The organism is Brevundimonas sp. MYb52, assembly GCF_002979535.1.
Lineage (GTDB): Bacteria > Pseudomonadota > Alphaproteobacteria > Caulobacterales > Caulobacteraceae > Brevundimonas.
On sequence record NZ_PCPB01000001.1, the window covers coordinates 446,688 to 502,244 of the forward strand.

Genomic DNA, 55,557 nt, shown 5'->3' on the forward strand with positions numbered 1-55,557 from the left:
TCGCCGACGTGGCCGACATGGCCAGGATCGTCACCGGTCCGGTGACGCCCGTCATCGAAGACCCCGCCTTTGCGGCGGCGGCGCTGGAAGTCTTGCCGGACGTCATCGACACGGGCGCATGGTCGGCCTGGACGACGGTGGTGAAGGAAAAGACCGGCGCCAAGGGCAAGGGCCTGTTCATGCCGCTGCGTCTGGCTCTGACGGGACAGGCGCACGGCCCGGACATGGCGGCGATGGCGCCCCTGATCGGCCGCGACGCTATCGTGCGTCGCCTGAAGGGCGAGGCGAGCTGAGCCTGTAGGCGCAGCCAGTTACAAGAAAGGCCGCCTTCTCGCGAAGGCGGCCTTTTTCGTTTCCGCGATGCGGCTGGATCAGCCGGCGTTGCAGGTCGCCAGGGCCTGCTCGTCCAGGGTTTCGCCCTTGTAGCTGAAGGCGGTGACTGGGCCGAGCTTGGCGACGACGCGGCGGCAGGCGCGCGCGGCGGGCTGGTTGGTTCCGCCCGAGGCGGTGCAGGACGCGCCTTCGCAGCGCCAGGCGGCGCCGTCGACGATGACGCGACCGGCCGGGGCCTTGGCGGCGTCGGCCAGGGTCAGGCTGGTGGCGGGGGCGTCGGCGAAGGCAGGAGTGGCCGCGAACAGAAGAGCGGCGGCGAGAAGAGCACGCATGGACAGGTCTCCGGTATGGGTAGGGCGCTCGCCCTTATGACGCCATAGTCCGTTTTCTTTTGAAACTGTCAATGCGGTTTCAAGACAACGGATCGACGTTTAGTGACCCACGTTTACTTACCGACGATCATGTTTCAAGTGCGGCGTATTCTCCGCCAATTTCATGGCGGCGACGGCGTCCTCGACCGTGTCGACGCTGATGTAGGCCTCCAGGAAGCTGGCCGGGGTCATGCCTTCGCGCACGCTGTGGCGGATCAGGGCGAAGTAGTTTTCCCAGAAACCGTTCAGGTTCAGGAAGATAACCGGCTTGGCGTGCAGGTCCAGGCGCTTCCAAGACAGCAGCTCGATAGCTTCTTCCAGGGTGCCGATGCCGCCCGGCGCCACGACGAAGACGTCGGATTGATCGTACATGAGCTGTTTGCGCTCGTGCATCGAGGTGACGACCACGGTCTCGACGTCGTCGAACAGACGTTCGCGGCTGCGCAGGAAGGCCGGCATGATGCCGACGACGCGGCCGCCCGCCTCGTGGGCCGCGCGCGCCGAGGCGCCCATCAGGCCCACGCCGCCGCCGCCATAGACCAGTCGCCAGCCGGCCTCGGCCGTCGCCTTGCCGAAGGCGCTGGCGGCCTGGACGTACTGCGGATCAGCCCCGTCGGACGAACCGCAGAACAGGCAGACCGAGCGGCCGTCAAAGGGAGCGATGGTGGCGGGCGGCAAAGACATGAGGCCTCGATACAGGAAGGAAGACAGGGCGACGTCGGCCGCGCTATCTGAGGGGTATAGGCTTATCGCTACGCGGGTCAGGATGAAACGTCGGATTGTCGTCGCAGGGGTCGGCGCTGCATTGCTTCTGGCAGGGTGCGGGGAGCCGGCAGGGGGCGCCAAGGGCGAGGAAGCCCGCCAGGACGGCGGCTGGACGGCCTCGCCGCGCATCCGCGTCGTGGAGCGCCAGGGCGAGGGGGTGGTGGTGCGCGGCGAAGCGTCGCCGGGCGCCCGAGTCGTCCTGCGCGGCGGTCAGGACCTGGCCTTCGCGGTGGGCGCCGACGAAGCCGGTCGATTCGAGCTGCATGTGGGCCAACTGGCTGGCGCCGTCATCATGACGCCTGAGGTTCAGATCGGTCAGTTCCCGGCGTTCGGCCCCGAGCGACTTCTGCTGGCAGGGGAAGGCGCGCCCCTGGCGGCCCTGTTGGTCGAGGGCGGCGCCAGCCGGCGCCTGTCTAGAGGGCCGGCGCTGGATTCGGTGGATGGAGATGGTCGAGGGCTTGTGGCTTCCGGTCGCGCCAAACCGGGGGGGCAGGTCAGGGTTGTCGTGGACGGCGGGGGCGAGGTCACGGCCGGCGCTGATTCCAATGGCCGCTGGGTAGCCGTATTGCCGGGCCTTTCGGATCGGTCCGCGACCGTCATCGTCGGCGGGGCGCGCTTCGACTATCCGGGGGCGGGCGCCGCAGAGAGCGACGTGTCCGGTCGTATTGAGCGGGCGGGCGAGGGCTGGCGGGTGACGCGCAGCCTGTCAGGGGGCGCGCGGCAGACGAGCTGGTTTCCGGACGCATAACGTATCGAAATGACACAATTAACCTTTGATTAACCAAACAGGTCGATCAACAGGTCTGTCTTCTTTCTTCGAGGACACCCACCATCACCGAACGACTTTGGCCCGACGCGAAATGCGTCGGGCTTTTTTCTGTCTGCCGGGGCCGAGGTCAGTCGTTGCGGGCCAGGAAGCGGGGCAGGAGGCCGGCCACCACCTTGCGCCCGGCATCATCGGGTTGGTCCAGCATGTTGCGCAGGGGCGGGCCGATCAGGGCTTCCCCAAAGGCGCTGAGGGCGATGAACAGGACAGCCGAGCCGATCCGTTCACGCGCCTCGCCGTCGTCGCCCATCTTTTCAGCGATGGCTTCGACCAGATCGCCCACGGCGGCGCGAACGGGTTCCAGATGGGACAGGTCGCCGGACAGGGCGATCCAGGCCGCCAATCGGCCGGCCCCACCCTCGGCGAAGGCGTCAAACACGGCGTTGACCAGTTCCAGCGGGGCGCCCTCGTCGGTGCGCAGGCGCGCGACGGCGGTGTCTAGGGCCTTGCTCAGGTCTGCCACCATCGACCCCATCAGCGCCGACTGAAGGCCGGCGGCCGAGCCGAAGTGGTGGATCAGGTTGGCGTGGGTGACACCGATGTCCGCCGCGACCGCCGACAGGGTCACCGCATTGGGGCCGCCCGACAGCAGCAGGGCGCGAGCGGCGTCCACGGCCTCTCGGCGCGCCTCTTCAGGCGAGCGGCGACGGCGACGCGGTTTTTCGATCGAGGCAATTGACATATCTGTAAATGACATTCATGTAGATAGTTGGTCGTCTTAGGCTTCCCCGAAGGAACCCGCAAGTGCAAGTCGTCTCAACTCTTCCCGCTTTCGAGCTTTCCGTCGCACGGCGTCAACCGTCGCAGGCAAACACCCATCGGGTGCAACCGATCCGTGCGCTGCGCGCCATGCGTCGCCTGGTGGCGGACAAGGACGACACTGAACAAGTGTTCGAGATCATGAACGCCCTGTCCGGGCGCTCGCCCGAATGGGGCTATGGGCGGCTGCTGAAAACGCCGGAGGGCGGGCTTCAGGCCTATCATCGTCTGGAACTGGCTGATCGACTTCAGGACCGAGCCTGGCTGGACCAGTTCGCGCCGGGATCGGTGGGGGCGGCCTATCGCGACTTCATCGACGCCCAGAACTTCTCCGCCTACGGTCTGGCCGACGAGAGCCGCAAGGTGGCCGACAGTGAGATCGAAGCCGCCCACCCGCGCGCCTGGTTTGCGCGGCGCATGCGTGACGTGCATGACATCTGGCACGTGCTGACCGGCTATCAGGCGGATGCTCTGGGCGAGGCCTGTCTGGTGGCCTTTTCTCTGCCGCAGACGCGCAGCGCGGGCTTTGGCATGATCGCCTCCAGCATCGCCGTCCAGTTTATGCGGGCGCGCACCGGCTATCCATGCGCGCGGGCGGTGTTCCGGGCCTGGCGCGACGGCCGCCGCGCCGCGTGGCTGCCGGGCGAGGACTATGAACGCCTGTTAGCCGAGCCGCTGGACGTTGCGCGCCGACGTCTGAAGATCCCGACGCCGTCCCTCTATCAGAGCGTGCCGGTCGCGGTTCGAAACGCCTATCAGGGCGGCAAGGGATGAGCCGAGGCGCTTGGGTTCTGGCGGCCGTTGCAGCCGCCTCGGTCGCTTCGCCGGTGATGGCCCAAGACGAGGCCCTCCTGGGGCGCTGGCGCACGCCGGCCCAGAACGGGGTCGTCGCCATTGAGCACTGCGGCGCCGCCCTGTGCGCCAAGGTGGTGGACGCTGCCGCCCTGCGGGCCAACCCGGATCAGCGCGACGTGCGTAATCGCGATCCGGCCCTGAGAACCCGTCCGGTCAAGGGGCTGACGGTGCTGCGGGCCGCCTCGGGCGGACCTCGGGTCTGGAACGCGGGGTCGCTTTATGACCCCGACAGCGGCCAGGGGGCGGCGACGGGGACGTTGACCCTGATCGAGCCCGATCGGCTGGCGGTGCGGGGCTGTATCGCCCGGATGTTGTGCCGGACCCAGACCTGGACGCGGGTGCGCTGAGCGCAACCCGGCCCGACGGACGACGCTTGTAATCGAGAGAGGCCGTCGGGGGGACCGCGTCGGCCATGAGGAAATGGACCATGCTGATCTGGATTGGTGCACTGGCCTTGGGGGCCTTCATCCTGACCTTCGTGCAGGCGAGGATGGTGATCTGGAGCGTCGCCGCCGTCGCCTGGGTCGCGGCGGGTTGGGGCGCGGAAGTCGTTTCGCCGGCGACGGCGGCGATCATGGTCGCGGTGGCCGCGCCAGTGTTTCTGCTGCTGACGCTCAAGCCGCTGCGACGGGCCATCCTGTCGCGCTTCGCCATGGCGGGATTCCGCCGGATCATGCCGAGGATGAGCCCGACCGAGCAGGCGGCGGTCGAAGCCGGCAACGTCTGGTGGGACGCTGAACTGTTCGCGGGCAGGCCCGACTGGAAGCGGCTGCTGGCCACGCCCGCGCCGGGGCTGACCGCCGAGGAGCAGAGCTTCCTCGACAACGAAGCCGAGCATCTGTGCGACCTGGCCAATGACTGGGAGACTACCTCGGTCTGGCAGGACCTGTCTCCCGAGGCCTGGGCCTACGCCAAGGACAAGGGCTTCCTGGGAATGATCATTCCCAAGGCCTACGGCGGTCTGGGCTTCTCGGCCTATGCCCACAGCCAGGTGGTGCAGAAGCTGTCGACGCGCTGCTCGGCGGCGGCGGTCTCGGTCATGGTGCCCAACTCGCTTGGGCCGGCTGAGCTACTTCTGCACTACGGCACCGAAGACCAGAAGAACCACTATCTGCCGCGTCTGGCGCGGGGCGAGGAAATCCCCTGCTTCGCCCTGACCAACCCCTATGCCGGGTCCGACGCCGCCTCGATCACGGATACGGGCGTGGTGTGCAAACAGGTGTGGAACGGGCAGGAGAAGCTCGGCTTTCGCATCAGCTGGCGCAAGCGCTACATCACCCTGGCCCCGGTCGCGACGGTGCTGGGCTTGGCCTTCCGGGCCACCGATCCCGACGGCCTGCTGGGGGGCGAGGCTGAGCCGGGGATCACCTGCGTCCTGATCCCGCGCGACCATCCGGGGGTGAACATCGGACGCCGCCACTGGCCGCTGAACGCGGTCTTCCAGAACGGCCCGACCACGGGCGACGACGTCTTCGTGCCGATGGAGATGGTCATCGGCGGGCGTGAGCAGGTCGGTAACGGCTGGCGCATGCTGATGGAATGTCTGGCCGCGGGCCGGGCCATCTCCCTGCCGTCGTCCAATGTCGGCATGTCCAAGCTGGCCGTGGGCATGGTCGGGGCCTATGTCGCCATCCGTCGTCAGTTCAACCAGCCCATCGGCGCCTTCGAGGGCGTGCAGGAGGCGCTCGCCCGGATGGCCGGTCATCTCTACGCCTCGGACTCGGTCCGGCGTCTGGCGGCGGCGGCCCTGGATCAGGGCGAGAAGCCCTCGGTCGTCTCGGCCATCGCCAAATACCATGTCACCGAGCGCGCCCGTCTCATCATCAATGACGGCATGGACGTGGTGGGCGGCAAGGGCGTCTGCATGGGACCGGGCAACTTCCTGGCCCGCGCCTATCAGCAGATCCCGGTCGCCATCACGGTCGAGGGCGCCAACATCATGACGCGGACCCTGATCATCTATGGTCAGGGCGCCATCCGCTGCCATCCCTATGTCCTGACCCTGATGAGGACGGCGGGCGCGGGCGAGGTCAAGCCGTTCGACGCCGCCCTGTTCGGCTATGTCGGCTTCCTGTTCCGCAACATGGTCCGGGCCTTCGCCTTCAGCCTGACGGGCGGGCAGTTGATCGCCGCGCCGTGGAACGCGGCGCCGCAGCTGAGGCGCTACTACCGGTCGGCCACGCGGTTCTCGACCCTGCTGGCCCTGGCGTCTGACCTGTCGATGGCCACCGTCGGCGGCGCCTTGAAGCGCAAGGGCGCGATGACCGGGCGGATGGGCGACATCCTGTCCCAGCTCTTCATCCTGTCCAGCGTGCTGAAGCGGTTCGAGGACGAGGGCCGCCCGGCCGAGGACCTGCCCTTCGTCCACTGGGCGGCGCAGGACGCCCTGGCGCGGGCCGGGAAGGCGTGGCGCGACCTGCTGGCCAACCACCCCAGCCGGGTCGCGGCCCTGTTCCTGAAGCTGGTAGGGGCGCCGTTCGGGCTGCGGACGCCTGCGCCAGATGACCGTTGCGCTGCTGCGGTCGCGGGTCTGATCCAGAAGCACGGCCCGGCGCGCGATCGCCTGACCGCCGGGTCTTGGTCGGCGCGGATCGAAGTCGATCCAATCGCCGCCACCATCGTGGCCTTTGATCTCTATCCGCAGATCGAGGCCATCGAGCGCCGCTTGAAGGACGAGATCCGTTCGGGCCGCATCGCCCGCGCGCCGCAGAACCTGACCCTGCTGAACGCCTGGGCCGCTGAGGCCGAGGGGCTGAACCTGATCACCGCCGAGGAAAGCGCGGCTATCGCTCGCTTCGCCGCATATGCCGATCAGGCGATTCAGGTGGACGACTTCCCCGCCGATTTCGACATCGCCGCAGGGCTGGAACGGCGTCAGGCGGCGGAGGCCGCGGCCCGCAAGACGACGAAGAAGGCGGCCTGATGAGCGACCGGTATCTGGACTTCGCCAACTCGGGCGTCGGCGGCTGGCTGACGGGGGCGCTGGGCCTGCCGCGTCCGGCGCCGCTGCAACGCCGCGCCGAGGCAGGGGCGGGCGTGGTCGGGCCTCTGTTGCTTGGTCCCGACGGCGGCGGGCGCATGGCGGCGACGTTGGAGAAGCTGGGCAAGGCGGCGGGGCAGACGCTGCACACCGAATGGTCGCCCGACGTGCGCTATGGCGGGCTGGTGTTCGACGCCTCAGGCTGCGCCGACACGGCGTCGGTCCAGAGCCTCTATCGCTTCTTCCATCTGGCGATCCGCTCGGTGGCCGAGCATGGCCGCATCGTGGTGATCGGCACGCCGCCTGAACTTATGGCCGACGCCGAGGGCGAGGCGATCCAGCGCGGGCTTGAGGGCTTTGTCCGCTCGCTGGCCAAGGAGGCGCGGCGCAGCATCGGCGTCCACATGCTCTATGTCGCGCCGGGGGCGGAGGATGCCGCCGACAGCACGCTGGAATTCCTGCTGTCGCCGCGTTCGGCCTATGTCTCGGCCCAGCCGATCCGGGTGGCCGTGCCGGTCGCGACCAGCGAGCCGGGGGCGGGCCACAAGGGACGGCGCGTGCTGGTGACCGGCGCCTCGCGCGGCATAGGCGAGGCCATCACCCGTCTGTTCGTCGCCGAGGGCGCGCAGGTCGTCGCTCTGGACGTGGCGGCGGCGGCAGAGGGGCTGTCGACCCTGAAGGCCGAGCTGGGCGTCGAGACCCTGGCGTTGGACATCACGGCGCCGGACGCCGCCGAGACCCTGTTGACCGATGCTCGGGCGCGCGGCGGCTACGACGTCGTGATCCACAATGCCGGCATTACCCGCGACCGCACCCTCGCCCGCATGGAAGCGCGCGAGTGGGACAGCGTCATGGCGGTCAATCTGACGGCGCCCCTGGCTATCACGCGGACCTTGGTCGAGGGCCGGGGGATGCGCCCCAATGGGCGGATCGTCGCCGTCTCCTCGCTCAGCGGCATCGCCGGCAATATGGGCCAGAGCAACTACGCTCTGTCCAAGGCTGCCTGGATCGGGGCGGTGCGGCGGCTGGCCCCGCAACTGGCCTGGCGCGGGGTCACCATCAACGCCGTGGCCCCCGGTTTCATCGAGACCCAGATGACCGCCGCCATCCCCTTCGCCATCCGCGAGGCCGGGCGACGCATGAACAGCATGGGGCAGGGTGGCCATCCGGTGGATGTAGCCGAGACCATCGCCTGGCTGGCCGATCCGGCATCAAGCGGGGTAAACGGACAGGTGGTGCGCGTCTGCGGCCAGAGTTTGCTCGGCGCATGACGGCAGCGGGGGGGATTGAGCGGTTCGACGCACCGCTGTCGGGCGCCGCCGTGGTCGCCGGGGCTTTGCGCGGGATGCTGCGCGCCAAGGGCGGCGAGGCGGTGCTGCCGCAGCGGGCCTTGGCGCGCGAGGTGGTGTTGGAGGCCGAGGCGGTCGGCGCCTATGCCCGCCTGTGCGGCTTTTCACCCGAGCAGGGCGTGCCGATTACATGGCCGCATATTCTGGCGTTTCCGTTGCAGATGCGGCTGATGCTGGGGGTGGACTTTCCCTATCCGGCCATGGGGCTGGTGCATCTGCACAACCGTATCCGCCAGCACGCGCGGCTGAACCTAGGCGACCGGCTGACGCTGACGGCGCGGGCGGGGCGGTTCCTGGCCCACGACAAGGGGCAGGCCTTTACGCTGGAGACCACGGCGACGCGCGACGGCGCGACGGTGTGGCAAGGAACGAGTGTCTATCTGCGGCTGGGGCGTCCCGGTCAGGGCGAGCAGGCGCCGGTGCTGAAGGGCGAGGCGGCCGACCGGCTGGTCGAGGCCTGGACGGTCCCGGCTGATCTGGGCCGTCGCTATGCGCGAGTCTCGGGCGACGCCAATCCGATCCACACCTCGGCCCTGGGGGCGCGGCTGTTCGGTTTCCGCCGGGCCATTGCGCATGGGATGTGGACCAAGGCGCGGGCCGTCGCGGCCCTGTCGCCACGCGCGCCGCTGGACGCCGCCGAGGTCGAGGTCGCCTTCCGCGCGCCGCTCTTCCTGCCGGGACAGGTCGGGCTCTACGCCGGACCTGCGGACGACATCCGTGATTTTGAGGTGCGCGACGCTGCCGGGGCGCGCGCCCATCTGCGGGGTCGGTTGACCCTTTCGCCTGAGGATAGTGTTTCATGCTGACCGCTGCTGCGCCGCGCCGGGTCGCCATTCTGGGCGGCAACCGCATTCCCTTCGCGCGATCGAACACCGCCTATGCCGAGGCCTCCAATCAGGAGATGCTGACGGCGGCGCTGCAAGGTCTGGCCGACCGCTACAACCTGCACGGCCTGCGGCTGGGCGAGGTGGCGGCGGGCGCGGTGCTGAAGCTGTCGCGCGACATCGCCCTGACGCGCGAGAGCCTGCTGGACACCACCATCGGCCACGACACCCCGACCTATGACGTGAGCCAGGCCTGCGGCACCGGGCTGGAGGCGGCCATTCTGGTGGCCAACAAGATCGCCCTGGGCCAGATCGAGGTCGGCGTCGCCGGCGGGGTGGACACCACCTCGGACGCGCCGATCGGGCTGAACGAGAGGTTCAGGAAGGCCCTGCTGGCGGCCAACCGCGAGAAGACGACGGGCGGGCGCATCAAGGCACTGCTGGGCGCCGGGCTGAGCGCGCCCTTCAAGCCCGAGCCGCCGCGCAACGCCGAACCGCGCACCGGCCTGTCGATGGGCGAGAGCTGTGAGGTGATGGCCAAGCGTTGGGCCATTCCGCGCGAGGATCAGGACGCCCTGGCCGTGGCCAGCCACCGCAACGCCGCCGCCGCCTGGGAGGCCGGGCTGTTCGACGATCTGGTGACGCCCTTCCGGGGGCTGAAGCGCGACAACAATCTGAGGCCCGACATCGACCCGGCCAGGCTGGCGACGATGAAGCCGGTGTTCGACCGGGTGGGCGGCACGCTGACGGCGGCCAATTCCACCCCCCTGACCGACGGGGCCTCGACCGTGCTGCTGGCCAGCGAGGAGTGGGCGAAGGCGCGGGGCCTGCCGGTTCTGGCCTATCTGCGCACCGGCGAGACGGCGGCGGTGGACTTCGTCAACGGCGACGAGGGGCTGCTGATGGCGCCCGCCTACGCCGTGCCGCGGATGCTGGGTAAACTCGGTCTGACGCTGCAGGAATTCGACATCTATGAGATCCACGAAGCCTTCGCCGCCCAGGTGCTGTGCACGCTGAAGGCCTGGGAGGACGAGGACTACGCAAAGACCCGTCTGGGGCTGGACCGGGCGCCGGGGGCGATTGATCGGGCCAGGCTGAACGTCAATGGCGGCTCGCTGGCGGCGGGGCATCCGTTCGCGGCGACCGGCGGGCGCATCCTGGCCAATATGGCGACCATGATCGACCGGCGCGGCGGCGGGCGCGGCTTGATCTCCATCTGCGCGGCGGGCGGTCAGGGCGTGGTGGCGGTGGTGGAGAAATGACCGATCTGGCCGTCGATAACGCCGCTTCGGCCGAGATGGACCGGCTGTGGGAGGAGCGGTTCTGGACCGCCCATTACCGCGCCGGCGTCCCGGCCTGCATCGAGGACGAGCTGGCGCGCTGGACCTCGGTGCAGCAGATGTTCGAGGCGGACTCTCGCCGCTTCGCCGAGCGGCCCGGCTATGTCAGCCTGGGCACTGCCCTGACCTATGGTCAGGTGCTGGCGGCAGCCAAGGCCTTTGGGGCCTGGCTGCAGTCGGTCGGCATCCAGCCCGGCGACCGGCTGGCGCTGATGATGCCCAACTGCTTGCAGTATCCAACGGCCCTGTTCGGGGTGCTGTTCGCCGGCGCCGTGGTGGTCAACGTCAACCCGCTCTACACGCCGCGCGAGCTGCAGCATCAGCTGAAGGACAGCGGGGCGGTCGCCATCGTGGTGATGGACATGTGCGCCAAGACGCTGGAGCAGGCGCGCGAAGGCACCAAGGTCCGCCACGTCGTCGTGACGTCGATGGGCGACATGATGCCGGGCCTGAAGGGCCTCGCCGTCAGCGCCATGATGCGCCATGTGCAGAAGCTGGTTCCGGCCTGGCGGATGCCGGGCGCGCATCGCTGGAAGTCGGTGATGCGGCGCGCGCGTCGCCTGCGCCTGAAGCCGGTCGAAACCAGGCCGGACGACATCGCCTTCCTGCAATATACGGGGGGCACGTCGGGTGTGGCCAAGGGGGCCATGCTGACCCACCGCAACATCCTGGCCAATACGCTGCAGGGCCGCGCCTGGGTGCTGGATCAGATCGATCAGGGCGAGGTGATCGGCAACGTCACCATGCTGCCGCTCTATCATATCTTCTCCCTGACGGCGAACCTGATGATGTTCACCGGGGCTGGCGGCAGGAACATCCTGATCGCCAATCCGCGCGACGCCAAGCGGGTGGAATGGATTCTGCGCAAGGAGCGTTTCGTCGGCATGACGGGGCTGAACACCCTCTTCTCCAGTCTTCTGAAGACCGAGGCGTTCCGCAATCGCGACTTCTCGGACCTGAAGCTGACCATTGCCGGGGGCATGGCGACGCAGAAGGTGGTGGCCGAGGAGTGGGAGGCGGTGACGGGCGCGCCCCTGGTCGACGGCTACGGCCTGACCGAGACCTCGCCGGTGGTCTGCATCGGTCGGGTCGATCTGGAGCATCCCGAGACCATGGGCTTTGACGGCACGGTCGGCCTGCCGGTGCCCTCGACCGAGGTGCGGATGCGCCGCGACGACGGCAGCTGGGCCGGAGTCGATGAGCCGGGCGAGCTGTGCGTGCGCGGGCCGCAGGTCATGCTGGGTTATTGGCAAAGGCCGGATGAGACGGCCAAGGTCCTCTCGGCGGACGGCTGGCTGGCGACCGGCGACGTGGGCGTGATGCAGGCGGACGGCCGGGTGCGGCTGGTGGACCGGATCAAGGACATGATCCTGGTCTCGGGCTTCAACGTCTATCCGGGCGAGATCGAGGACGTGGTGGCGTCGCACCCCCTGGTCGAGGAGGTGGCGGCTGTCGGCGTGCCTGATCCGGTCCAGGGCGAGCGGATCAAGATCGTCGTCGTGCCGCGCTCGCCCGAGCTGACGACGGAGATGCTGGTCGCCCACTGCCGGGCGCAGCTGACCGCCTACAAGACGCCCCGTCTGGTGGAGTTCCGCAGCGAGCCCCTGCCCAAGACGCCGGTGGGCAAGGTGCTGCGGCGCGAGCTGCGCTGAGGTCTAGGCGGTTTCCGACGCCGCCTGGGGCGCGCGCTTGCGCGTGATCAGCAGGCCGAAGAGCGCCGCCAGTGGGAACATCAGCACGCCATAGACGGCGGCGGGCAGGGACATGTCGGGGACCATCAGCACCGACTGGGCGATGACGATGGCCAGGGTGGCGTTGTGCAGACCGACCTCGAAGGCGCTGGCGATCGATTGTTCACGGTTGATGCGGAACAGGCGCGGGACGATGAAGCCTATGCCTAGGCTGAGGACGCAGAAGCTGACGACGATGCCGGCCAGGGCGATGAAGTCGTCCTTCAGCACGGCGAAGTTGGACACGACAGCACCGGCGATCACCAGGGTCAGGATGACGACCGAGGCCAGGCGCACCGGCTTGTCCATGGCGCGGGCGAAGCCGGGTTTGAAGCCGCGCACCAGCATTCCCAGGCAGACGGGGGCCAGTACGATCATAAAGACCTCGATGGTTTTCTTCAGTTGCAGCCCCACGGTCATGTCGCCCGGCTGGAACCAGGCGATCGACAGGTTGACGATGACCGGCAGGGTCAGGACGGCGATGACCGAGTTGATCGCCGTTAGGCTGATGTTCAGCGCCACGTCGCCCCGGAACAGGTGGCTGTAGAGATTGGCCGTGGTGCCGCCGGGCGAGGCCGCCAGCAGCATCATGCCGACCGCCAGAACCGGCGGCAGGCGAAACAGCAGCACCAGCCCGAAACAGACGACTGGTAGAAGCAGCAATTGACAGGCCAGTGCGATGGCGACCGCCTTGGGCCGCTTGCCTATGCGGGCGAAATCGCCGGGCGTCAGGTCCAGCCCCAGCCCGAACATGATGATGCCCAGCGCGACCGGCAGACCGATCATGGCCAGAGGTGAATCCATGGTCTTTTCCTCCCCCGAGAAACCTCAGACCCGACCGGCGAGAGCGCGCCCCGCCGCCCGGCCCGAGAAGATGCACCCGCCCAGGAAGGTGCCTTCCAGCGCATTGTAACCATGTAATCCGCCGCCGCCGAAGCCCGCAGCCTCGCCTGCGGCGTATAGTCCTTCGAACGGCGTTCCGTCGGCCTTCAGCACCTGGCTGGACAGGTCCGTTTGCAGCCCGCCCAGGGACTTGCGCGTCAGAACGTGCAGCCGGACCCCGATCAGCGGCCCGGCCTCGGGGTCCAGCAGGCGGTGCGGCGTCGCCGTGCGCGCCAGTCGGTCGCCCAGATAGCGACGGCTGTTGTGGATGCTCATGACCTGGAAATCCTTTGAATAGGGATTGTCCATCTGGGCGTCGCGGTCCTCGACCTGCTGGCGGATCAGGACCGGGTCCAGCAAGGGGCGCCCGGTCAGGCTGTTCATCCGGGCGACCAGGGTCTCCAGATCGTCGGCGAAGACGAAGTCCGCGCCCTTGTGCTTGAAGGCGTCCACGGCGGGCGGCGCGCCCTTGCCGAGACGGGAGGCCAGCACCTTCAGCCACTTGCGGTCGGTGATGTCGAGGTTCTGCTCAGACCCCGACAGCGCGAACTCCTTCTCCAGGATCTTCTGGGTGACGATGAACCAGGAGTGGTCATGCTCGGCCAGATCCGGCGCGGTCCGCAGGTGCTTCAAAGTGGCCATGGTGTCGTGGCCGGGCAGGGCGGGCGAGGGCAGTCGCCGCCCGAGCGCATCCAGCCACAACGGTGACGGGCCGGGCAGGATGCGGATGGCGTGTTTGGGCCAGATCGGGTCCCAGTTCTGCACCCCCTCGACGTAGTGCCACATGCGATCGCGGTTCACGAGCCGCGCCCCGGCGCCGTCGGCGATATCCAGCAACCGCCCGTCGACATAGGCGGGCACGCCGGTGATCATGGCCTTGGGCGGTGCGCCCAGTCGCTCGGGCCAGAAGCGCCGCACCTTGTCGTGGTCGCCGCCGATGCCGCCCGAGGCGAGGATGACGGCTTGCGCCTTCAGGGTGAAGTCGCCGACCACATGGCGGTTTGAGACCGCGCCGCGCGGCGCATCGTCCGGCGCCAGGATCGCGCCCGCCACCCCGGTGACGCGCCCGCTCTCGACCAGGAGCTGATCGACCCGGCGACGGTGGTGGAAGGTCAGTCGGCCATCCTTGGCGGCCTGTCGCGCCCGGTCGGCGAAGGGCTCGGACACGCCGGTCCCGGTGCCCGAGGCCACATGGAAGCGCGGCACGGAATTGCCGTGGCCGAAGGCCTGCCCCTCGCCGCGCTCGGCCCAGCCAACCATGGGGGTCAGGCTGATCCCGTGCTGTTTCAGCCATGAGCGCTTCTCGCCCGCAGCGAATTCGACATAGGCGCGCGCCCATGGGATCGCCCATTCGTCCTCGGCCAGGGGCCCGTCCAGACGGTCCCAGCCGGCGCTGCCCCGCCAGTCGCGCCAGGCCAGATCGAAGCTGTCGCGCACGCCCAGCCTTCGCTGTTCAGGGGAGCCGACCAGAAACAAGCCGCCGAATGACCAGAAGGCCTGCCCGCCGAGGTTGGCCGGGTTCTCCTGATCCACCAGGGCCACGCGCTTGCCGACCTGCACCAGCTCGTTCGCGGCGACCAGCCCGGCCAGTCCGCCGCCCACTACGATGATGTCCGCGTCCATATCCATCCCCGTCCAAGAATGAAGTTTGACTAACATGATTGTCAATAAGAAACGAGAGTTTCTTTGACGAACATACTTGTCAATATGTATTGACAGATAGGTGAGTAGCGTGATCGTCTGGACCTAACCGCTGCCGGCGCCGCCCCGGCCAGTGGAACGAAACTGGCGGCGTGGAAACGTTTGCGGCCCGTTGGGGAACGGGGCGCTCCCTGGGGAGGGGTTTAGATGACGGCATTGGTCGTTCATGCGCGCTTGGCCGCGACTGTATCCATTCTTGCATTGACCATGGCGACGCCGGCCCTGGCCCAGACCGCGCCTGACGGCGCGGCCACGACGGTTGGAGACATCATCGTCACGGCCCAGAAGCGCGAAGAATCGATCCAGGACGTGCCGATCGCGGTCTCGGCCTTTTCGGCCGAGACCCTGGACGCGTTGAAGATCGAGGGCGGCTCGGAACTGATGCGCGCCATCCCCAACGTCAGCTTCTCCAAGTCCAATTTCAGCATGTATAACTTCTCGATCCGCGGGGTCGGGACCAAGGCGATTTCGGCCAGCAGCGATCCGGCTGTGGCTGTCAGCTTCAACAACACCCCTTTGATCCGAAATCGCCTGTTTGAGCAGGAATACCTGGATGTGAACCGCGTCGAGGTTCTGCGGGGGCCGCAGGGCACGCTGTATGGACGCAACGCCACCGGCGGCGTGGTCAATATGATCCCCAATCTGCCGGGGCCCGACTTCGATTCCATGCTCAAGGCAGAGGCCGGCAACCATGGTTCCGTGCGGGGCCAGATGATGGTCAATATTCCGCTGGGCGACACCTTCGCGGTGCGGGCTGCGGCCTCGATGACCAAGCGTGACGGTTTTGATTACAACAGCTTCAACGATACGGATGTGAACGATCGCGATCTGTATTCCACGCGGCTGTCTGCCGCATGGGAGCCGAACGACGTGTTCCGCGCCAATCTGATCTGGGAGCACTTCGAAGAAGACGACCAGCGCGCCCGGACCGGTAAGCAGCTCTGCACCAAGGACCAGGGTCCGACCCAGGTCGGATCGACCACCATTACCGACAGCTTCATCCGAAACCGGCTGAGTCAGGGGTGTATGGCGTCCAGTATTTTTGAAGAGGCCGCCTACGGCACGCCCAACGGCGGGGCTTTCTCCCACCTGTTCATGGGCGCGCTGATGAATTACGGCGTCTTGGACCCGACCGTGTACGACCTCGTACCCGCGTTCAAATACACGGTGGACCCCTATGCGGGCATGGTTCAGTCTCGCGATCTGCGCGAGATCGCGACGTCATATGATCCGAAGTTTCGAGCGAAAAATGATTTCGTTCAGTTGAATCTTGAATTCGATATATCAGATGGTTTGAAGTTTTATTCTCAGACCGCTTATGCCAAGGACTCGTATTACTCGACGCAGGACTATAGTCGTTATGTAAGTAATGATGTTTTCAACGACTCTTCGGCAGTTTATTACGAATTCTTCGGCGGCCCAATTGCTCCGAGCCCCGCGGCTCCCGGCGGCGTGTACACGGACCCGCAACTTGGCGCCCATTCCTCGCTTCTGTCTGTTGATGTTAGTTCTTCGGAAAATAGCCAGTTTACCCAGGAGTTCAGGCTTCAATCGTCTTGGGATGGTCCGGTTAATTTTAGCATCGGCGCCAATTATCTGGATTTCAAATCTGAAGATAACTACTACGTATTCAATAATCTGTTTTCCTTTATCGCGGAATATTTTTACAATCAGAAACTGAGTGCGGCTCCCACGCTCGACACGATACCTTGTGGCGATCCGGCGGCTCCGACCTGGCGCGAGTGCGTCTATGTAGACTATTCGCCTCTGTCCGATCTGGCTGGCGATGGTCACAACTATTTCCGTAGCCGGAACGTGGTCAGGACCCAGTCGCTGGGCGTATTCGGTGAGTTGTATTGGGATGTGAGCGACGATGTGCGCGTCACGGCGGGGCTTCGCTACACTGATGACCGCAAGACCACGACTCCCTATCCCAGCCAATTGCTTCTGGGCGCCTCTCCGACGGGCGAGCCAGGGATTTCATCGGGCGGCTATGTCAATCGCGGCTATCCGGCTCTCCCTGATGTGAAGCAGGGCTGGGACGCCTTGACGGGTCGACTGGTGGTGGATTGGAAGCCTGACCTGTCCTTCTCGGACGACACCCTGATCTACGCCTCCTATTCCAGGGGCTACAAGGGAGGCGGCACCAATCCGCCGCGGGTCGATATCAATCCGGTCGTGATTCAGTATCAGCCCCTGGCGTCGGAGTTTTCTCCTGAATACGTCAATGCTTTCGAGATCGGCGCCAAGAACACCTTCATGGACGGGGCTCTGCGCCTGAATGCGACGGCCTTCTATTACGACTACAAGGACTATCAAGTCTCCCAGATCGTCGATCGCATCTCGCTGAACGAGAATTTCGACGCCAGGATCTGGGGGGTTGAACTGGAGGGCGCTTTCTACCCCACGCCCGCCTGGCGGATTGACGCCAATGTCGGCTATCTGAACACGCGCGTTGCGGATGGAGAAAAATCCATCGACGTGATGAACCGGACGCAGGGCAATGAGGATTGGACCCTGCTGCGGCCCTGGGTTCAGGTGCCCTCTAATTGTATTGCGCCGACCAAGCACGTTGAGACGATCATTGGCGCTGGATATGACTCGGCGACGACGGGCCTGGCGCTTCAGGCCTTGTGTTCCGGGTCAGCCCGGTATGGCACGTTCAACCCGGACTATCCCTCCCTGTTGCCGATGTGGGCCTTCTTCGGCTTCACCTATGACGCCCTGACCGAGGCTCCGAACTTCGGTCGCGGTTTCGACGCCGACCTCAGCGGTAACGAGATGCCGAACTCGCCCAACTGGACGGCCAATATCGGAACGCAATACACCATTCCTGTGGGCGGATGGGACGTCACCTTGCGGGCGGACTATTACTGGCAGGGGGAGAGTTATTTCAGAATTTACAATACGGAATACGACAAGCTGAAGTCGTGGGATAACACCAATATTTCTGTTACTGTCGAAAATGCCTCGAGTGGGCTAACGATGCAGCTCTACGTGAAGAACGTGTTCGATAACACGCCAATCACCGATGCTTTCACTAATAGCGACGATACGGGTCTGACAACCAACGTGTTCACTCTGGACCCTCGTCTGATCGCATTCTCCGTCAGCAAGAAATTCTGATGAATTTCAATTCAAAGTTGTTGACTCACAACCTTGAGGTGTTGATTGTAGGTGTAGATCTCTGATGTGGGGGTCTTGAATTGGGAGGAAATACGATGAAAAAGTTCGCTTCCGTATGTTTTGCTGCTGCCGCTGTTCTTGCCGCGACTGGCGTCAATGCCCAAACCATCAGCCCGACCGGCTCGTTTACTATTTCCGGTAGCGCTGTCATGCAGCAGTCAACGACTGCCAACTGCACCATTTCAGCTGCTGGAACCAATACTTCGACCGCCGGCACGATCACTTCGCGCAGCTTCCCGAGCGGCACCTTCGGTCTCTGTGGGCCTCTGGGCCTGGTTCAGCCCTATGGCGCCTGGAGCTTCCGCGTGGCGCCGGGCCAGACCAATAAGATCTATCTGAAGGTCGGCGCCAATACCGTCCTGAACAAGCCCTGCTACGGCGAAGTCCTGGTCGACTGGGATAATGCCACCAGTAAGGCGACGTTCAACAACAACGTGCTTCCGGCGGTCAACGCTGGCGATCCCAGCTGCACGCTTGTTTCTGGTGGCGTGATCATCAGCGCAGCCCGGACCATCAGCTAATCCTGTTTGGCCGTCAGAAACCTCCGGGTTTCTGACGGCCATTTGCCTCCCCCTGGCGGCGGGGTGTCTTTGATTACTCTCGACGGCGTTAGTAAAACCTATTCGGAACACGCCTCGATAACGGTTCTCGAGGGCGTGAGTTTTCGCGTGTCTGCAGGGTGTTTCGCCGCTCTGGTCGGCCCGTCCGGGTCCGGAAAGAGCACGTTGATGAACCTGATCGGACTTCTGGATCGGCCCGACAGCGGGCAGATATTTCTGGACGGTCTGTTGATCGGCGATTTGGGGCCGAGCGAGGCGGCGCGTCTCCGGAATAGGTTGATCGGCTTCGTTTTTCAGTCGTTTCATCTGTTGCCGAGGTTGTCGGCCTGGGAGAACGTTAGCCTACCCTTGCTTCATCGTGGCGTTGGCCGTGTTGAACGCCGGGCCCGGTCTCTAGCCATGCTGGAGCGGGTCGGTCTGGCTGACCGCGCCTACCACAGGCCTGAGCAAATGTCGGGCGGTCAGAGGCAGCGTGTAGCGATCGCCCGCGCCCTGGTCGGCGAGCCAAAGTTGGTCCTAGCTGACGAGCCGACGGGCAATCTGGACAGCACGACCAGCGCCCAGGTGTTGGCCCTGTTAAGGGGGCTCAGCCGTGATTTGGGCGTGACCATCCTCATGGTGACGCATGATCGAGAAGCAGCCAGTCTCTGCGACATGCTTATAGAAATTCGGGACGGTCGTGTGCTTCCCGAGCGGGGCGTGTGATGGGCCACGAAGGCGTACGCTTGCCGGAACTGGCGTTGGAGGCCTTCGCCAATCTGCGGGGTCAGGGCCGGCGTTCGGTATTGGCTCTTCTTGGGGTCGTGATCGGTTCTGCGGCCATTGTTGCGCTATTGAACGTCGCCCACATCGCCCAGGCTGCGGCCCTGGAAAACTTTCGACAGACCGGCGTGGATATGCTGCTGGTTCGGGTTCAGGGCGGTGATGATGACGCCTTAGCCGTCGGTGATCTGACGGCCTTGGTCGATGAAGATCCTGATGCTGTTCTGGTTGCGCCCTTCGCTTCCCTGGCGGCCAGCATCAGCATGGGTCCCCAGGTTCAGATCGCTCAGGCCGGAGCGGTGACACCGGTGATGAACTCTGTTCTGGGCTTGTCGGCCGCTGAAGGCAGGTTGTTGCGCGAGATCGATGATTGCGTTGGGGTGACGGTTCTTGGCCAGAAATTGGCCCAGGGGCTATCGGCTCCCGGCGCGGCGGCAGGGCCGGGGGGGCTGGTCTATATAGGCGGATACGGGTTCACAGTTGTCGGCGTGCTGGAGCCCGTCCCTCTGCAGGCGCTCAGTCCGCTCGACTATGACAATACCGCTTTGATCCCTCTGGGTTGCGCGCGGCGGATCATGCCCAATGACGGTGCGAGCGGAGCCCTGATCAGGTTGAAGCCCGACGTGGACACGAGCGCTGCTGTGGCTCGCTATACCGCGGCGCTTTCGACGCCCGATGCATCGGTGCAGGTTCAGGACGCCAAGGCCATGATCGAGGCGATGAAAAAGCAAATGGCCATGCTGAGCGGCGTGCTGGTTGCTATCGGCTCGATTTCTCTGCTGGTTGGCGGCGTCGGGGTTATGAACGTCATGCTGATGGCGGTGATGGAACGGCGGCGTGAAATCGGGCTTAGGGCGGCGATCGGCGCCACGCCAGGCGAGATCCGCATGATGTTCCTCATCGAAGCCGGCATTCTAGCGTTGGGCGGCGGGCTGCTGGGGGACGTGTTGGGATTGGCGTTGACCTGGCTGGTCACCTTGTTCACCCCGTTTGACTTCGCCGTCAGCTGGGCCGTTCTATTCCTGGGGGCGGGCGTAGCGGTCGTGGTGGGGCTGGTCTTTGGCCTCTACCCCGCCATTGCGGCGTCGCGCATTCAACCGATCGAGGCTCTACGTGGGGATTAGAGTTCTGTTGTGTCTGGGCGCGTCGAGTATTCTGGCGTTTGCGGCAACGGACGCTCGGTCGCAGGCGACGCCCAGTCCGATTTCACCTGTGAGGGTGCCCCCTGTCACGCCCGTTCCGGCCGGCGTGCCGCTGGAGCTGACGCTGGACGAGGCCGTCGCCCTAGCCTTGCGCTATAACCGAGGCATTCGATCTGCCTATCTGCAGCGGGTAGTTGAGCGTTTCGACTTGCGTGTGGCCGAACGTGCTTTCGTGCCGCGAGGCGAGATCGGCGTCGAAGTGGTGCAGCGCCGCCGGGACGACGAGACCCGCGGCGAGACGGTCATCAGCCCTTCGGCGACCTGGCGCACGCCTTTGGGGGGAGTGATCGAGTTCGTCTGGGCGCGCGCAGACCCTTTGAAGGGCGGCGGTTCGGAATATGAAACGGCGGGGATCAGTCTGAACCAACCTCTGCTCCGGGGGGCTGGGGTGGCCGTCAACATGGCCCCCGTTCGCATCGCCCGCCTACAGGAAGAGATCAATCGTTTGCAGTTGGAGGCGACGGTCGCCGGGACCGTCAGTTCCGTCATCATCTCCTATCGGGGCCTGATCCAGGCGCAGGAGCAGGTCAGGCTTGCGGAAGAGTCGCTGGCGCGCACGCGAGCCCTGCTGGAGACCAACCGGGCCTTGATCGAGGCGGGCCGCATGGCCGAGTCGGATATCGTCCAGACCGAGTCCGGCGTGGCCAATCAGGAGGTCGCCGTGCTGCAAGCGCGACAGCAGGTGGTTTCGGCCCAACTCGGGCTATTGCAGCTTCTGGCCCTAGCCTCCCGCACCAATGTCGTGGCTGTCGAGCCGGCGACGGCGGGGCGGGTCGAGGTTGACCTGGAGAGCGCCATGGATACGGCGTTTGCCTCGCGCATCGACCTCCTGGCGCAGCGTAAGTCGCTGGAGCAGATGCGTCAGTCCATGATTGTGGCGCGCAATCAACGGCTTTGGGATGTGTCCCTGGTAGCTTCGGCGACGCGCGATGATGGTCCACGCTTTTACGATGGCTTTCGGGAAACCGACACGACAGTTGGGCTGCGGCTGAACATTCCAATAGGCGATCTGTCCAGACGACAGAGTTGGCTCGCGGCCGAGACCGGGATGCAGACCGCTGAGCTGGCCTTTGAAGAACTGAAGCAGTCGGTGGAAAGTCAGGTTCTGGAGGCGGTCCAGTCGGTCGAGGCCAGTTGGCGTCAAGTGGAGGCGGCACGGCGCGCGCGGGCCCTGTCCGAACGGGCGCTTGAAATCGGTCAGGAGCGACTGCGCTTCGGCCGGGCCTCGAATTTTGAGGTTCTGTCCTTGCAGGCTGATCTGCGAGCGGCTGACGCTCAGCAGCTATCGGCCAATATCGCCTATCTCAATGCGCTGACGGCGCTGGACCAACAAATTGGGAGCACGCTTGAGACATGGCGCATTTCCTTGAACGACTAGGTCGCGTGCCGTCACGACGGTGGCTTTATGCCGGACTTGTTGTTGTCCTCGGCGGAGGCTTGCTGCTGGGCATGACGCGGGCGGGCGGCAAGGCGAGCGAGGACGAGCCGACCGAACAGAGCGTGGTGGTGCAGCGGGCGCCCTTTGTCGTGTCAGCGAACTTTACGGGGCGGATCGCCCCCGGGGATCGGATTGACCTGATTGCGCCCTTCGACGCCGTGGCTCTGAGGGTGCCCTTTGCCTACGGCGATCAGGTCGAGGCGGGGCAGGTGTTGATCGAACTGGACCCTGCTGACGTCGATCGCAGCCGCGCCGAAGCTGAGAGCGCCTGGCTGAAGGCCGAGGAAGAGGCGATCAGGATGGAGAACTGGGGGCAGGGACCGGAAATGCGCCGCGCCTCTCGCGCCGTGATCGTGGCTGAAGACGAACTGAATGATCTGGAAGTGAAACTTGTGGAGACCAAGGCCTTGCTGGATCGCGGCCTTGTGCCGCGCAGCGAGTACGATGGCCTGCTGCAGCAGCTTCGGCAGCGCCAGACCAGCCTGACCGTGGCGCGTGAAGAGCAAGGTGAAACCGCGCGACGTGGTCAGGGCAGCGACCGCCGTATTGCTCTCTTGCAGCGGGAGGTGGCGCGTTCGCGCTATGCGTCGGCCGGCGCCGCCGCGGGGGCTTTCGTTCGCGCGGCTGAGGCCGGGATTCTTGTGCGGCCTGACAAGGGGGGAGAGAAGAGTGATCAGGGCGTCCATGCGGGAGGACGTGTTTCGAAGGGGCAGTTGCTGGGCGTTATCGCCAGCACAGGCGGCCTGGATGTGGTCTTTACCCTGGATGAGGCAGATCTGAACGCGGTTACGCCTGGCCAGAAGGCCGTGGTGACGGGGCCTGGCTTCAGCGGAGCGTCGTTGAACGGCGTCGTGACGGGGGTGGCTGGAGAGGCCGATGCTGCGGCCGGAACAGGCAAGGCCAGTTTTTCGGCGCGCATCCGTCTGGACCCGCTATCCGATGCTGATGCTCGCAATGTGCGCATCGGAATGACCGCCAATATCGCAGTCGTCGCCTATGAAAATCTATCGGCGCTGACGGTGCCACCCCTGGCGGTCCAGGGGGCTGCGCCGCAAGCCTGGGTGATGGCGCAATCGCCGGGCGAAACTCAACCCCGGCGTCGTGCGATCGGGCTGGGACGGGTCGGGCCAGATGGCGCGGAGGTCCTGTCGGGCCTCAAACCCGGTGATCGGGTGTTCTGGACCCTGCCGCCGCAAGCATAAAGTCGGGGCCTAGCCTGTCAGGATGTCGGCGGCTTCCGGGTGGCGTTGGGCCAGGCGAGAGGCCCAGTCGGCCGCTTTGGCCCTGAGTCTGCGGGCGTCCTTGGGGCGCGCTAGCACCAGTTTGGCCGCTTCGCGGTGCGCGGGCCAGTCCATGAGCAGACGCATGGCCGCCTCGAAATCGGGATGGACTGCGGCGTGGGCGAAGGCTCGGTCGAGGGCCTCGACGTCGTCGAAGTCGGGCAGGCGGGCCAGATAGTCACGCAGGGGCTGGGCCGCCAGGTCGCGCTCGAACAGGCCCCAGCGCAGGGCCTGAGCTTCCTCGCGCCGACCCTCGGCATCCAACACGTCGATGGAAGCAGCTTCCCATGCTGATGTCAGTCGAGGAGCGCGGTCCGCGAGCGGCGCCAAGGTTCCGCGTTGGGCGGTGGGGGCGGGCGAGAGCGCTGCCTCGAGAGCGGCGCGGGCCTCGGAGGTTCGGCCGGCGACCAGAAGGCGCCGCGCGATGTCGGCGGCTGTGTCGGACGTCCTGGCTTGCTCGGGGGAAAAGAAGGACAGCCAGAGATCGAGGTCCTGCGCGCGGTCGGCCAGGTTGCACACCAGATGGCGTCCGGTGGGGGTGTTGATGCTCGCGGCGTCGAGGCTGTCGAGAAGTTGACGGGCGAGGCCAGGCCGGACTGCATCGCCGGCGGCGGCGATCCAGCGGCCGTAATCGACTGGGCGACGACGCAGGGCGTCGGCAAGTTCGCGCACGGCGTTCGAGGGCGCTGTTTCGGCGAGGGCGAACAGGTCGGGCGCGGCGCCTTCGAAGGTCGCCGCCAACTCGCCCTTGGCGTCTTTCACGCGGGCGGCGAGGCCGGGATAGAGGTCGAACCAGCGGACAAGGGCGGCCAGGGCTTCGGCCGGGGCGTCCGGCGCCAAGCGGTCGCTGATCATGCGCCGGTGGGCCTGTAGATCATCGATCAACTCGCCCCGCTTGCGCCATGAGACGCGTGTTCGAGCGGCGGCGAGCGCCGTCAGCCGCTTGTCGATTTCCAAGGCCAGGAGCGCAGGCCCGGCTTCTGCCGCGAGCTGAAGCCGAAGTCGGCGTTTGAAGTTGGCGTTGGCGTTTCCGGCTTCGATCAGGAGTTCCGCCAGGCGCGGTGCGCCGAGGTGGACCAGGTTGGCGGCGGAAAGCCGGGTCGAAATCCGTGATGGTCGCGCCATGTCTTCCTTCGATCAGGCCAGGGCGGCGCAGCGCCCGTGCTCCAGCGTAACATGGACGATCGCCTGCAGCCGAAGGCTACGACGACCCGCGTCGCAAACCGAGCAAATGAAATGAGGGGAAGGCCACCGGGGCAAAACTTAAGCTTGTTTGGGCTTAATGCCCCCGAGTGGCTCCGCGGGTAGGATTCGAACCTACGACCAGCCGATTAACAGTCGGCTGCTCTACCACTGAGCTACCGCGGAACGTCCCCTCGGGGGAGGCCGCTGTATAGCAACGCCTTTTTGATTCATGCAACGGGCAAATTGCAGAAAACGCCGAAATCTTTTCAGCGGCGTGCGCTAGAAGGTCGGACATGAATTTGATCCCCGTTTCCGATGCCGCCGATCTTCGAATTTCCGCCTTTAGAGATGTGAAGGAACGTGACCTGACCGGTCGCCAGGGTCTGTTCGTGGCGGAAGGGGAGGTGGTGCTGCGCGTGCTGGCTTCAGGAGCGTCGCGTTGCTCGCCGGCAGCGGTCCTGATCGCCGAGAAACGGTTGGAGGCGCTGCGCGACATGCTGGAACGCCTGCCGGAGGATGTGCCGGTCCATACCGCGCCGCAGGACGTGCTGGACGGGATCGCGGGGTTTCATCTGCACCGAGGCATCCTGGCGCTGGGTCGCAAGCCGGAGCCGCTAGGTCTTGCGGCCTTTCTGGACGGGTTGCCGGAACGCGCCGTGGTGGTCGGGGCCTGCGGCATCGGCAACCACGACAATATGGGCGGCCTGTTTCGCAATGCGGCGGCGTTCGGGGCGGCTGGGCTGCTGTTGGATGCGACCTGCTGCGATCCCTTCTATCGCAAGGCCATCCGGGTGTCGGTCGGGGCGGCGTTGCGGACGCCCTTTGTCGAGGGCGTGACGGCGGACGTCATGGTCGAGGCGCTGGAGGCGCGCGGATTCCAAGTTCTGGCCCTGACACCGTCGGCGGTCGAGACCCTGTCCGAACTGAACCCCGCGCCGCGCACAGCGATTCTGTTGGGATCGGAGGGGCCGGGCCTGTCGGCTGAAGTGATCGCGCGCTGCCGACCGCTGGCGATCCGCATGTCGGGGGGCTTTGATTCCCTGAATGTCGCGACGACCAGCGCCGTGGCGCTGCATCACCTGACGACTAGGGCGCTTTAGCGCCCCAGGGCGGGGAGGGAGTGGATTGTAAGATTAGCTCGCGATGGAGGCCTGACCGGGAATCGAACCCGGGTGCAAGGATTTGCAGTCCTCTGCGTCACCACTCCGCCATCAGGCCATCGCGTCACCCAAATGAGTGACCCGAACCATCGCGAGGGGCGTCAGCTATCAGATCGGATTGTCGGCTGCAACGCACGGACCTATAAGCGCCGCAGATTTTTCGCTTACGCCGACCCTAAGGACCCTGGAACCATGGATTTCGCCGCTGCACGCAAGGTCATGCTGGACTCGCAAGTCCGGGTGAACGACGTCACGGACCGCGACCTGCAGGCTGCTTTCGGCGCTGTCGAGCGCGAGCGATTCTGCGCCGCCGACCGCGCCTTCTCGGCCTATGCCGATATTGAGCCTGAAATCGCCGCGGATCGTCGCCTGATGTTGCCGCGCGACCTGGGCAAGCTGATGCAGGCGCTGGACGCCCGTGCGGGCGAAACGGCCCTGGCCCTGGCCGGCCCCTACGCCGCCGCCGTTCTGGCGCGCATGGGCCTGACGGTCACGGCCCAGGAATCGGACGCCGCCGTGTTCGAGGTGACGGGCGCCGCCCTGGCCGACGAAGGTGTTTCGACCGTGGTCGCGCCGCTGAACCAGCCGCACGGCGAGGGCTATGACCTGATCGTCAGCGAGGCCGCTGTGCCGGTGCGTCCCGAATCGTGGATCGCGGCCCTGCGTCCCGGCGGCCGTCTGGCCGTGGTCGAGCGCGCCGGTCCGATCGGCAAGGCCGTCCTCTATGTGCGCGGTCGCGAAGGCGTGTCGCGTCGTGAACTGTTCGACTGCGCCCCGCCGGTTCTGACGGAACTGATTCCCGCTCCGGCCTTCGCGCTTTAAGCGTGAGGGCGGCGCGACGGAGACGCGCGCTGGCTGCGTGAAAAAAACTTAACTGGCGCAGGGCGGGCAGAGCCTCCAACTACGCCATTCAGGCATTACGGGGCGCGCCGTCGGGGGCGTCAGGCAGGAATAGGTTCATGTTGAAACGCTCGCGCGCGCTGGCTTCGGTCGCTTTGATCACCCTCGCCATGGGAGCCGGCGCGGCTCCGACCGGGGCCGAAACCCTGCAAGAAGCGATCGGCCTGGCCTATCGCACCAATCCCACGCTGCTGGCTCAGCGCGCCAACCAGCGCGCCCTGGATGAGACCATCGTCCAGGCCCGCTCAGGCCTGCGCCCGACGATCAGCGCTTCGGCTGGCGTTGATTACAGCCGCGTGGACACGGACGCCCTGGGCGTGGTGGAAAGCGATGGCGCTACCGCTAGCATCAGCCTGTCGCAAAACATCTGGACGGCGGGCCGCACCGCGCGCGGCATCGACGCCGCCGAAGCCAATGTCCGCGCCGGCCGCGAAAACCTGCGCGAGGTCGAGCAGCAGGTGATGACCTCGGTCATCCAAGCCTATGCCGACGTGGTGCGCGACATGGAAATCCTGCGCATCCGCCAGGAGAACATCACCGTCCTGCGTCGCCAGTTGGATGAATCCAACGCTCGCTTCGAAGTGGGCGAGATCACTCGCACCGACGTCGCCCAGTCGGAAGCCCGTCTGGCCCAGTCGGACGCCGATCTGGCCAACGCCCAGGCGCAACTGTCGGTGTCGCGCGCGGCCTACGCCGCCGTGGTCGGCCAGGCGCCCGCCAATATGGCCGCGCTGCCGGTCCTGCCGGGCCTGCCGAATGATTTCGACGCCGCCCTGGACGTGGCCCTGGTCGAGAATCCGGGCGTGTTGGCAGCGAGCTATGCCCTGCAAGCCGCCGAGGCCAATGTGGCGGCGGCGCGGTCTGAATATCTGCCGTCGGCGCGCCTGTCGGCCTCTTACGGCGGCACGGCCAACGACCTGTCCGGCTTTGATCTGACGGATCGCACGGCCTTTACCGCCGGGGCCTCTGTTTCCGTGCCGCTGTTCACTGGCGGTCTGACGCGTTCGCGGGTGGCCCAGGCGCTGGAGCGCGCCAACGCCGCCCAGATCACCGTCGAGGGCGAGCGTCGCGGCGTGTTGCAGAGCGTCAGCTCGGCCTATGCCCAGACCGTCGCCGCCAAGTCGACCCTGTTGGCCGGCGAGCAAGCCGTTCGCGCCGCCTCGGTGGCCGCCGAGGGCGTGCGTCAGGAAGCCCAGGTCGGCCTGCGCACCACGCTCGACGTGCTGAACCAGGAGCTGGAACTGCGCTCGGCCCAGGTGACCCTGGCCAGCGCCCATCGCAATCAGTACGTGGCCCAGGCCCAACTGCTGGCCGCCATGGGCCGTCTGGGCGGACCGAATCTGGATGCGTCTATCGACGCCTATGACGCCGAGGACAACTACAACGCGGTGCGCAACCGTGGTGCTCTGCCGTGGGATGGCGTGGTCGAGACGCTGGATCGCGTCGCTTCGCCGACGATCACGCCGGCCGCCGACGTCGAGGACGCGCCGATCGACACCCAGCTGAAGAGCGAAATCGTCCGCACCGCCCCCAGCAATTGAGCCGGGGATTAGCCTGACAGGTAAAAACGCTCGTTGATTCCGACGGGCGTTGGTGCGACGACAGAGGTAAGGGGAGGGCGAGTCTGTTTGTCCGGCCCTGATCGTCGCGCGCCGCCCGGCGCCTGTCGGCGGTCCCACCAGGTTCAGCCCCGCTCGCCCAAGGTTCTGCCATGACCGACCAGACCGCCCAAGAACCGACGATGGAAGAGATTCTGGCGTCGATTCGCCGGATCATCTCTGAAGACGACGCCCCGGCTGAAACCGCCGCTGCGCCGGAGCCGGTCGCCGAGCTGGCGCCGGAGCCCGTGGCCGAGGCTGCGCCTTTGGTTGAAGAACCGGCGCCCGTCGAGGACGAGGTGCTGGAACTGACCGAGCGTTACGAAGCGCCAGCAACTGAGTCGATCGGTGATCTGGACGTGGCCGACGTGGCGCCGTTCCCCGCTGTCCAGCCTGAGCCGACGCCTGCGCCTGCCGCTGCGCCAGACTATGATTCCCTGGTCGGTGAAAGCGCCGCCGCCAGCGCCGCCTCGGCCTTCGCCGGCCTGGCCGCCACCTTCCAGAAGCCGGAAGCGCCCGTCGCCGCAGCGCAGGACATGCCTTTCGTCAGCGGCAATACGGTCGAGGCCATGGTTCAATCCATGCTGCGTCCGATGCTGAAGGATTGGCTGGACGCCAACCTGCCGGCTATCGTCGAGACCCAGGTACGCAAGGAAGTAGAACGCATCGCCCGCAACGCCGGCTAGCCCTTCGCTTCACCAGACACTAAGTCATTGAGGGCGGCTCCGGCGGGGCCGCCCTTTCGCATTTCAAGAAACCCACCCCTCATGCAGCGACGCACCGCGTGCGGAGCGGTAGGGACCTAAAGAGAAAACAATGCTCGAGAAGACTTTCGAACCCCAGGCCGCCGAACCGCGCCTCTACGCCCAGTGGGAAGAGAGCGGCCTGTTCGCCCCGCGCGCCGCCAAGGCCACGGACGGCGCCGCAGACGCCTATTCGATCGTCATTCCCCCGCCGAACGTGACGGGCTCGCTGCACATCGGCCACGCGCTGAACAATACACTTCAGGACATCCTGGCCCGCTATCACCGGATGAAGGGCAAGGCCGTGCTGTGGCTGCCAGGCACCGACCACGCGGGCATCGCCACCCAGATGGTGGTTGAGCGCCAACTGGCCGCCGCCGGCAATATCGGCCGCCGCGACATGGGCCGCGACGCCTTTGTCGACAAGGTGTGGGAATGGAAGGCGGAGTCGGGCGGCACCATCGTGCGCCAGCTGCGCCGCCTGGGTTCGTCCTGCGACTGGTCACGCGAACGCTTTACGCTGGACGAAGGGCTGAACGCCGCCGTCCGCAAGGTCTTCGTCAAGCTGCATCAGGACGGCCTGATCTATCGCGACAAGCGACTGGTGAACTGGGATCCGCACTTCCAGACCGCAATTTCCGACCTGGAGGTCGAACAGCGCGAGCAGGACGGCCACTACTGGCACTTCGCCTATCCGCTGGCCGACGGCTTCACCTATGAGCATCCGGTCGCCTTCGACGAAGACGGCAAGGCGACCGAGTTCGAGACGCGCGATTTTATCGTTGTCGCCACGACGCGCCCTGAAACCATGCTGGGCGACACCGGGATCGCGGTTCACCCTGAGGATGAGCGCTATAAGGTGCTGGTCGGCAAGGAAGTGATCCTGCCGATCACGGGCCGTCGTATCCCCATCGTCGCCGACGACTACGCCGATCCGACCAAGGGTTCGGGCGCGGTGAAGATCACCCCGGCGCATGATTTCAACGACTTCGGCGTCGGCAAACGCGCCGGTCTGGCCGCGCTGAACGTGATGGACGCCTTTGCGCGCATCACCAACGAGGACGTGCCGGAGATCCCCGCCGATCTGGTCGGTCTGGACCGCTTCGCCGCGCGCAAGGCCATCGTCGCTCGCGCCGAGGAAGAGAACTGGCTGCGCGAGATCGAGAAGACCAAGCACGTCGTCCCGCACGGCGACCGCTCGGGCGTGGTCATCGAGCCGTGGCTGACGGATCAATGGTACGTTGACGCCCACACCCTGGCCCAGCCAGCGCTGAAGGCGGTGGAGGACGGCGCGACCGTCTTCGAGCCCAAGAGCTATGAGAAAATCTACTTCGAATGGCTGCGCAACATCGAGCCCTGGTGCATCTCGCGTCAGCTGTGGTGGGGCCACCGCATTCCGGCCTGGTACGGCCCGAATGGCGAGATCTATGTCGCCGAGACGGAAGAGGACGCCCGCGAACAGGCGCTGGCCGACTATGATTCCGAAGTCGTCCTGACCCAGGACGAGGACGTTCTGGACACCTGGTTCAGCTCGGCCCTGTGGCCCTTCTCGACCATGGGCTGGCCGGAGAAGACCGAGGATCTGGAACGCTTCTATCCGACCAGCGATCTGGTGACGGCGGCGGACATCATCTTCTTCTGGGTCGCTCGGATGATGATGATGGGCCTGCACTTCATGGACGGCGAAGTGCCGTTCAAGCGCGTCATCATCAATGGTCTGGTCCGCGACGAGAAGGGCCAGAAGATGTCGAAGTCCAAGGGCAACGTCATCGATCCCTTGGGCATCATCGACGAACTGGGCGCCGACCCGCTGCGCTTCACCATGGCCATCCTGTCGGGCACGCGCGACATCAAGCTGTCGAAGCAGCGCATTGAAGGTTATCGCAATTTTGGCACCAAGCTATGGAACGCCGCGCGCTTCAGCCAGATGAACGAGGCCAAGCGCGTGGAGGGCTTTGATCCCGCCACCGTCGAGCAGACCATCAACCGCTGGATCCGCGGCGAACTGACCAAGGCCGAGCGCGCCGTGTCGGAAGCCATCGAGGGCGGGCGTTTCGACGACGCCGCCAGTGGTCTGTACCGCTTCGTCTGGAACGTCTTCTGCGACTGGTATCTGGAGCTGGCCAAGCCGGTGTTCAACGGCGCCGATGAAGCCGCCAAGGCCGAGACGCGGGCCATGACGGCCTGGACCATCGACCAGACGCTGAAGCTGCTGCATCCGGTCATGCCCTACATCACCGAAGAGCTGTGGGCCGAGCTGGGCAGGGAAGGTCCGGCGCGTGAAGGCTTGCTGATGGGCGCTGAATGGCCGGTGTTGCCGGACGCCTTCATCGACGCCTCGGCTGAGGCCGAGATCGGTTGGTTGGTCGATTTCGTTGGTGAAATCCGCGCCTTGCGGGCCGAGATGAACGTGCCGCCGTCGGCCAAGCCGCCGCTGGCCTTCGTCGCGCCTGACGCCGTGACGGCCGAGCGCATCGCGCGTCATCGCGACCTGCTGCTGACCCTGGGCCGCGTGTCGGAGATCAACTCCGTTGAGAGCGCGCCAGCAGGAGCCGTGACCTTCGTCTCGGGCGGCACGACGGCGGCGCTGTCGCTGGCTGGGATCATCGACCTGACTGCCGAACGCGCGCGTCTGGAGAAGGAGATCGCGGTCTTCGAGAGCGACATCGGCCACGTGAACAAGAAGCTGGGCAACCCCAACTTCGTGTCGCGCGCTGCGCCGGAAGTCGTGGACGAACAGCGCGCCAAGCTGGCCGAGGCCGAAGAGGGCAAGGTCAAGCTGCAGGCCGCCCTGGCGCGTCTGGATGCGATGGCCGGAGCGTGAGGACGGTCCGTCTGGATCAGCTTCTGGTCACGCGCGGCCTGGCCGAAAGCCGGGCCAAGGCCAAGGCCGCCGTCGAGGCGGGCGGCGTCACCGTGAACGGCGCACCCGCCAAGGCGGCCTCACAGGCGGTCAATGAAGACGCCGAGATCGGCTATGCCGCCGCCCACCGCTGGGTCGGGCGCGGGGCGCTGAAGCTGGAACGAGCGCTGGACCTGTGGCCGGTCGTGGTCGAGGGGCGGACGGTTCTGGACGTCGGCGCCTCGACCGGCGGCTTTACCGAAGTTTGCCTGGATCGCGGCGCGGCCAAGGTCTTCGCCGTGGACGTCGGCTTCGGTCAGATGCACCCGAAGGTCGCCGCCGATCCGCGCGTGGTCAATCTGGAACGGACGGACGCGCGCGAGCTGACGCCGGAGATCATCCCCGAGGCGCCGTCGCTGATCGTCTGCGACGCCAGCTTCATCGGCCTGTCGAAGGTGCTGCCCGCCGCCTTGGGTCTGGCCGCGCCGGACGCGGACCTGATCACCCTGGTCAAACCGCAGTTCGAGGGGGCGGGACCCAAGGATGCCGGCAAGAAGGGCGTGGTCAAGGACCCCGAGGCCCATACAGCGGCGGTCGAGGGCGTGCGGACCTGGCTGGAAAGCGTTGGCTGGTCCGTGCAGGAAACGGCGGAAAGCCCGATCACGGGCGGCGACGGCAACGTCGAGTTCCTGATGTGGGCCAAACGAACCTGACCCTGAAATTATAGAGGGCCGCCGGATAACCGGCGGCCCTCTTCACGTCGTGGATCGACAGGGGGGCTGAAACTTAATCCACGACGCGATAGCGGCCGTTCTGGTCGGGGCAGGTGCGCACGTAGCGCGTCTCGCTGCGACCATCGGGAAGACGGATGACGCTCTCGGCGAGGCGGCATTCGTCGTTGTTGTTCTGATAGCGATAGTCCGGCGCAGGCTGGGTGTAGCCGCGGTCGTAGTCGTCGTTGTACTCGCGGTAATCGCGGCCGTAGCCGTCGTCGTAGCGACGATCATATCCCGAGTTATCGTAGCCGTAGGCCGGCGGGACATAGGACCCGCCGTAGGACTGGTTGTAACCGTAGTTGGAGTTCGAGCGATAACGGCTGTCGCAGTTGGCGGAGCTGTTGCCTACGCCGGCGCCGATAGCGGCGCCGAGCACGCCGCCCAGGACGCTGCCTTCGGTGCGACGGCCGCGCGCCGCCAACTGCGAGCCGGCCACGGCGCCAATGGTGGCGCCGAGCACGCCGCCGGTCGTCGTGCGGTTCCGCTGGTCGCCGACGCAGGGGTCATTGTAGCGACCCTGCGAACCATAGGTGTTGTAGGCGGGCGGGTAGCCGTAGCCATAGGTCTGGGCGCTGACGACGCCTGGAACCATGAGCGAACCGGCCACAGCGAGGGCGGCGACAGCGGCGGCGGATGCCTTCTTGGACAGATGAGCGATCATCGTTCGTATTCCTGTGACAGATCCCGAAGCTGAACGGCTTCGCTGCGCTGTCTGTTGCATCCAGAAATAGGGGGGTGAAGCTGAACGGCTTTTGATCGGTCCGTTCATCTTCGTTCAGGTTTCAGATTCGGCGCGGAACCGGGTAGAAGCCGCGCCATGACGCAAACGCTGACCATCGCCCGCATGGGCCACCAGGGCGATGGGATCGCCGAAACGCCCAAGGGCTTCGTCTTCGTGCCGGGCGCCTTGCCGGGCGAAGTGATTTCGGCCGAGGTGAAGGACGGACGGGTCGAGGCGTTCGAGCTGATCCAAGCCAGCCCTGACCGCCGTCCGATCCATTCTGAGACCTATGCTGAATGCGGCGTCGCCCCCCTGCAGCACTGGGCGGACGAGCCCTATCTGGCGTGGAAGCGCGAGGTGGTGATCCAGACCCTGGCGCGTGAAGGCATCGCGACCGAGGTCGAGGCGACCGTCGCCGTGCCGCAGGCCAGCCGTCGTCGGCTGGCGCTGCACGCGCGCAGCGGGCCGGGCGGGCGCGTCCTCCTGGGGTTCAAGGCACGGCGGTCGTGGCGGCTGGTCGAACTAACCGACTGCCCGGTGTCGGACCCGGCGCTGACGGCGGCCCTGCCGGCCCTGGCCAAGGTGGCGGCGCCCTTCCTGGGGCATCCGAAGTCGGCCCCGACCCTTCATGTCACCCTGACGGACACCGGCCTGGACGTCGATGTGACGGGCGTGGAGAAGAAGTCGGGCGGGCTGACGGCGGATGTGACCGCGCGGGCCATCGCGGCGGCGGCGGAGGCCGGTCTGGCGCGGCTCAGCCTGGACGGCGACACCCTGGTGATGGCGCGCCAGCCGCGCATCACATTCGGTCGGGCGACCGTGCCCCTGCCGCCCGCCGCCTTCCTGCAGGCGGCGCCCGCGGCCGAGGCGGCCATGGTCAGCCGGGCGGTGGAAGCGGTGAGGGGGGCCAAGAAGGTCGCCGACCTGTTCTGCGGCGCCGGCACCTTCACCTTCCCTCTGGGCGAGGTGGCCAGCGTCATCGCCGCAGATTCATCGGCGGCGTCGATTGCGGCGCTGAAGGCGGGCGTGTCCACAGCCCAGGGCCTGAAGACCATCGAGGCCCAGGCCCGCGACCTGTTCCGCCGCCCTCTGTCGCCCTATGATCTGAAGGGCTGCGAGGCCATTGTCATTGACCCGCCGCGTGCGGGGGCGCTGGAACAGACCCAGCAACTGCCGGGGACCAAGGCCAGCCTGGTGGTCGGGGTGTCGTGCAACCCGCAGACCTTTGCTCGCGACGCGCGCATCCTGATCGACGGCGGCTTCCGGCTGGAGAAGGTCACGCCGATCGACCAGTTCCTGTGGTCGACTCACGTCGAACTGGTGGGCGTCTTCCGCCGCTAGGGCTTCAGGAGGCGAGGTCGAACAGGTCCATCTGGGGCCGCATGTCGGGCGGGACACGGAACTGCGTCACGTCCAGCGGCGTGCGGGGCGCGTCCAGTCCGTAGCGCTTGATCGCCGCCTTGAAGCGGGTTGCGATCAGTTCGGCGACGGGGCCGGTTCCCTTCATGCGCTGGGCCCAGTCGGGGTCGTAGTCCTTGCCCCCGCGCGTCTGGCGGATGAGGGACATGACGCGGGCCGCACGCTCGGGCCGGGCGTCGGCCAGCCATTCGCGGAACAGGTCCTTGATTTCCAGAGGCAGGCGCAGGGTCACATACATGGCCGAGGTGGCGCCGGCCTTCTGCGCCGCCTCGAGTATGGCTTCCATCTCGTGGTCGTTCAGGCCGGGGATGACCGGTGCGAAGCCGACGCCGACCGGACAGCCTGCGTCGGCCAGACGACTGATGGCTTCCAGCCGTTTGGCGGGCGTGGAGGCGCGCGGCTCCATCGCTCGGGCCAGCCCACGATCCAGGGTGGTGATCGAGATGAAGGCCGAGGCCAGGCTGTCGCGTCCCATCGACCCGAGGATGTCGGCGTCGCGGGCGATCAGCACCGACTTGGTGATGATGCTGTAGGGCTGACGAAAGCGCTGCATGACCTGCAGGATCGAGCGGGTGGACTGCGTCTCGCGCTCGACCGGCTGATAGGGGTCGGTGTTGCCGCCTATGTGGATGCGTTTGCAGACGTATCGGGGCTTGGCGAGCTCTTGTTCCAGCAGACGCGCGGCTTCGGGTTTGAAGAAGATCCGGCTCTCGAAATCCAGACCCGGGGATAGGCCCATCCAGGCATGGGACGGACGGGCGTAGCAGTAGATGCAACCATGTTCACAGCCCTTGTAAGGGTTGATGGAGCGATCGAAGCCGACGTCGGGACTGGTGTTTTTGGCGATGATGGTGCGCGCGTGTTCCGGCGAGAGGGTGGTGCGCAGCGGCGCGGCCGCTTCGTCCTGATCCGTCCAGCCGTCGTCGAATTCCTCGCGCCGGTCGGCTTCATACCGGCCCGAGTCGTTGGAGCGTGCGCCGCGTCCTTTCATCGCCGTCTTCATGCGAGGAGGATGGCAGAGATTTGGAACAAATCAAGAACGAATATGCGGGCGTCTAGTGATCAGGACGGCCGAGGATTTCCAGCACCGGACGCTCCTGGTCATTGGCGTCGCCCAGTTCAAAGGCTGGCTGCGGGATTCCGAAAGCGCGCAGAGCCAGACTGACGGACTCGGCGCGTTGGCCTTGCAGGTTAGTTGAGGACGGCGCAGGCAGACCGATCACCTTGAAGGTGGCGCCGGGGCATTCTTCGTTCGCCCGAGCAGGCCACTCCATCGAAACTGAAGGCCGAAAGGACGCGGCCTCTTCCTTGAAGTACAGAACGAGAATGCCGTTTGCGCAGGGGTTCCTTTGCTCCCTTGCGGTAGTCACGACGGGCGGCTTCGTCGCGCCCCCGGCGAGAGTCAGGGTCAAGAGGAGGATGGCGAGGCAGCGCATCTCGTGATCCTTGCGGCGGCGGGATGGCGGCGAGCTTGGCATGGTTCAGGATGTGTCGGGAACGGCGTTCTGTGATTTCATCGGATCTGAGCGCTAGGTATTTTAATACCGTTTACAATAAATCGTTTTAAATCAATATTTTGGTCCACAATCGGGTCGCGAACTGGTGTTGACCTGCTGTGGATGACGCTCTATCAGCACGCCTTCCGCTCATTCCAGCTTTTGGGGTGAGCCGCACCGTTCGTCTTTAGGACCCTCAATATGCTGAAGAGCACTACGGCTTCGATGAAGCCGGCAGAGGTCGAAAAGAAGTGGATCCACATCGACGCCGAAGGCGTCGTGGTGGGCCGTCTTGCGACCTTCATCGCCAACCGTCTGCGCGGCAAGCACCTGCCGACCTACACCCCGCACGTTGACATGGGCGACTACGTCGTCGTCACCAACGTCGACAAGGTGGTGTTCACCGGCAAGAAGAACACCGACAAGGTCTATTACCGCCACACCGGTCACCCGGGCGGCATCAAGCAGACGACCCCGGAGAAGGTTCTGGGCGGTCGCTTCCCCGAGCGCGTGCTCGAGAAGGCCGTCGAGCGCATGCTGCCGAAGGAAAGCCCGCTGGCTCGCAAGCAGATGACGCACCTGCGTCTGTTCGCCGGCGCCGCCCACGAGCATGAAGCCCAACAGCCGCAGACCATCGACTTCAAGTCGGCCTCGGCCAAGAACACCCGGAGCGCCTGAGCATGACCGACGTGACTGCTGAAGCCACCGGCTTCGACGCCCTGAAGAGCCTGGGCACCGTCGAAAACGACGCTCCCGTTTACGAGCAAAAGCTGGACGCCCAAGGCCGCGCCTACTCGACCGGCAAGCGCAAGAACGCGATCGCTCGCGTCTGGGTCAAGCCGGGCACCGGCAAGATCACCATCAACGGCAAGGACCAGGAAGTTTACTTCGCCCGTCCCGTGCTGCGCATGATGATCGCCCAGCCGCTGACCGTTTCGGACCGCGCCACGCAATACGACGTTGTCTGCACCGTCGAAGGTTCGGGCCTGTCGGGTCAAGCCGGCGCCATCCGCCACGGCCTGTCGCACGCTCTGACTCACTTTGAGCCGGAACTGCGCAAGGTCCTGAAGCCGCACGGCTTCCTGACCCGCGACAGCCGCGTCGTCGAGCGTAAGAAGTACGGCCGCGCCAAGGCACGCCGCAGCTTCCAGTTCTCGAAGCGCTAATCGCTTTCAGGCGATTTGGATTTGGGGCGCTTCGGGGAAACCCGGAGCGCCTTTTTTCTTGCTGTTTTTCCTTCTCCCCTTGCGGGAGAAGGTGGCGACCGCAGGTCGACGGATGAGGGGTTTCGCTCCCCGTTTGAGGTCGTCGTCTGAAAGTCGCCAGATTGTCGGGTCAGCAAGACCCCTCATCCGACCCGCTGCGCGGGCCACCTTCTCCCGCAAGGGGAGAAGGATCAGGAGCGTAAGATGACCCACACCATCTTCATCGACGGCGAGGCCGGGACCACGGGGCTGGAGATCCGCGAGCGTCTGGAGGCGCGCACGGATCTGGAGCTGATCCTGCTGGGCGACCGTCGGCGCGACGTCGCGGCGCGGCGCGAGGCGCTGAACAGCGCCGATGCGGTCATTCTGTGCCTGCCCGACGATGCGGCCAAGGAAGCCGTGTCGATGATCGAGAACCCGAGCGTGCGGGTCATCGACGCCTCGACGGCGTTCCGGGTCGATCCGGCCTGGACCTATGGCTTCGCCGAGATGGATGCGGGGCAGCGCGCGGCCATCGCCGCCTCGACGCGGGTGTCGAACCCCGGCTGCTATCCGACCGGCTTCATCGGCCTGATGCGGCCGCTGGTGCGGGCGGGACTGGTGCCGAGCACGCAGCCGGTCACGGTCAATGCGGTGTCGGGCTATTCCGGCGGCGGCAAGGCCATGATCGCCGAGTTCGAGGCCGCTGGCGCATCGACCGCCTTCCGCGCCTATGGCCTGACGCTGAAGCACAAGCACGTGCCGGAGATGACGCAGCACACGGGGCTGACACGCAACGTCCTGTTCGCGCCCGCCGTGGGGAATTATCGTCAGGGGATGCTGGTCGAGGCGCCGCTGCACCTGTCGGCCTTGCCGGAGACGCCCTCGGTCGAGCGGCTGCACGGCGCCCTGCTGGAGGCCTATGACGGCCAGCGTTTCGTCGAGGTCGCCGATCTGGACGAGACCGAGGCCATGACCGGCATCGAGCCGGAGGCCCTGAACGGCACCAACCGGATGCGTCTGCACGTCTTCGGCGATCGTGGCGGCGAGCAGGCGCGTCTGGTCGCCATGCTCGACAACCTGGGCAAGGGCGCCTCGGGCGCGGCGGTGCAGAACCTCAACATCATGCTGGGTTTGGATGAGACGACGGGTCTGATCTGAACCAAAAGCGCCCGGCCGCCGTATAGGGGGCATGGACGCTGTATTCGACCGACGGTCCGTACTGCTGTGCGCCGCTGCATTGGCGGCGTCGGGCTGTGCGCCTGAGGCGGCGGATGCATCCGAGACCCAGTGGACGGCCTCGCCGTTTCGGCGGGTCAGCGATGCGGAGTGGAAGCGGCGGTTGGGCGACGCCTCATGGCGCGTTCTGCGTCACGAAAGCACCGAGCAGCCGTTCAGCAGCCCCCTGAACGACGAGCATCGGCGCGGGGTCTTTGCCTGCAAGGGCTGCGCCCTGCCGCTGTTTCAGTCGGCATGGAAGTTCGACAGCGGCACCGGCTGGCCTAGCTTCACGCGGGTCATGCAGGCGAATATCGGCACAAAGACCGACCGCCTGATCGGCATAGCCCGCACCGAATACCACTGCGCCCGGTGTCTGGGACATCAGGGGCATCTGTTCATGGACGGGCCGCCGCCGACCGGGCGACGCTATTGCAACAATGGCGTTGCGCTGACGTTTCAGCCCGCCTGAGGCGGCTCAGGGGACGAGGCGCGGGGCCAGGTCCGGGGCGACGGCGATCAGGTCGCGCGCGACCAGGGCGGCGATGACGGCGGCGCCGTCGGGGCCCAGGTGGGTATAGTCGAAATCATCGACGTGATGGCCATGCGCGGACACAGGCGGCGTTGCGGCTGGCGGCGTCGGCGGGGTGTTTCCGGCGAGCAGGGCGGGCGCGAAGTCGGGCGGCGGGGCGCCGGGCGACAGGCGCGCGGCGTCCAGCGGGCCCAGGCTCTGGACCAGGTCGGCGCTACTGGCGTTAAGGTCAATCAGCGGCGTCTCGGTTTCAGCCGCAACGGCGCGGATGGCCTCGGCCCAGGGGGCCAGCGTGTTCTGAAGCTGGCCGTCCTTGAAGTTGCGGCGGGTCAGGGGCGTCAGCAGGATGGGGCGGGCGCCGCGGGCGCGGGCCTCGGCGACATAGGCGCGCAGGTTGGCGGGGAACTGGGCCGTCAGGTCGGTGGAACTGCGCTTGCCGGGCTGGTCGTTGTGGCCGAACTGGATCAGCACCCAGACCGACTGATAGCCGGGCGTCGCCATCTCGTTCAGCGCTAGATCCCAGGAGCCCTCGGCGCGGTAGGTCGAGGTGCTGCGGCCTTGCCGCCCTAGGTTGACGCAGGCCAGCGCCGACAGGACGTGGCGATCGCAGAAAGCGCCGCCCCAGCCGCTGCCGACCGCCGTGGTCGAATCGCCGACGAGGATGATCTTGTCGGCCTGGATCGGTTGGACCTGAGCGGAAGCGGCGCCCGCGACCAGCAGGAGGCTCGCCAGCGCGCCGACAGTCAGATTCCTCATCCGGCCTGGCGGGCCTTGATGGCGGATTGCACGGTCACGCCGAACCAGACGGCGCCGATGATGATCAGCAGGCCGTAGTCGTGGCCGGGGAAGAAGACCGGCACGGCGGCGGCGAAGATCAGCGCCAGCGGGAACAGGCTGGCCCAGGCGGCGGTCGAGGCGGCCTCGGGGTGGATCATCGGCGGGCGCTGCGTGCCCATGCGCTTGGCGAGCATCCCGTTGAGCACGACAAACAGGATGCTGCACAGCACCGCCATCAGCACATACTTCAGCGTATTGCCCGGCTCGCCAAACAGGCTGGCGGTGGCGACCAGAAGGGCGAGCGGAACGGCCGTGGCCAGGGCCAGCAGCAAGTTGGGTTCAATACGCTTCAAGACTTCACTTTCACATAGGCGCCGGGCGCCGGCTCGATGGGCTTCAGCGGGCCGGTCTTGGGGTCCCGCGCCGGGATGGTCTTCCCCGATTTCTCGCGCAGCCAGGCGGCCCAGTGGGTCCACCAACTGCCGGGGTGCTGCTGCGCTCCCGCTTGCCATTCCTCAAGCGTCTCGGGAAGGGCGGGGTTGATCCAGTGCTGGTATTTGTTGGCGGCGGGGGGGTTGATGACCCCGGCGATATGACCTGATCCGGCCAGGGTATAGGTCACCGGACCGCCGAACAGCCGCGCCGAGCGATAGACGGAGTTCATCGGCGCGATGTGGTCCTCGCGGCTGGACAGGAAGTAGAGGGGCGTCTTGACGGTCGACAGGTCGATGCGCTGGCCGTCGATCTCGAACTCGCCCTTGGCCAGGGCGTTCTGGCCATACATCCGACGCAGGTAGTCGAGGTGCAAGCGCTTGGGCATCCGCGTCTGGTCGGCGTTCCAGAACAGGAGGTCAAAGGCCGGCGGCGCCTTGCCCATCAGATAGTTGGACACGAAGAAGGACCAGATCAGGTCATTGGCCCGCAGGGCGTTGAAGGTTTCGGCCATGGCCGCGCCGGGCAGGACGCCGCCCGCCGCGTCCATCTGTTGCTCGATCTCGGCCAGCCAGTGCTCGTCGGTGAACAGCAGCAGATCCCCGGCCTCGGCGAAGTCGTGCTGAGCCGCGAAGAAGGTGGCGGAGGCGACACGGGTGTCCTTGTTCGCCGTCATATGGGCCAGGGCGGAGCCCAGAAGGGTGCCGCCGATGCAGTAGCCGACAGCGTTCAACTGCTTTTGGTCGGTCTGTTCCAGCACCTTTGCGATCGCGCGATAGATGCCCTTGTTCAGGTAGTCGTCGAAGCCGAACTCGGCTTTGTCGATGTCCGGGTTGACCCAGGAGCAGATGAAGACGGTAAAGCCCTGGGCCGAGAGCCAGCGGATCAGAGAGTTCGCCGGCTGCAAGTCCATGATGTAGAACTTGTTGATCCACGGCGGGAAGATCAGCAGCGGAATGGCGTGCTGGGTTTCTGTTGCGGCGTCGAACTGGATCAGTTCGAACAGCTCGTCGCGCCAGACGACCTGACCGGGGGCGGTGGCGACGTTTTCGCCGACCTTGAACTGGCCGTAGTCGGCCTGGCTGATTTTCAGTTTACCGTTGCCGCGCTCCAGGTCGGCGGCGAAGTTCTGCATTCCCTTGACCAACGACTCGCCGCCTGTTTCGGCGAGGGCCTTCAGCGCCGCGGGGTTGGAGGCGAGAAAGTTGGCTGGCGAGAAGGCGTCGGTCAGCAGCTTGGTGAAGAACTCGGCGCGTCGCTTCACGCGCGGATCGACGTCCTCGACGCTGGACACCAGGCCATTCATCCAGTCCGACGTGACCAGATAGGACTGGCGCATGACGTCGAAGACGGGGTTCTCGCTCCAGGCCGGATCGCGGAACCGCTTGTCGGTCGAGGGGGCGGGGGCGACCTCTTCACCCATGGCGCGGCGGGCGGTCGTGGACCACAGGTCCATGTAGCGGCCGAACAGGTCGGCCTGGGCCTGGAACAGCTTTTCCGGGCGGGCGGCCAGGCTGGTCATGACCGAGGTCATGGCCGGGGCCACGTTGAACGGGTCGGGCGACAGGGCGGCGGGGCGGTCGGCCTGTGACAGCGCCGCCTCGGCAATGGCCGACTGGGCCGTCATGGCGGCCTTGGCCAGGTTCAGCGACAGGGTTTCCAGCAACTGACGCTGATCGGCGCCGTAGGCAAAGGGATCGGCGGCCTCGGGCTGAGGCGGCGCGGAGGCCGCCGGCGATTCTGGAGCGGCTTCGGGTGGCGGCGCGGCCTTTTTGGCGCGCGGTTTGGCCGAGGTCGGGCGCCCCGACTTGCGCGGCGCGGCGGCGGCCGGCAGCGGGGCGGGGGGAGCCTTGGTCGGGCGCTTGGCCATGGGCGAACCTCCGGTAACCGGCGCGCGTCAGGTCGCGAGCCTTCCTCCGGGCGCGATGATGGCATATGACCGGGGTCGAAATGAACGTGTTCCTGCCGAAAAAGACGATCCTGCCGGCGATGACCGGCCTGCTGTTGCTGACGGGCGGCTGCGTCGGCTCGTTCGACCCGCAGACGGACATGACTTCGCCCGTCGCGCCTAGGGTGCAGGAACTGGTGGACGCACACCGGCAATACCCGCGCTGGGCCGATTTCCCGGCGACGCCGACGGACCTGCCGCAACCGGCTCAGATCGCTGCGAACGTCGGCACGCTGAAGGCTGACAACGCCCGACTGGCGACCCAGGTGGCCGGCATCGACTGGACGATGGACAGCGACCCGGCGACCTTCGTCGAATCGATCCAGCAGCGCTTTGATCCGGCCCGCATGGCCCCGATCGGCGCCCAGACGCCGCAGGAGGTCGAGGCCTTCGCCGAGGCCTTGCGCCGCCGCGCCGCCGCGCCGCCGCCGATCGACCGTCCGCGCCCCTGACCGACGGCGCGTCGCCTGGCTGACAGAATCCCGGAATGATGGCCGGACTGACAAGGATTCCTCATGGCTGACGGTGGAAACAGTCCCGCCTTCCTCGACGTCTCGCGCTCGCTGTCGGGTCGCGCCTGGCGGCAGCGCCCGGCCGAGGCAGGGACCATCCGCGCCCATATGCAGGCGCTGGATCTGGACGAGCCGATGGCGCGGGCGCTGGCCGCGCGCGGCGTGGCGGCGGATCAGGGGCAGAACTTCCTGACGCCGACGCTGCGGGCCCTGTTCCCCGATCCGTCCAGCTTCATGGACATGGACACGGCGGCGGCCGCCATTATCGATGCGCTTCAGGCGGGCAGCAGCATCCACGTCTTTGCCGACTATGACGTGGACGGAGCGTCCAGCGCGGCCTTGCTGGTGCGCTGGTTCCGCACGCTGGGCGCGGAGCTGCCCATCTATGTCCCCGACCGCCTGACCGAGGGCTATGGCCCTAGCGCGCGGGCGTTCGACACGTTGAAGGCGCGCGGCGCCGATCTGGTCATCACCGTGGACTGCGGGGCGGCGGCCAACGAGGCGGTAGCTCATGCCGCCGCCATCGGGCTGAACGTCGTGGTCATCGACCACCACATGATGCGCGAGGAGCCGCCGGCCTGTCTGGCCGTGGTCAATCCGAACCGACCGGGCTGTAACTCGGGCCAGGGCAATCTGGCGGCGGCGGGCGTGGTGTTCGTCCTGTTGGCGGCGCTGAACCGCGAGGCGCGGGCGCGGGGGCTGTTTGAAGGCAGGGCAGAGCCGGACATCCGCCAGTGGCTGGATCTGGCCGCCATGGGGGCCATCTGCGATGTGACGGGGCTGACCGGCTTCAACCGGGCTCTGACCAGTCTGGGCCTGAAGGTCATGTCGGACTGGAAGAATCCGGGCTTGAGAGCCCTGCTGGCCGCCGCCGGAGCCGAGCCGGGACCGGCCAAGTCCAATCATGCGGGCTTCATCCTGGGGCCGCGCATCAATGCGGGCGGGCGGATCGGCAAGTCGGATCTGGGCGCGCGTCTGCTGTCCACTGACGATCCCGACGAGGCGAAGATGCTGGCGCAGGAGTTGGACGCCCTGAACATCGCCCGACGCGAGGTCGAGACCCAGGTGACGGAGCAGGCCGTGCGCCGGGTCGAGGCGACCGGCGCGCACGCGGATGAATCGGCCCTCGTGGTTGTTTCGGGCGAGGACTGGCACCCCGGCGTGGTCGGCATCGTCGCCGGGCGTCTGCGCGAACGCTGGAGAAAGCCGGTCATCGTCATCGGCGTCGACGCCATCAACGGTCTGGGCAAGGGCTCGGGCCGATCGCAGCCGGGCATGAACCTGGGCCGCGCCGTACAGGCCGCATGGAACGAAGGCGTCCTGATCGCCGGCGGGGGGCACGCCATGGCGGCGGGCCTGACGGTGGCGGCGGACCGGATCGACGAACTGCGCGCCTTCCTCAACGACCGACTGTCGGGCGAACGCGCCGAGGCCGTGGCCCAGGACTGGGTCGAGGTGGACGCCCTGATCGACCCGCGCGCGGCGACGCGCGACCTGTTCGAGGCCTTCGAGCAACTAGCGCCCTATGGTCCCGCCAACCCCGAACCTCTGTTCGCCCTGCAAGGGGTTCAGGCGCGCGAACCGGTCGCCATGAACGGCGGCCATGTGCGCTGTCGTCTGGTCGGACCGGACGGGGCCTCGGTGCGGGCCATCGCCTGGCGCTGCGCCGACCTGCCCGGCGGCAAGGCGCTGTTGGCGGGGCAGGGCGGGCTGAACCTGGTCGGGCGACTGAAGGCGGATGACTGGAACGGCCGTCGCGGCGTGCAATTCGAGATCGAGGACGTCGCCGATCCGCGCATGGCCTGAGGTTTTGGCGTTGCCGAGCGCAGGTCTTTGAAAAAGTCGCACAAACTGCGCAGCAGGCGCTTGCAAGCGACGGAATCGACGGCTATTACCCCGGTCCTCCGCGCAGCGGTCCCTTCGTCTATCGGTTAGGACGTCAGGTTTTCAACCTGAAAAGAGGGGTTCGACTCCCCTAGGGACTGCCACGCGGAGCTATCCTTTCCCCTGACATCGACAGTCTGCATCAGCCCGCCAAGGGCCGATTTCGTATGCGATACGCGACTGCGAAGTCTTTGTTCGGAAAGTTGAAAAACAGGCTTGCAACATCCGGGGGGCGGGGGTATCAGACCGCTCCTCCGCGCAGCGGTCCCTTCGTCTATCGGTTAGGACGTCAGGTTTTCAACCTGAAAAGAGGGGTTCGACTCCCCTAGGGACTGCCACGCGGAGCTATCCCCCACATCGCCAGCTGAAATCGCCCTTGGGGCGTAATGTGCGCTTTTTGTCGATTGACGGGCTTAAAATCGTCATTTTTGTTTTTCCGAGCCTCACAGAACCGTGTTAATCATAGCCTCTGCGCGCTTTGCAGGCGGGGGTTTGTGAGTTGTCGGACTACGATGAGATTGAAGCGCCGGACGTCGTTCTGATCGCTGGCACAGTGAAATGGTTCGATCCGGGCAAGGGCTACGGCTTCATTGTGCCCGATGAGCCCGACCTGACCGAGTTGAAGGACGTGCTTTTGCATGTCAGCAGCCTGCGCGACGGGGGCCATGAAGCCGCCGCCGAGGGCGCCGCCATCACCTGCGAATGCGCGCGCCGAGCCAAGGGGTGGCAGGTCGTGCGCGTGCTCGACCTGGGGCAGGGCGCGCCTCTGCCGATCCGCCGCGAAGCCCCGCGATCGACCTCGCCGCGCGCGGTCCCGGAGATGGCCGGCGGCGGGCCGCTGGAGACAGCGGTCGTCAAATGGTTCAATCGCACCAAGGGCTATGGATTCGTGGTGCGCGACGGCGCGGCCGGCGATATCTTCGTCCATGTAGAAACGCTGCGGCGCTGCGGGCTGGATGATCTGGTTCCCGGCGATGCGGTGCAGGTGCGGTTCGCCGACGGCCCCAAGGGCCTGGTGGTCGCCGAGATCAGACCGGGCGAATAGGTTTCGTCCTTTGAGGGGCGAAGTCATGAATTTCTCGCGTCGTATGCTGCTGACCGGTGTTCTCGCATTGGCGGCCTCGGCCTGTGCGCCCAAGGGTCCGGTGGACGCGGCGGGGCAGCCACTGGAGCCGCTGAGCATCGTGACCGCTTCGGGCGAGCACAAGTTCATGGTCGAGATCGCCGACGACGACGCCGAGCGCGAGCGCGGCCTGATGTATCGCCCGCCGCTGGACGACGACCGGGGGATGCTGTTCCAGTTCCCGGCGGCCAGCGAGCAGAGCTTCTGGATGAAGAACACGCCCAGCTCGCTGGACATTCTCTACATCGACCCGCAGGGGCGCATCGTCTCGATCGCCAGCCACGCCACGCCCTATTCGCAGACGCCCCTGCCGTCGAACGGCGCGGCCAACGGCGTGCTGGAGCTGCGCGCCGGGCGGGCCGACGAGATCGGCGCCAAGCCCGGCGACCAGGTTCGCCACAGCTTCTTTCGTCCCTGACGTAGATTAAGGCGTTCAATGCGTTGCGGTGCGCCGCCGCCCGTGCCAATAGGGCGCTCCATCGGTTCGGGGTGTAGCGCAGCCTGGTAGCGCATCTGGTTTGGGACCAGAGGGTCGGAGGTTCGAATCCTCTCGCCCCGACCATGGATTAGCCCGTTTGGGCGGGACGGGCTTTTGCGCTCGTCCGAGCGGCGAAGCGCCGCTTTTTGATCAACTTTCCGATCGACACTGCCCTCAGCATCCAAAGGCGGACTTGTTTGAGGTTCGATAGGGCGGGCGTGACGCTATTTTTCCGCGTTTCGTCTTTTCCAGCTCCATAAAAATGCTGGGACTGTCAGCATTAGGAACGTGATGACGCGGGCGATATTGTTGTCTGTGACGATGTAGCTGCAGAAACCGCTCCACACGGCCATCAAGGCAATTCCCGCCCAAAACTGCCGTGGGGAGAAACGCTTCATCGTTGGTTGTCCCTCTCGCTGGAAAGCAAGTCACCAATAGCAGACTCGCAGAGGGTCCCATAAGGGTGGGAAGCGGACACCCATTTGCTGAGGACTACGCAACTCGCTGTCGGGTGTGTCGAAAGCGTAGCAACTGCGCCACCGGGCCCATCAAAGCTACTGCGCCAATCATCAGCAGCACGATGTCACCAATGCCAGCCAGTGCGACTGGGATCAGGAGTGCTGTGGCCGTCCAGTTAGATATGAGGAGAGGGCGTCTGCTGGCTCCGCACGGTATGGTAACGCTAAGGGCATTCCATAAGCAGAGCCCCCCAAAAGCGAGGCAAAACACCAGCCAGAACGACAACAGCCAAACATCCTCAGGCTCCCGCCCATAGCTGTTAACGGCTTCCGGCAAAAAGACCATCGCCGCCAATCCGCCGAGAGCCAGCAAGATGGCTTCAATCAGGTTCGTCCAGCGCACTACCATTACAGCAGGCTACGAATGGTGACGAAGGTCCGCAACGGGTCGAAAGCGGACCTTAGGTGCGCGACCCAATGCTGACATAGTGCGTGCATGTCAGTGGGCCTTCGAGCGATTATCCGTCGGAGACTGATCCATCGGCGTGCAATGGATCGTCATCGGTTGGGATCTCGGCGCCGTGGCGATACCAGGGGGCGCGAGAGGACCAGCATTCATGCAGGGTGGCGGTCACGCCGGGGTCGTCGTCGAATGACCCGCCCGGGATGATGACCTGACGACCGCTGCGCGTGAAATGGGGAAGCGGCGAGCCGCAGCTCTTGCAAAATGCGGTCGCGAAGCTTCTCGCCGAGAGCAGGTCGAAGCGCGCCACCTGATCCTGACCTCGGGTCCACCTGAAGGCGTCCGGGGCGACGACGGCGTTGGTGGTGAAGGCCGCGCCGCTGGATTTTCGACAGCGCGAACAATGGCAGTTCACGAACATCGCGAACGGCGGCGAGACCTCGTAGGCGACATCCCCGCATAGGCAACTGCCGCGAACGACTGATTCTGCTCTCATCACACAAGGTTATCCGTGCGACGGATTTCATCAATGCGGGTCAGGTCGAGGCGTAGCCGCCGTTCAGGGCGTAGCTGAAGCCGATCGGCAGGGCGGAACGGAACAGGGTGAAGAAGGCCGCCAGTTCGCCAAGCGTGGAGCGCGGCAGGAAGATGATGTCGCCGCGACGCAGGGCCACGACTTCGCTTTGGCGCGGGCGAAGGTCGACCACGCGCATCATGCGCACGCCGCCGGGGCCGCGCCGGATCAGGGCGGCCTGTTGCGCCTTGGCCGAGGGCAGGGCGCCGCCGGCCATGATGACGGCCTGATAGGCGTCGATGTCGCCCGGCATGTCGAAGACGCCCGGATTGCGAACCTCGCCGTCCACCCAGACCTTGAGCGGGCCGGCCACACGCAAAGTCACCTCGACCTCGGGGCGACGCAGCTGCGTGGCGTAACCTGCTGAAATATCGGCTTCAAGCTGCGACAAGGTGCGGTCAGCGGCCATGACGTGGCCAAGCAGGGGCAGAGAGACGCGACCGTCGGGGCCGATCTTGAGCTGACGCGTCAGTTCTGTGGCCGTCGGGGTCGCGACCTCGATCTCGTCGCCAGGATAGAGCAGGTATTCGGGCTCGATGTCGGTCCAGTCGGCGAAGGGCACATCGGGAAATTGATCCGCGCCAACGCCTTGCACCCGACTCCCATCGTGCGCCGAGGCGCTGGCGCAGCCGGTCAGGCCGGCGGCGAGACCCATCAGGACGAGACGACGATCAGGGATCATGGAGGCGATGACCAAGCTTGAAATCGGATTGAACTCAGGCTGAACGGTTATGGGTAACGGGTGGTTAACGTGCCAGCGGCAAAGGTGTGCTCGACGATTCCAACGGATTGCCCGGTTCATGCGTTCGACAGCCTATGCAGCCTCCCGACCGCGGTACGGCGTCCTCGACGTCGTGGTTCTGCTGTTCCGCGAACTGTGGCTGATGATTCTGATCTTCGCCATTCTGTTCATCATCGGCGCGGCGGCGGCCCTGACGCTCAAGAAGACCTATACGGCCGGCGCCAGTCTGTTCGTCGGCGTGGGCCAGGAATATGTCTATCAGCCGCGTGTGGGCGCCACGGACCGCGGGGCGCCGCCCGCCGCCGGCGAGGTGGCGCAGTCGGAAGCCGCCATCCTGAACAGCCTTGAGGTCAAGCAGCGCGTCGTTCGCGCCCTGGGCGTCGAGACCTTCCAGGACGGCAAGCCAGCCACAGGCACGGCCGCCGAACAGGAAGCCGCCGCCGTGCGCGCCGTCAGCGCCGGTCTGGACGTGTCGGCGGCGCCGCTGAGCCCTGTCGTGGGCCTGACCTACAAGAGCGACGATCCGGCCCTGTCGGCGCGTGTGCTGAACACGGTGATCGACCAGTATCTGACCTATCGCCGTGAGGTCTTTCAGGATCGCGCGACCCCGGCCATCCAGACCCAGCGTCAGACCTTTGAAGGCGAGCTGGCGGATGCCGACCGGGCCTATGAGGCCTTCCTGAGCAGCAACAATATCGGCGACTTCGCCACGGCCAAGGCCACGCTCGCGGGCACCTATCAGTCGATCTTCGCCGAGCGGATGAACGTACAGGCGCAACTGAACCAGGCCGCTCAGCGTCTGGCGACCCTGGTGGCGCAGCAAAACCGGACGCCAGCGGAAATCGCGCTGCAGCAGGACCTGAACATTTCGGCGCAGGATCAGATCCTGCAACTGCGGACCCAGCGCGAGACCCTGTTGTCGCGCTATCAGCCCGACGCTCAGCCGGTGCGCGAGATCGAGAACCAGATCGCCCAGCTTCAGGCCTATGTCGGCACGGGAACGGCCGTCGGGGCCAAGGAGGTCCGCACGGGCCCCAATCCGATCTGGGTCGAGCTGGAAACCACCCGCATCAATGCTCAGGCCGAGCGCGACTCCCTGGCCGCCCGCCTTACCGTGTTGGACCGCCAGGTCGTGGACCTGCGGGCGCGTCAGGCCCGTCTGACCGAGCTGGAATCGCGCAACGCCACCCTGTCCGGCAATCGCGAGGTCCTGTCGGCCTCGATCCGTGAGTTCCAACTGCGTGAGACCCAGAGCCGCGCCGACAATGAACTGGTCAAGGCAGGCGCAGACAATGTCACGGTGATCGAACGCGCCCAGCCGCCGTCTCGGGGCAAGAGCATGAAGGCCGTGCTGTTCATCGCCGCCTTCCTGTTCGCGGGGTTCACGGCGCTGTGCGTCGGTCTGGTGCGGGTCTTCCTGCGCAAGGGTTTCTCGATGCCGTCGACCGCCAGTCGCACTCTGCAACTGCCGGTATTGGCCGTCGCGCCGATGAAGCGCGCCTGATCGCCTAACGGTCATGCTAGGCTGACGGCTTGGAATGAGCGCGTAACCGATTCGATGGTCGATCTGACGACGGAAATGGCGGGATTGTGGGCGGCGCTGGGGCCAGCGTCGGCTCATCGCGGCCGCGTGATCCAGTTCGTGTCGGCGACCAGCGGCGAGGGGACCTCGACCGTGGCGCGTGAGTTTGCCCGGCTAGCGGCGGTGCGCGCCAGAAAGCCCGTCTGGCTGATTGACGGCGACCTGGCCCAGCAAGGGCAACTGGACGCCATCGCGGCTGAGCCCGAGCGGTTCGGGCGGCTGGCGGCGCCGGTGAAGGCCTCACCCGACGGCTCGGCCTTCTATGCTGTGACGCCGCCCATGCGCGGCCGAGACGGCCTGCCGGTGCCGCCCGCGCGTCTGATGACTGCGCGCGCCTGTCTGGGCGGACGGTTGTTCGTGACGCGCTTCCATATGGAACTGACCCGCGCGGGCCAACGGGTCGAGCCTCTGGGCGAGGCGCGGTATTGGGCGGGGCTGCGCCGTCATGCCGACACTGTGGTCATCGACACGCCCGCAGCCGATCGCAGCGATATGGCGATCACCCTGGCGCCCTTTATCGACGCCACCATACTGGTGGTCGCGGCCGAGACCACGGCGGCTGGCGAACCAGTGGCGCTGCGTGACGAGATCGACGCCGTGGGCGGGCAGATCGCCGGTGTGGTGATGAACCGCTCGACCTGGTCGCCGCCCGCGATCTTGAAGCGTCTGGCGGGTTAGGCCGGCTGTCGATTCAGGCGATCAAGTTCGCGCGCGCCGTAAAAATGCGGCTCGAAGCCCTTCATCCAGAAAAGTTTTCCTAGGCCACGTGCGCTGCGATCCAGCATGTCCGCGCGGCGCGGGCTGGCGATCAGCGTCAGGCCTGCGGCGGCGAATAGCCAGACACCGGCCTGGGCGGCGCCGATGACCATCCAGCGGGCCACCCTAGGCCAGTCGCGGGCGGCGGCGGCGGTCTGGCTCGGGCCCTGACCATAGGCGAAGGCCCGCGTCAGGGCGTAGCGCAAGGTGGCGCGGTGGGGCGGTGCGAACTCATCGACCCAGGCGTCTGCGGCCCAACCGAAGCGACCGCCACGCCCCGCCAGGGCGGCGAACAAGGCGTCGTCCTCGCCGCCTGACTGGTCAGCCGCGAGATTGAAGGGGGCGGCGCCGGGCAGGGCGGTGGCCCGCACCAGCAAGGAGTTGCCGCAGCCGTACGGGATGTCGATGAGCCGGCTGTCGGGGGGGCCTTCGCGACCGAAGAAGCGTTCCAGATAGGGCGTGGTCCAGCCGGTTTCATCAGGCACACGACCGCGAATGGGGCCGAAGACGGCGTCGGCGCCGGTCGCTTCCTGGGCGGAGAGCAAGGCGGCGAGCCAGCCGGTCGAGGCGGCCTCGTCGTCGTCAAGGAAGGCGATCAGGGGCGCGGTCGTGGCCGCCAGGCCTTCATTGCGGGCCGTGGCGACGCCGGGACGTGGGGCGTGACGCCAGACGACCGGAAGCGAGGCTTCGGCGGCGAGGCGGGTCGTCAACTCGCGGGAACTGGCCTCGGGGTCGTTGTCGACGACGATGATCTCGCGCAGGCGATCCACGACGCCGACCTGGGCCAAGACTGAGCGCATAGCGCGCTCCAGGCTGTCGGGGCGGCGCAAGGTGGGGATGATGACGGTGACGTCGGCTTGCGCGCTCATGCGGCCAGAACCTCGCCGACAGTGCGAATGTCGCAGCCAGCCATGCGAGCGTAGTCGATCAGCCGATCAAGCGCATCAGGCGTGCAGCCCCAGGGCGACGGGGTTTCGCGCACATCGTGGGTGTAGAGGATCAGCCAGGCCTGCTCGGCCACGGCGCGGTCGATCCAGGCGCGGGCCAGCGCCTCGCCGTCGGGGCCTTCGATGCCGACGCCGGGCAGTTGATTGCGGTCGCCGCCATCATGGACCAGAGCCTTGTGCACGCCGCGCAGCGAGGCATAGCGGGCGCCCAACTGCTTCTTGGCGCGGGGCGAAACCTCACCATAGGGGTAGGCGAAATGAAGCGGGGCGGCTCCGAGGCCTCGCAGGGCGAGGTCGTTGGCGTCCAGATCCGCTTCCAGATCAGCCGGCGCGGTGCGGTGGCAATCGACGTGGTCGAGCGTGTGACCGGCGACCTCATGCCCCTGATGGATCAGGGTGCTGATTTCGGCGGCGTTGGCGAAACGCCCCATGTGGCCGGCCTGTCCGAACAGGCCGGCGCATACGTAGAATGTGCCGCGCGCGCCGTGCTTCTCCAGCGCCTGAGCCCCCGCATGGGCGGCGCTGGCGGGAATATCGTCGAAGGTGAAGCTGACGATGGGGCGCTTCAGCTCGAGCCGCGCCGGACGCCGATGAGTCAGACGCGCGAACCGGCGACGCAGCTTGCCCCTCAGGCTGACATCCGGGGTGTAGGGTTGGATCATATCGCCTCCGCATAGAGGGCGACGCGGTAGAGCCGCAGGCTGAAGGCGCGAAGGCCGACCGGCAGGATGGAGGTGCGCGCCGCCTGCCGGAACAGGGGGCGGATCGTCTTCAATCCCGGCACGGCCTGAAGCCGCCGCGCGACGCGATAACTGGGATAGGCGGCGACGAAATCGGGGTGCTTGGCTACAACGCGGGCGAAATTAGGCGCTGACTGCTCGTATTTGGCGGCCAGGGTTTCCACGGTGTCCAGGCCCATATGTGTGGCGGGGTTGTCGATATGCTCGACCTGGAACCGGCGCGAGACGCGCATGGCCCATTCGACGTCTTCCCAGCCCCAGCCGCTGAAGCCAGGGTCGAAAGCCTCGGCCTCGAAGACGTCGCGGCGGACCAGAAGGTTCGAGGTGAAGACGTATTTCTCGGGCTGCAGGGCGCGCTGGTCGGCGGCGATGCAGTCAGATCGGGCCGCCATGCTGCGATGAACCGCGAAGCGGGCGTCGTCGGGGGCTTGCAGCAAGGAAAACCCGCCGAAGGCTACGGCCGTTTCGCCCGCGCGGGCCAGGTCGGCCCAGGTTTGCACGAACCGATCGTGGTCCGGGCGCATGTCGCTGTCGAGGAACAGCAGGCTGGAGCCTCGCGCCGCGGTCGCCAACCGGTTACGCCCGATGGAGCGGCCCTCGTTGCGGGACAGGGAGATCAGGCGGATCGGCAGGGCGCTGGCGTTGATCCGGGCGATCAGCCGGGCGGTCAAGGCTGCGTCGCCGGTGCCGTCGTCCAGCAGGATCGCCTCGGCGGCGCCGTTCAACCCATCGGCTTCACGTTCGAGGAGGGCGATCAGGGCGTCGGGATCATCGCGCAGGAAGGGGATAAGCACCGACAGGGCCGGGCGGGCGGCGCTCCACGCCGGGTTGTCGTGAATGGCGGCGGTCATGCGGCGGCCTTTCGTGCCTGGATGGCGCGGAACAGCCGCTGAGCCAGTTCGCGCACGCCGCCCGCGTTCAGAGCGAAGGCGCAGACGCCATAGACGGTCGCGCCGACCGAAGCGTCCAGCATCAGCTCAGGGAAGCCGCCGATGGGCGGCAGGAACCAGACGGCCAGCGCCATGACCCCGCAGCACAGAGCGCACTGACCCAGGGTGCTCCAGGGTGTCGGCAGGGGCAGGATGCGACGCCCCATGGCCCAGGATGCGACCAGGCCGATGGCGAAGCTGGCGGCGGTCGCCCAGGCGGCGCCCAGAACGCCAAAGGACGGGATCAGGATGATGTTGAGCAGGACGTTCGAGATCGCCGGCACGCTCATGGCCGCCAGCAGCCAACCCGTGCGGCGCCCCAGGGTGAAGGCCTGATGGAAGTAATAGACCGTCATGCCGGCTAGCAATGACGACAGGGCGATCCATGGCGTGACTAGGGTAGCGGCGTCCCGTAGGTCTTCGCCGATCATGAACTCCGACAGAGGGCGGGCGACCAGAGCCACGCCGACAGCCGCCGGCAGACCGATCAGGATCAGGGTCGAGGCCTGTTCGCGCGCTGCGGCCTGAAGTTGCTCGCGTCCGCCGCGCTCGAGCGCCATAACCAGGGCGGGTGTGCCGGCAGTTCCCAGCCAGATGAACAGGACATCGAGGGTTCGATTGGCGATGCTGTAGCCTGCGTGATAGGCGCCGACCGCCGCCTCATCCATGAACATAGCCAGCAGGAAACGGTCCGTTGAGGCCAGCACCAGGGCGAGACCCAGGGAGGCGGCGATAGGGTAGCCATAGACGGCGTAGCTCTTCAGCCGTTCGCGATCCACGACGCCGCTGCGCGCCTCGCGCAGTTCGCCGGGCAGGATGAAGGGCAGGGCGAACAGGGGAGCGATCAGCAGCCCTGCCAGCGGCGAAGACGCGCCCCCGCCCGAGAGGGCGAAGGCGGCGCCGACGCCGAAGCCGGCCAAGGTATTCCAGATGTCGAGGCTGGCGGCCTTGCGCACCTCGCCCGCCGCCCGATAGCGCTCCTGCGCCAGCTTGGTCAGGCAACGAACTGGTATCCCAAGCAGAGCCACGCCTATGGGCAGCCGGAAGCTGTCTGGCATGGGCCACAACCAGACCACCAGTCCCGCCAGCGGCAGGAACAGGGCGGTCATGATGAAGGCGGTGCGATAGAGGCTGGCGAAGTGACTGGCCATGTCGGCGCCGTCGCGCTGGGCGGCCCAGAAGCGCGCCATGGCGGCTTCCAGCCAACTAAAGGTCGCCACATGCGCCAGGGTCATGACCGAGAAGGCCAGGGCGTAGCGGCCGAAGTCCTCGGCGCTGAGCAGGCGCGTATAGACGATGACCGCCAGGAAGCCGACGACGCCCTGAATGATGTTGGCGGGCAGATAGCCCAGCACCCCACGCCAGAACATCAGCGCACCGACATCCGGTCGCCGAGTAGGACGGGGATGGTCACAGCGATGATCCAGAGGTCCAGCCAGAAGGACTGGTGCTCGATATAGTCGATGTCCAGTTGGACGCGGCGACGCACCTCAGGCGCGGTATGCATGGGGCCGCGAGACCCCTTGATCGCCGCCCAGCCGGTCATGCCGGGCTTGATCCGGTGACGGTGGGCGTAATCAGCGACCAGTCGCGCCGACTCGATCTCGCCGGTCTTCATGCCGATGGCGTGCGGGCGAGGGCCGACCAGCGACATTTCGCCTCGCAGCACGTTCAGAAGCTGCGGCAGTTCGTCCAGGCTGGTCGCGCGCAGGAAGCGGCCGATCCGGGTGATGCGGTCGTCGTCCGCCGTCACCTGGCGGCTGGCCGTGGCGTCGGCGTCGGCGTGACGCATGGTGCGGAACTTCCACACCACGATTTCTTCCTGATTGAAGCCGTGACGACGTTGCCGGAACATGGCGGGGCCGGGGCTGTCGAAGCGCACAAGCAAGCCGATGAGGAGCAGCAGGGGCGACAGCAGAATCAGACCGACAGACGCTAGAACCATGTCCTGGAGGCGTTTGTTGAAAGCGCGACGTTCAGGATCGACCGGGCCTTCCAGGGGGGCCATCGGGGATTGCGCCAGCTTCTCCAGCGCGGCGTTGCGCTGCTCGGCGGTCTTGGGATCGACCAGCAGGGTCAGGCGGATGGGCAAGGCGTTCAGGCGGGCGGTCAGGTCGCGCACGCGCGCCTCGGCCTTGGGGTCGATCGCCAGGACGATCTGGTCGATATAGGGGGTCAGCCGATGGTTCAGCAGGGCGTTGGCCTCACCCAGCACCGGCACGCCCTCGACCGCATCGGGCGAGCGCGCCAGGCGATCATCGAAGACGCCGAGGACATTGAGATCACGGCGCTGCA

General features: G+C 66.3%; 51 protein-coding genes and 5 tRNA genes (2 of these 56 running past the window's edge). 35 read left to right on the plus strand and 21 right to left on the minus strand.

What is annotated here, in order from left to right:
• On the plus strand, nt 1–293 hold the final stretch of the coding sequence (gene gltX / locus CQ039_RS02130; protein ID WP_105562330.1) for a glutamate--tRNA ligase. It extends 1,042 nt beyond the left edge of the window; only the last 293 of its 1,335 coding nucleotides appear in the window; its start codon lies beyond the left edge, outside the window; it ends in the stop codon at nt 291–293.
• Nucleotides 294–371: 78 nt separating this feature from the next.
• On the opposite strand, the gene CQ039_RS02135 is transcribed toward gltX, so the two are convergent.
• On the minus strand, nt 372–665 hold the full coding sequence (locus tag CQ039_RS02135; RefSeq protein WP_105562329.1) for a hypothetical protein: 294 nt from the start codon (nt 663–665) through the stop codon (nt 372–374).
• Between the two features lie 117 nt (nt 666–782).
• Entirely contained in the window at nt 783–1,388 is a 606-nt protein-coding gene (locus CQ039_RS02140) for a TIGR00730 family Rossman fold protein (protein ID WP_105562328.1), read from the minus strand.
• A gap of 82 nt (nt 1,389–1,470) precedes the next feature.
• Between CQ039_RS02140 and CQ039_RS02145 the strand changes: the two genes are divergently transcribed.
• Nucleotides 1,471–2,217: a hypothetical protein gene (locus tag CQ039_RS02145; protein ID WP_105562327.1), complete on the plus strand. Its 747-nt coding sequence runs from the start codon at nt 1,471–1,473 to the stop codon at nt 2,215–2,217.
• 148 nt (nt 2,218–2,365) lie between these two features.
• On the opposite strand, the gene CQ039_RS02150 is transcribed toward CQ039_RS02145, so the two are convergent.
• Nucleotides 2,366–2,977 carry a TetR/AcrR family transcriptional regulator gene (locus CQ039_RS02150; protein ID WP_105562326.1) on the minus strand — a complete coding sequence of 204 codons (612 nt, stop codon included), beginning with the start codon at nt 2,975–2,977 and terminating at the stop codon, nt 2,366–2,368.
• A gap of 140 nt (nt 2,978–3,117) precedes the next feature.
• Between CQ039_RS02150 and CQ039_RS02155 the strand changes: the two genes are divergently transcribed.
• The 7 genes from CQ039_RS02155 to CQ039_RS02185 all read left to right on the plus strand — a co-directional run bounded on the left by CQ039_RS02155 (nt 3,118) and on the right by CQ039_RS02185 (nt 12,054).
• Nucleotides 3,118–3,828 (plus strand): Coq4 family protein, encoded by a 711-nt coding sequence (locus tag CQ039_RS02155; protein ID WP_233190129.1) that lies wholly within the window; start codon nt 3,118–3,120, stop codon nt 3,826–3,828.
• Nucleotides 3,825–4,256, plus strand: coding sequence for a DUF2147 domain-containing protein (locus tag CQ039_RS02160; protein WP_105562325.1), 432 nt, complete (start codon nt 3,825–3,827; stop codon nt 4,254–4,256). Before CQ039_RS02155 ends, CQ039_RS02160 begins: the two co-directional genes overlap by 4 nt.
• An 80-nt stretch (nt 4,257–4,336) precedes the next feature.
• Nucleotides 4,337–6,832: an acyl-CoA dehydrogenase gene (locus CQ039_RS02165; RefSeq protein ID WP_105562324.1), complete on the plus strand. Its 2,496-nt coding sequence runs from the start codon at nt 4,337–4,339 to the stop codon at nt 6,830–6,832.
• Nucleotides 6,832–8,160 carry a 3-oxoacyl-ACP reductase gene (locus CQ039_RS02170; RefSeq protein WP_105562323.1) on the plus strand — a complete coding sequence of 443 codons (1,329 nt, stop codon included), beginning with the start codon at nt 6,832–6,834 and terminating at the stop codon, nt 8,158–8,160. Before CQ039_RS02165 ends, CQ039_RS02170 begins: the two co-directional genes overlap by 1 nt.
• Nucleotides 8,157–9,044, plus strand: coding sequence for a MaoC family dehydratase (locus CQ039_RS02175; protein ID WP_105562322.1), 888 nt, complete (start codon nt 8,157–8,159; stop codon nt 9,042–9,044). The genes CQ039_RS02170 and CQ039_RS02175 overlap by 4 nt, the downstream gene beginning before the upstream one ends.
• On the plus strand, nt 9,038–10,324 hold the full coding sequence (locus CQ039_RS02180; protein WP_105562321.1) for an acetyl-CoA C-acetyltransferase: 1,287 nt from the start codon (nt 9,038–9,040) through the stop codon (nt 10,322–10,324). The genes CQ039_RS02175 and CQ039_RS02180 overlap by 7 nt, the downstream gene beginning before the upstream one ends.
• On the plus strand, nt 10,321–12,054 hold the full coding sequence (locus CQ039_RS02185; protein WP_199183538.1) for an AMP-binding protein: 1,734 nt from the start codon (nt 10,321–10,323) through the stop codon (nt 12,052–12,054). Before CQ039_RS02180 ends, CQ039_RS02185 begins: the two co-directional genes overlap by 4 nt.
• Nucleotides 12,055–12,057: 3 nt before the next feature.
• Here CQ039_RS02185 and CQ039_RS02190 read toward each other — a convergent pair whose 3' ends face one another.
• Together CQ039_RS02190 and CQ039_RS02195 are read right to left on the minus strand one after the other, a co-directional pair.
• A complete protein-coding gene (locus tag CQ039_RS02190; RefSeq protein WP_105562320.1) occupies nt 12,058–12,936 on the minus strand; it encodes a bile acid:sodium symporter family protein in 879 nt (292 codons plus the stop codon).
• Nucleotides 12,937–12,960: 24 nt separating this feature from the next.
• Nucleotides 12,961–14,643, minus strand: a complete 1,683-nt coding sequence (locus CQ039_RS02195; protein ID WP_233190128.1) for an FAD-binding dehydrogenase — start codon at nt 14,641–14,643, stop codon at nt 12,961–12,963.
• Nucleotides 14,644–14,862: 219 nt separating this feature from the next.
• Between CQ039_RS02195 and CQ039_RS02200 the strand changes: the two genes are divergently transcribed.
• From CQ039_RS02200 to CQ039_RS02225, 6 genes are all read left to right on the plus strand, one after another.
• Complete coding sequence (locus CQ039_RS02200) at nt 14,863–17,841, plus strand: TonB-dependent receptor (RefSeq protein WP_105562318.1); 2,979 nt, start codon at nt 14,863–14,865, stop codon at nt 17,839–17,841.
• 95 nt (nt 17,842–17,936) lie between these two features.
• Entirely contained in the window at nt 17,937–18,422 is a 486-nt protein-coding gene (locus CQ039_RS02205; protein WP_146112086.1) for a hypothetical protein, read from the plus strand.
• A gap of 135 nt (nt 18,423–18,557) precedes the next feature.
• Complete coding sequence (locus tag CQ039_RS02210) at nt 18,558–19,166, plus strand: ABC transporter ATP-binding protein (RefSeq protein ID WP_369831539.1); 609 nt, start codon at nt 18,558–18,560, stop codon at nt 19,164–19,166.
• Complete coding sequence (locus tag CQ039_RS02215; RefSeq protein WP_105562315.1) at nt 19,166–20,347, plus strand: ABC transporter permease; 1,182 nt, start codon at nt 19,166–19,168, stop codon at nt 20,345–20,347. Before CQ039_RS02210 ends, CQ039_RS02215 begins: the two co-directional genes overlap by 1 nt.
• Entirely contained in the window at nt 20,283–21,803 is a 1,521-nt protein-coding gene (locus tag CQ039_RS02220; RefSeq protein ID WP_233190127.1) for a TolC family protein, read from the plus strand. Before CQ039_RS02215 ends, CQ039_RS02220 begins: the two co-directional genes overlap by 65 nt.
• Nucleotides 21,804–21,862: 59 nt before the next feature.
• Nucleotides 21,863–23,065: an efflux RND transporter periplasmic adaptor subunit gene (locus tag CQ039_RS02225; protein ID WP_158255978.1), complete on the plus strand. Its 1,203-nt coding sequence runs from the start codon at nt 21,863–21,865 to the stop codon at nt 23,063–23,065.
• Nucleotides 23,066–23,074: 9 nt separating this feature from the next.
• Here the strand turns inward: CQ039_RS02225 and CQ039_RS02230 are convergent, their stop codons facing one another.
• Nucleotides 23,075–24,268 carry a DUF6880 family protein gene (locus CQ039_RS02230; RefSeq protein WP_233190126.1) on the minus strand — a complete coding sequence of 398 codons (1,194 nt, stop codon included), beginning with the start codon at nt 24,266–24,268 and terminating at the stop codon, nt 23,075–23,077.
• Between the two features lie 168 nt (nt 24,269–24,436).
• Nucleotides 24,437–24,511 (minus strand) — tRNA-Asn (locus CQ039_RS02235).
• Between the two features lie 110 nt (nt 24,512–24,621).
• Here CQ039_RS02235 and CQ039_RS02240 point away from each other — a divergent pair.
• Nucleotides 24,622–25,428: an RNA methyltransferase gene (locus tag CQ039_RS02240; protein ID WP_105562312.1), complete on the plus strand. Its 807-nt coding sequence runs from the start codon at nt 24,622–24,624 to the stop codon at nt 25,426–25,428.
• A 44-nt stretch (nt 25,429–25,472) separates the two neighbouring features.
• Here CQ039_RS02240 and CQ039_RS02245 read toward each other — a convergent pair.
• Nucleotides 25,473–25,546: transfer RNA gene (locus tag CQ039_RS02245), tRNA-Cys, on the minus strand.
• 134 nt (nt 25,547–25,680) lie between these two features.
• Between CQ039_RS02245 and CQ039_RS02250 the strand changes: the two genes are divergently transcribed.
• The 5 genes from CQ039_RS02250 (at nt 25,681) to CQ039_RS02270 (ending at nt 32,284) form a co-directional block, all read left to right on the plus strand.
• Nucleotides 25,681–26,310 (plus strand): protein-L-isoaspartate O-methyltransferase, encoded by a 630-nt coding sequence (locus CQ039_RS02250; RefSeq protein WP_105562311.1) that lies wholly within the window; start codon nt 25,681–25,683, stop codon nt 26,308–26,310.
• A gap of 137 nt (nt 26,311–26,447) precedes the next feature.
• Nucleotides 26,448–27,929, plus strand: coding sequence for a TolC family outer membrane protein (locus tag CQ039_RS02255; protein ID WP_199183539.1), 1,482 nt, complete (start codon nt 26,448–26,450; stop codon nt 27,927–27,929).
• A gap of 170 nt (nt 27,930–28,099) precedes the next feature.
• On the plus strand, nt 28,100–28,672 hold the full coding sequence (locus CQ039_RS02260; protein WP_105562310.1) for a DUF2497 domain-containing protein: 573 nt from the start codon (nt 28,100–28,102) through the stop codon (nt 28,670–28,672).
• A 130-nt stretch (nt 28,673–28,802) separates the two neighbouring features.
• A complete protein-coding gene (locus tag CQ039_RS02265) occupies nt 28,803–31,553 on the plus strand; it encodes a valine--tRNA ligase (protein ID WP_105562309.1) in 2,751 nt (916 codons plus the stop codon).
• Nucleotides 31,550–32,284 carry a TlyA family RNA methyltransferase gene (locus tag CQ039_RS02270; protein ID WP_105562308.1) on the plus strand — a complete coding sequence of 245 codons (735 nt, stop codon included), beginning with the start codon at nt 31,550–31,552 and terminating at the stop codon, nt 32,282–32,284. The genes CQ039_RS02265 and CQ039_RS02270 overlap by 4 nt, the downstream gene beginning before the upstream one ends.
• Before the next feature lie 73 nt (nt 32,285–32,357).
• Here CQ039_RS02270 and CQ039_RS02275 read toward each other — a convergent pair whose 3' ends face one another.
• A complete protein-coding gene (locus tag CQ039_RS02275) occupies nt 32,358–33,008 on the minus strand; it encodes a glycine zipper 2TM domain-containing protein (protein WP_105562307.1) in 651 nt (216 codons plus the stop codon).
• Nucleotides 33,009–33,164: 156 nt separating this feature from the next.
• Between CQ039_RS02275 and CQ039_RS02280 the strand changes: the two genes are divergently transcribed.
• The gene (locus CQ039_RS02280) at nt 33,165–34,409 is read left to right on the plus strand and encodes a class I SAM-dependent RNA methyltransferase (RefSeq protein ID WP_105562306.1); all 1,245 of its coding nucleotides are present in this window, start codon (nt 33,165–33,167) and stop codon (nt 34,407–34,409) included.
• Nucleotides 34,410–34,413: 4 nt separating this feature from the next.
• On the opposite strand, the gene CQ039_RS02285 is transcribed toward CQ039_RS02280, so the two are convergent.
• Both CQ039_RS02285 and CQ039_RS16500 read right to left on the minus strand, forming a co-directional pair.
• The gene (locus tag CQ039_RS02285; RefSeq protein WP_105562305.1) at nt 34,414–35,490 is read right to left on the minus strand and encodes a PA0069 family radical SAM protein; all 1,077 of its coding nucleotides are present in this window, start codon (nt 35,488–35,490) and stop codon (nt 34,414–34,416) included.
• A 52-nt stretch (nt 35,491–35,542) separates the two neighbouring features.
• On the minus strand, nt 35,543–35,923 hold the full coding sequence (locus tag CQ039_RS16500; RefSeq protein WP_146112085.1) for a hypothetical protein: 381 nt from the start codon (nt 35,921–35,923) through the stop codon (nt 35,543–35,545).
• A 261-nt stretch (nt 35,924–36,184) separates the two neighbouring features.
• Between CQ039_RS16500 and rplM the strand changes: the two genes are divergently transcribed.
• The 4 genes from rplM (at nt 36,185) to msrB (ending at nt 38,857) form a co-directional block, all read left to right on the plus strand.
• Nucleotides 36,185–36,661 carry a 50S ribosomal protein L13 gene (gene rplM, locus CQ039_RS02295; RefSeq protein WP_105562303.1) on the plus strand — a complete coding sequence of 159 codons (477 nt, stop codon included), beginning with the start codon at nt 36,185–36,187 and terminating at the stop codon, nt 36,659–36,661.
• Nucleotides 36,662–36,663: 2 nt separating this feature from the next.
• A complete protein-coding gene (gene rpsI / locus CQ039_RS02300; protein WP_105562302.1) occupies nt 36,664–37,149 on the plus strand; it encodes a 30S ribosomal protein S9 in 486 nt (161 codons plus the stop codon).
• Nucleotides 37,150–37,392: 243 nt separating this feature from the next.
• Nucleotides 37,393–38,328: an N-acetyl-gamma-glutamyl-phosphate reductase gene (gene argC / locus CQ039_RS02305; protein ID WP_105562301.1), complete on the plus strand. Its 936-nt coding sequence runs from the start codon at nt 37,393–37,395 to the stop codon at nt 38,326–38,328.
• Between the two features lie 31 nt (nt 38,329–38,359).
• Nucleotides 38,360–38,857: a peptide-methionine (R)-S-oxide reductase MsrB gene (gene msrB, locus CQ039_RS02310; protein WP_105562300.1), complete on the plus strand. Its 498-nt coding sequence runs from the start codon at nt 38,360–38,362 to the stop codon at nt 38,855–38,857.
• Between the two features lie 6 nt (nt 38,858–38,863).
• Here msrB and CQ039_RS02315 read toward each other — a convergent pair whose 3' ends face one another.
• From CQ039_RS02315 to phaC, 3 genes are read right to left on the minus strand one after another with little or no spacing between them, the layout of a single operon-like run.
• On the minus strand, nt 38,864–39,673 hold the full coding sequence (locus CQ039_RS02315; protein ID WP_105562299.1) for a rhamnogalacturonan acetylesterase: 810 nt from the start codon (nt 39,671–39,673) through the stop codon (nt 38,864–38,866).
• Entirely contained in the window at nt 39,670–40,047 is a 378-nt protein-coding gene (locus tag CQ039_RS02320) for a hypothetical protein (protein WP_105562298.1), read from the minus strand. The genes CQ039_RS02315 and CQ039_RS02320 overlap by 4 nt, the downstream gene beginning before the upstream one ends.
• Entirely contained in the window at nt 40,044–41,996 is a 1,953-nt protein-coding gene (gene phaC / locus CQ039_RS02325; RefSeq protein ID WP_105562297.1) for a class I poly(R)-hydroxyalkanoic acid synthase, read from the minus strand. The genes CQ039_RS02320 and phaC overlap by 4 nt, the downstream gene beginning before the upstream one ends.
• Before the next feature lie 65 nt (nt 41,997–42,061).
• Between phaC and CQ039_RS02330 the strand changes: the two genes are divergently transcribed.
• From CQ039_RS02330 to CQ039_RS02360, 7 genes are all read left to right on the plus strand, one after another.
• On the plus strand, nt 42,062–42,526 hold the full coding sequence (locus CQ039_RS02330) for a hypothetical protein (RefSeq protein WP_105562296.1): 465 nt from the start codon (nt 42,062–42,064) through the stop codon (nt 42,524–42,526).
• Nucleotides 42,527–42,589: 63 nt separating this feature from the next.
• Nucleotides 42,590–44,392: a single-stranded-DNA-specific exonuclease RecJ gene (recJ, locus tag CQ039_RS02335; protein ID WP_105562295.1), complete on the plus strand. Its 1,803-nt coding sequence runs from the start codon at nt 42,590–42,592 to the stop codon at nt 44,390–44,392.
• Nucleotides 44,393–44,499: 107 nt separating this feature from the next.
• Nucleotides 44,500–44,574 (plus strand) — tRNA-Glu (locus CQ039_RS02340).
• 159 nt (nt 44,575–44,733) lie between these two features.
• Nucleotides 44,734–44,808: transfer RNA gene (locus CQ039_RS02345), tRNA-Glu, on the plus strand.
• Between the two features lie 161 nt (nt 44,809–44,969).
• Entirely contained in the window at nt 44,970–45,515 is a 546-nt protein-coding gene (locus CQ039_RS02350; protein ID WP_233190125.1) for a cold-shock protein, read from the plus strand.
• 25 nt (nt 45,516–45,540) lie between these two features.
• Nucleotides 45,541–46,011, plus strand: a complete 471-nt coding sequence (locus CQ039_RS02355) for a DUF192 domain-containing protein (RefSeq protein ID WP_233190124.1) — start codon at nt 45,541–45,543, stop codon at nt 46,009–46,011.
• A 67-nt stretch (nt 46,012–46,078) separates the two neighbouring features.
• A tRNA-Pro gene (locus tag CQ039_RS02360) sits at nt 46,079–46,155 on the plus strand.
• 892 nt (nt 46,156–47,047) lie between these two features.
• Here CQ039_RS02360 and CQ039_RS02370 read toward each other — a convergent pair.
• Together CQ039_RS02370 and CQ039_RS02375 are read right to left on the minus strand one after the other, a co-directional pair.
• Entirely contained in the window at nt 47,048–47,407 is a 360-nt protein-coding gene (locus CQ039_RS02370) for a GFA family protein (RefSeq protein WP_199183541.1), read from the minus strand.
• Between the two features lie 121 nt (nt 47,408–47,528).
• The gene (locus CQ039_RS02375) at nt 47,529–48,248 is read right to left on the minus strand and encodes a polysaccharide biosynthesis/export family protein (protein ID WP_105562391.1); all 720 of its coding nucleotides are present in this window, start codon (nt 48,246–48,248) and stop codon (nt 47,529–47,531) included.
• Between the two features lie 118 nt (nt 48,249–48,366).
• On the opposite strand from CQ039_RS02375, the gene CQ039_RS02380 reads away from it, so the two are divergent.
• Both CQ039_RS02380 and CQ039_RS02385 read left to right on the plus strand, forming a co-directional pair.
• A complete protein-coding gene (locus CQ039_RS02380; RefSeq protein WP_105562291.1) occupies nt 48,367–49,812 on the plus strand; it encodes a Wzz/FepE/Etk N-terminal domain-containing protein in 1,446 nt (481 codons plus the stop codon).
• Nucleotides 49,813–49,866: 54 nt separating this feature from the next.
• Nucleotides 49,867–50,568, plus strand: a complete 702-nt coding sequence (locus tag CQ039_RS02385; RefSeq protein ID WP_105562290.1) for a hfsB — start codon at nt 49,867–49,869, stop codon at nt 50,566–50,568.
• Here the strand turns inward: CQ039_RS02385 and CQ039_RS02390 are convergent.
• The 5 genes in view from CQ039_RS02390 to CQ039_RS02410 are tightly spaced (each overlapping or abutting the next) and all read right to left on the minus strand, a layout consistent with a single transcriptional unit that may run on beyond the window.
• Nucleotides 50,565–51,515: a glycosyltransferase family 2 protein gene (locus tag CQ039_RS02390; RefSeq protein ID WP_105562289.1), complete on the minus strand. Its 951-nt coding sequence runs from the start codon at nt 51,513–51,515 to the stop codon at nt 50,565–50,567. The two genes, CQ039_RS02385 and CQ039_RS02390, sit on opposite strands and share 4 nt — an antisense overlap.
• Complete coding sequence (locus CQ039_RS02395; RefSeq protein WP_105562288.1) at nt 51,512–52,255, minus strand: polysaccharide deacetylase family protein; 744 nt, start codon at nt 52,253–52,255, stop codon at nt 51,512–51,514. The genes CQ039_RS02390 and CQ039_RS02395 overlap by 4 nt, the downstream gene beginning before the upstream one ends.
• Complete coding sequence (locus CQ039_RS02400) at nt 52,252–53,184, minus strand: glycosyltransferase family 2 protein (RefSeq protein WP_105562287.1); 933 nt, start codon at nt 53,182–53,184, stop codon at nt 52,252–52,254. The genes CQ039_RS02395 and CQ039_RS02400 overlap by 4 nt, the downstream gene beginning before the upstream one ends.
• On the minus strand, nt 53,181–54,632 hold the full coding sequence (locus tag CQ039_RS02405) for a lipopolysaccharide biosynthesis protein (protein ID WP_105562286.1): 1,452 nt from the start codon (nt 54,630–54,632) through the stop codon (nt 53,181–53,183). The genes CQ039_RS02400 and CQ039_RS02405 overlap by 4 nt, the downstream gene beginning before the upstream one ends.
• A protein-coding gene (locus CQ039_RS02410) for an exopolysaccharide biosynthesis polyprenyl glycosylphosphotransferase (RefSeq protein WP_233190123.1) crosses the window boundary here: on the minus strand, nt 54,632–55,557 show its 3' portion. Its footprint extends 553 nt past the window's final position; the window shows 926 of its 1,479 coding nt (coding positions 554–1,479); its start codon lies beyond the right edge, outside the window; its stop codon occupies nt 54,632–54,634. Before CQ039_RS02410 ends, CQ039_RS02405 begins: the two co-directional genes overlap by 1 nt.

Excerpts from the sequence above, each read along its gene's own strand:
- CQ039_RS02200 (WP_105562318.1), top strand. The coding sequence starts at position 14,863 with ATGACGGCATTGGTCGTTCATGCGCGCTTGGCCGCGACTGTATCCATT.
- CQ039_RS02180 (WP_105562321.1), top strand. The coding sequence starts at position 9,038 with ATGCTGACCGCTGCTGCGCCGCGCCGGGTCGCCATTCTGGGCGGCAAC.
- CQ039_RS02185 (WP_199183538.1), top strand. The coding sequence starts at position 10,321 with ATGACCGATCTGGCCGTCGATAACGCCGCTTCGGCCGAGATGGACCGG.
- CQ039_RS02175 (WP_105562322.1), top strand. The coding sequence starts at position 8,157 with ATGACGGCAGCGGGGGGGATTGAGCGGTTCGACGCACCGCTGTCGGGC.
- rpsI (WP_105562302.1), top strand. The coding sequence starts at position 36,664 with ATGACCGACGTGACTGCTGAAGCCACCGGCTTCGACGCCCTGAAGAGC.
- CQ039_RS02215 (WP_105562315.1), top strand. The coding sequence starts at position 19,166 with ATGGGCCACGAAGGCGTACGCTTGCCGGAACTGGCGTTGGAGGCCTTC.
- CQ039_RS02265 (WP_105562309.1), top strand. The coding sequence starts at position 28,803 with ATGCTCGAGAAGACTTTCGAACCCCAGGCCGCCGAACCGCGCCTCTAC.
- recJ (WP_105562295.1), top strand. The coding sequence starts at position 42,590 with ATGGCTGACGGTGGAAACAGTCCCGCCTTCCTCGACGTCTCGCGCTCG.
- CQ039_RS02170 (WP_105562323.1), top strand. The coding sequence starts at position 6,832 with ATGAGCGACCGGTATCTGGACTTCGCCAACTCGGGCGTCGGCGGCTGG.
- CQ039_RS02385 (WP_105562290.1), top strand. The coding sequence starts at position 49,867 with ATGGTCGATCTGACGACGGAAATGGCGGGATTGTGGGCGGCGCTGGGG.
- CQ039_RS02395 (WP_105562288.1), bottom strand. The coding sequence starts at position 52,255 with ATGATCCAACCCTACACCCCGGATGTCAGCCTGAGGGGCAAGCTGCGT.
- CQ039_RS02375 (WP_105562391.1), bottom strand. The coding sequence starts at position 48,248 with ATGATCCCTGATCGTCGTCTCGTCCTGATGGGTCTCGCCGCCGGCCTG.
- CQ039_RS02165 (WP_105562324.1), top strand. The coding sequence starts at position 4,337 with ATGCTGATCTGGATTGGTGCACTGGCCTTGGGGGCCTTCATCCTGACC.
- CQ039_RS02150 (WP_105562326.1), bottom strand. The coding sequence starts at position 2,977 with ATGTCAATTGCCTCGATCGAAAAACCGCGTCGCCGTCGCCGCTCGCCT.
- CQ039_RS02380 (WP_105562291.1), top strand. The coding sequence starts at position 48,367 with ATGCGTTCGACAGCCTATGCAGCCTCCCGACCGCGGTACGGCGTCCTC.
- rplM (WP_105562303.1), top strand. The coding sequence starts at position 36,185 with ATGCTGAAGAGCACTACGGCTTCGATGAAGCCGGCAGAGGTCGAAAAG.
- CQ039_RS02355 (WP_233190124.1), top strand. The coding sequence starts at position 45,541 with ATGAATTTCTCGCGTCGTATGCTGCTGACCGGTGTTCTCGCATTGGCG.
- CQ039_RS02195 (WP_233190128.1), bottom strand. The coding sequence starts at position 14,643 with ATGGATATGGACGCGGACATCATCGTAGTGGGCGGCGGACTGGCCGGG.
- CQ039_RS02405 (WP_105562286.1), bottom strand. The coding sequence starts at position 54,632 with ATGTTCTGGCGTGGGGTGCTGGGCTATCTGCCCGCCAACATCATTCAG.
- CQ039_RS02255 (WP_199183539.1), top strand. The coding sequence starts at position 26,448 with ATGTTGAAACGCTCGCGCGCGCTGGCTTCGGTCGCTTTGATCACCCTC.
- CQ039_RS02145 (WP_105562327.1), top strand. The coding sequence starts at position 1,471 with ATGAAACGTCGGATTGTCGTCGCAGGGGTCGGCGCTGCATTGCTTCTG.
- CQ039_RS02205 (WP_146112086.1), top strand. The coding sequence starts at position 17,937 with ATGAAAAAGTTCGCTTCCGTATGTTTTGCTGCTGCCGCTGTTCTTGCC.
- CQ039_RS02240 (WP_105562312.1), top strand. The coding sequence starts at position 24,622 with ATGAATTTGATCCCCGTTTCCGATGCCGCCGATCTTCGAATTTCCGCC.
- CQ039_RS02275 (WP_105562307.1), bottom strand. The coding sequence starts at position 33,008 with ATGATCGCTCATCTGTCCAAGAAGGCATCCGCCGCCGCTGTCGCCGCC.
- CQ039_RS02280 (WP_105562306.1), top strand. The coding sequence starts at position 33,165 with ATGACGCAAACGCTGACCATCGCCCGCATGGGCCACCAGGGCGATGGG.
- phaC (WP_105562297.1), bottom strand. The coding sequence starts at position 41,996 with ATGGCCAAGCGCCCGACCAAGGCTCCCCCCGCCCCGCTGCCGGCCGCC.
- msrB (WP_105562300.1), top strand. The coding sequence starts at position 38,360 with ATGGACGCTGTATTCGACCGACGGTCCGTACTGCTGTGCGCCGCTGCA.
- CQ039_RS02260 (WP_105562310.1), top strand. The coding sequence starts at position 28,100 with ATGACCGACCAGACCGCCCAAGAACCGACGATGGAAGAGATTCTGGCG.
- CQ039_RS02390 (WP_105562289.1), bottom strand. The coding sequence starts at position 51,515 with ATGAGCGCGCAAGCCGACGTCACCGTCATCATCCCCACCTTGCGCCGC.
- CQ039_RS02330 (WP_105562296.1), top strand. The coding sequence starts at position 42,062 with ATGACCGGGGTCGAAATGAACGTGTTCCTGCCGAAAAAGACGATCCTG.
- CQ039_RS02160 (WP_105562325.1), top strand. The coding sequence starts at position 3,825 with ATGAGCCGAGGCGCTTGGGTTCTGGCGGCCGTTGCAGCCGCCTCGGTC.
- CQ039_RS02190 (WP_105562320.1), bottom strand. The coding sequence starts at position 12,936 with ATGGATTCACCTCTGGCCATGATCGGTCTGCCGGTCGCGCTGGGCATC.
- CQ039_RS02250 (WP_105562311.1), top strand. The coding sequence starts at position 25,681 with ATGGATTTCGCCGCTGCACGCAAGGTCATGCTGGACTCGCAAGTCCGG.
- CQ039_RS02135 (WP_105562329.1), bottom strand. The coding sequence starts at position 665 with ATGCGTGCTCTTCTCGCCGCCGCTCTTCTGTTCGCGGCCACTCCTGCC.
- CQ039_RS02315 (WP_105562299.1), bottom strand. The coding sequence starts at position 39,673 with ATGAGGAATCTGACTGTCGGCGCGCTGGCGAGCCTCCTGCTGGTCGCG.
- argC (WP_105562301.1), top strand. The coding sequence starts at position 37,393 with ATGACCCACACCATCTTCATCGACGGCGAGGCCGGGACCACGGGGCTG.
- CQ039_RS02230 (WP_233190126.1), bottom strand. The coding sequence starts at position 24,268 with ATGGCGCGACCATCACGGATTTCGACCCGGCTTTCCGCCGCCAACCTG.
- CQ039_RS02285 (WP_105562305.1), bottom strand. The coding sequence starts at position 35,490 with ATGAAGACGGCGATGAAAGGACGCGGCGCACGCTCCAACGACTCGGGC.
- CQ039_RS02140 (WP_105562328.1), bottom strand. The coding sequence starts at position 1,388 with ATGTCTTTGCCGCCCGCCACCATCGCTCCCTTTGACGGCCGCTCGGTC.
- CQ039_RS02400 (WP_105562287.1), bottom strand. The coding sequence starts at position 53,184 with ATGACCGCCGCCATTCACGACAACCCGGCGTGGAGCGCCGCCCGCCCG.
- CQ039_RS16500 (WP_146112085.1), bottom strand. The coding sequence starts at position 35,923 with ATGCGCTGCCTCGCCATCCTCCTCTTGACCCTGACTCTCGCCGGGGGC.